The 55,609-nt window shown below is 59.1% G+C and carries 58 protein-coding genes (1 of these 58 cut by a window edge); 29 read left to right on the top strand and 29 right to left on the bottom strand.

All coding sequences use genetic code 11. The annotated features are described in order from the left end of the window. Positions 1-40, bottom strand: the start of a protein-coding gene (locus AACH73_RS00290) for a thiamine phosphate synthase (RefSeq protein ID WP_338735054.1). Its footprint begins 602 nt before the window's first position; the window shows 40 of its 642 coding nt (coding positions 1-40); the start codon lies at positions 38-40; the stop codon falls past the left edge of the window. On the opposite strand from AACH73_RS00290, the gene AACH73_RS00285 reads away from it, so the two are divergent. Next, complete coding sequence (locus tag AACH73_RS00285) at positions 34-699, top strand: YggS family pyridoxal phosphate-dependent enzyme (RefSeq protein ID WP_338735053.1); 666 nt, start codon at positions 34-36, stop codon at positions 697-699. The genes AACH73_RS00290 and AACH73_RS00285 overlap by 7 nt on opposite strands. Before the next feature lie 32 nt (positions 700-731). Here AACH73_RS00285 and AACH73_RS00280 read toward each other — a convergent pair whose 3' ends face one another. Continuing rightward, a complete protein-coding gene (locus AACH73_RS00280) occupies positions 732-1,241 on the bottom strand; it encodes a L,D-transpeptidase family protein (protein ID WP_272739751.1) in 510 nt (169 codons plus the stop codon). Between the two features lie 54 nt (positions 1,242-1,295). On the opposite strand from AACH73_RS00280, the gene AACH73_RS00275 reads away from it, so the two are divergent. The 3 genes from AACH73_RS00275 to AACH73_RS00265 are packed head-to-tail and all read left to right on the top strand — an operon-like array spanning position 1,296 to position 2,853. Further along, entirely contained in the window at positions 1,296-1,979 is a 684-nt protein-coding gene (locus AACH73_RS00275; protein WP_013477663.1) for a response regulator transcription factor, read from the top strand. A gap of 45 nt (positions 1,980-2,024) precedes the next feature. Then, complete coding sequence (locus tag AACH73_RS00270) at positions 2,025-2,453, top strand: ribonuclease E inhibitor RraB (protein WP_338735051.1); 429 nt, start codon at positions 2,025-2,027, stop codon at positions 2,451-2,453. A gap of 58 nt (positions 2,454-2,511) precedes the next feature. After that, the gene (locus AACH73_RS00265; RefSeq protein WP_338735050.1) at positions 2,512-2,853 is read left to right on the top strand and encodes a DUF3052 domain-containing protein; all 342 of its coding nucleotides are present in this window, start codon (positions 2,512-2,514) and stop codon (positions 2,851-2,853) included. Between the two features lie 33 nt (positions 2,854-2,886). Here the strand turns inward: AACH73_RS00265 and AACH73_RS00260 are convergent, their stop codons facing one another. The 3 genes from AACH73_RS00260 to AACH73_RS00250 form a co-directional block, all read right to left on the bottom strand. Continuing rightward, positions 2,887-3,351: a hypothetical protein gene (locus AACH73_RS00260; RefSeq protein WP_338735049.1), complete on the bottom strand. Its 465-nt coding sequence runs from the start codon at positions 3,349-3,351 to the stop codon at positions 2,887-2,889. Then, positions 3,348-4,148, bottom strand: a complete 801-nt coding sequence (gene xth, locus AACH73_RS00255; RefSeq protein ID WP_338735048.1) for an exodeoxyribonuclease III — start codon at positions 4,146-4,148, stop codon at positions 3,348-3,350. The genes AACH73_RS00260 and xth overlap by 4 nt, the downstream gene beginning before the upstream one ends. A 228-nt stretch (positions 4,149-4,376) precedes the next feature. Then, complete coding sequence (locus AACH73_RS00250) at positions 4,377-6,047, bottom strand: MFS transporter (protein ID WP_338735047.1); 1,671 nt, start codon at positions 6,045-6,047, stop codon at positions 4,377-4,379. Positions 6,048-6,241: 194 nt separating this feature from the next. Here AACH73_RS00250 and AACH73_RS00245 point away from each other — a divergent pair, with 194 nt between their 5' ends. From AACH73_RS00245 to ptsN, 7 genes are all read left to right on the top strand, one after another. Further along, complete coding sequence (locus AACH73_RS00245; RefSeq protein ID WP_272739745.1) at positions 6,242-6,862, top strand: ribonuclease D; 621 nt, start codon at positions 6,242-6,244, stop codon at positions 6,860-6,862. A gap of 65 nt (positions 6,863-6,927) precedes the next feature. Beyond that, complete coding sequence (gene lptC, locus AACH73_RS00240) at positions 6,928-7,605, top strand: LPS export ABC transporter periplasmic protein LptC (RefSeq protein WP_338735046.1); 678 nt, start codon at positions 6,928-6,930, stop codon at positions 7,603-7,605. Positions 7,606-7,631: 26 nt separating this feature from the next. After that, complete coding sequence (lptA, locus tag AACH73_RS00235) at positions 7,632-8,153, top strand: lipopolysaccharide transport periplasmic protein LptA (RefSeq protein WP_272739743.1); 522 nt, start codon at positions 7,632-7,634, stop codon at positions 8,151-8,153. Next, positions 8,153-8,944, top strand: coding sequence for an LPS export ABC transporter ATP-binding protein (lptB, locus tag AACH73_RS00230; protein WP_272739742.1), 792 nt, complete (start codon positions 8,153-8,155; stop codon positions 8,942-8,944). The genes lptA and lptB overlap by 1 nt, the downstream gene beginning before the upstream one ends. A gap of 186 nt (positions 8,945-9,130) precedes the next feature. After that, positions 9,131-10,639, top strand: coding sequence for an RNA polymerase factor sigma-54 (rpoN, locus tag AACH73_RS00225; protein WP_338735045.1), 1,509 nt, complete (start codon positions 9,131-9,133; stop codon positions 10,637-10,639). 280 nt (positions 10,640-10,919) lie between these two features. Next, a complete protein-coding gene (gene raiA, locus AACH73_RS00220) occupies positions 10,920-11,543 on the top strand; it encodes a ribosome-associated translation inhibitor RaiA (RefSeq protein ID WP_272739740.1) in 624 nt (207 codons plus the stop codon). Between the two features lie 263 nt (positions 11,544-11,806). Beyond that, complete coding sequence (gene ptsN, locus AACH73_RS00215; protein WP_338735044.1) at positions 11,807-12,280, top strand: PTS IIA-like nitrogen regulatory protein PtsN; 474 nt, start codon at positions 11,807-11,809, stop codon at positions 12,278-12,280. A gap of 131 nt (positions 12,281-12,411) precedes the next feature. Here ptsN and AACH73_RS00210 read toward each other — a convergent pair whose 3' ends face one another. The 4 genes from AACH73_RS00210 to AACH73_RS00195 all read right to left on the bottom strand — a co-directional run bounded on the left by AACH73_RS00210 (position 12,412) and on the right by AACH73_RS00195 (position 16,394). Then, the gene (locus AACH73_RS00210) at positions 12,412-13,125 is read right to left on the bottom strand and encodes a CPBP family intramembrane glutamic endopeptidase (protein WP_272739738.1); all 714 of its coding nucleotides are present in this window, start codon (positions 13,123-13,125) and stop codon (positions 12,412-12,414) included. A gap of 94 nt (positions 13,126-13,219) precedes the next feature. After that, positions 13,220-14,293 carry an AraC family transcriptional regulator gene (locus tag AACH73_RS00205; RefSeq protein WP_338735043.1) on the bottom strand — a complete coding sequence of 358 codons (1,074 nt, stop codon included), beginning with the start codon at positions 14,291-14,293 and terminating at the stop codon, positions 13,220-13,222. 43 nt (positions 14,294-14,336) lie between these two features. Beyond that, the gene (locus tag AACH73_RS00200) at positions 14,337-15,839 is read right to left on the bottom strand and encodes an acetyl-CoA hydrolase/transferase family protein (RefSeq protein WP_338735734.1); all 1,503 of its coding nucleotides are present in this window, start codon (positions 15,837-15,839) and stop codon (positions 14,337-14,339) included. A gap of 129 nt (positions 15,840-15,968) precedes the next feature. After that, positions 15,969-16,394 carry an Hsp20 family protein gene (locus AACH73_RS00195; RefSeq protein ID WP_272739735.1) on the bottom strand — a complete coding sequence of 142 codons (426 nt, stop codon included), beginning with the start codon at positions 16,392-16,394 and terminating at the stop codon, positions 15,969-15,971. A gap of 105 nt (positions 16,395-16,499) precedes the next feature. Between AACH73_RS00195 and AACH73_RS00190 the strand changes: the two genes are divergently transcribed. Both AACH73_RS00190 and AACH73_RS00185 read left to right on the top strand, forming a co-directional pair. Then, on the top strand, positions 16,500-16,967 hold the full coding sequence (locus tag AACH73_RS00190; RefSeq protein WP_338735042.1) for a hypothetical protein: 468 nt from the start codon (positions 16,500-16,502) through the stop codon (positions 16,965-16,967). Between the two features lie 42 nt (positions 16,968-17,009). Further along, a complete protein-coding gene (locus AACH73_RS00185) occupies positions 17,010-17,660 on the top strand; it encodes a CatB-related O-acetyltransferase (protein WP_338735041.1) in 651 nt (216 codons plus the stop codon). Here AACH73_RS00185 and rimO read toward each other — a convergent pair. After that, on the bottom strand, positions 17,657-19,069 hold the full coding sequence (gene rimO / locus AACH73_RS00180) for a 30S ribosomal protein S12 methylthiotransferase RimO (protein WP_338735040.1): 1,413 nt from the start codon (positions 19,067-19,069) through the stop codon (positions 17,657-17,659). The genes AACH73_RS00185 and rimO overlap by 4 nt on opposite strands. A 91-nt stretch (positions 19,070-19,160) precedes the next feature. Between rimO and fsa the strand changes: the two genes are divergently transcribed. Both fsa and rimM read left to right on the top strand, forming a co-directional pair. Next, the gene (gene fsa, locus AACH73_RS00175; RefSeq protein WP_338735039.1) at positions 19,161-19,814 is read left to right on the top strand and encodes a fructose-6-phosphate aldolase; all 654 of its coding nucleotides are present in this window, start codon (positions 19,161-19,163) and stop codon (positions 19,812-19,814) included. Next, entirely contained in the window at positions 19,814-20,356 is a 543-nt protein-coding gene (gene rimM / locus AACH73_RS00170) for a ribosome maturation factor RimM (RefSeq protein WP_338735037.1), read from the top strand. The genes fsa and rimM overlap by 1 nt, the downstream gene beginning before the upstream one ends. Here rimM and AACH73_RS00165 read toward each other — a convergent pair. Both AACH73_RS00165 and AACH73_RS00160 read right to left on the bottom strand, forming a co-directional pair. Next, the gene (locus AACH73_RS00165; protein WP_338735036.1) at positions 20,353-20,733 is read right to left on the bottom strand and encodes a type II toxin-antitoxin system death-on-curing family toxin; all 381 of its coding nucleotides are present in this window, start codon (positions 20,731-20,733) and stop codon (positions 20,353-20,355) included. The genes rimM and AACH73_RS00165 overlap by 4 nt on opposite strands. Next, positions 20,730-20,957: an AbrB/MazE/SpoVT family DNA-binding domain-containing protein gene (locus AACH73_RS00160; RefSeq protein WP_338735035.1), complete on the bottom strand. Its 228-nt coding sequence runs from the start codon at positions 20,955-20,957 to the stop codon at positions 20,730-20,732. Before AACH73_RS00160 ends, AACH73_RS00165 begins: the two co-directional genes overlap by 4 nt. A gap of 169 nt (positions 20,958-21,126) precedes the next feature. Between AACH73_RS00160 and AACH73_RS00155 the strand changes: the two genes are divergently transcribed. Further along, a complete protein-coding gene (locus AACH73_RS00155) occupies positions 21,127-21,699 on the top strand; it encodes a PadR family transcriptional regulator (protein WP_338735034.1) in 573 nt (190 codons plus the stop codon). Position 21,700: 1 nt separating this feature from the next. Then, positions 21,701-22,438 (top strand): siderophore-interacting protein, encoded by a 738-nt coding sequence (locus tag AACH73_RS00150; RefSeq protein ID WP_338735033.1) that lies wholly within the window; start codon positions 21,701-21,703, stop codon positions 22,436-22,438. On the opposite strand, the gene AACH73_RS00145 is transcribed toward AACH73_RS00150, so the two are convergent. Then, positions 22,435-23,184 carry an SDR family oxidoreductase gene (locus AACH73_RS00145; RefSeq protein ID WP_338735032.1) on the bottom strand — a complete coding sequence of 250 codons (750 nt, stop codon included), beginning with the start codon at positions 23,182-23,184 and terminating at the stop codon, positions 22,435-22,437. The two genes, AACH73_RS00150 and AACH73_RS00145, sit on opposite strands and share 4 nt — an antisense overlap. Positions 23,185-23,294: 110 nt before the next feature. Here AACH73_RS00145 and AACH73_RS00140 point away from each other — a divergent pair, with 110 nt between their 5' ends. Both AACH73_RS00140 and AACH73_RS00135 read left to right on the top strand, forming a co-directional pair. Further along, positions 23,295-24,188, top strand: a complete 894-nt coding sequence (locus AACH73_RS00140) for a LysR family transcriptional regulator (protein WP_338735031.1) — start codon at positions 23,295-23,297, stop codon at positions 24,186-24,188. Positions 24,189-24,310: 122 nt separating this feature from the next. After that, complete coding sequence (locus tag AACH73_RS00135; protein ID WP_272739726.1) at positions 24,311-24,853, top strand: hypothetical protein; 543 nt, start codon at positions 24,311-24,313, stop codon at positions 24,851-24,853. A 30-nt stretch (positions 24,854-24,883) separates the two neighbouring features. Here the strand turns inward: AACH73_RS00135 and AACH73_RS00130 are convergent, their stop codons facing one another. Then, a complete protein-coding gene (locus tag AACH73_RS00130) occupies positions 24,884-25,639 on the bottom strand; it encodes a DUF6065 family protein (RefSeq protein ID WP_272739725.1) in 756 nt (251 codons plus the stop codon). Positions 25,640-25,668: 29 nt separating this feature from the next. Between AACH73_RS00130 and AACH73_RS00125 the strand changes: the two genes are divergently transcribed. The 5 genes from AACH73_RS00125 to AACH73_RS00105 all read left to right on the top strand — a co-directional run bounded on the left by AACH73_RS00125 (position 25,669) and on the right by AACH73_RS00105 (position 30,611). Continuing rightward, positions 25,669-26,178: a prolyl-tRNA synthetase associated domain-containing protein gene (locus AACH73_RS00125; RefSeq protein WP_338735030.1), complete on the top strand. Its 510-nt coding sequence runs from the start codon at positions 25,669-25,671 to the stop codon at positions 26,176-26,178. Further along, the gene (locus AACH73_RS00120) at positions 26,179-27,273 is read left to right on the top strand and encodes an ROK family transcriptional regulator (protein ID WP_338735029.1); all 1,095 of its coding nucleotides are present in this window, start codon (positions 26,179-26,181) and stop codon (positions 27,271-27,273) included. Positions 27,274-27,411: 138 nt separating this feature from the next. After that, positions 27,412-28,998, top strand: a complete 1,587-nt coding sequence (gene murJ, locus AACH73_RS00115) for a murein biosynthesis integral membrane protein MurJ (RefSeq protein ID WP_338735028.1) — start codon at positions 27,412-27,414, stop codon at positions 28,996-28,998. Positions 28,999-29,010: 12 nt separating this feature from the next. Next, positions 29,011-30,006 carry a tryptophan--tRNA ligase gene (trpS, locus tag AACH73_RS00110; protein WP_272739721.1) on the top strand — a complete coding sequence of 332 codons (996 nt, stop codon included), beginning with the start codon at positions 29,011-29,013 and terminating at the stop codon, positions 30,004-30,006. Positions 30,007-30,053: 47 nt separating this feature from the next. Next, on the top strand, positions 30,054-30,611 hold the full coding sequence (locus tag AACH73_RS00105) for a copper chaperone PCu(A)C (RefSeq protein WP_272739720.1): 558 nt from the start codon (positions 30,054-30,056) through the stop codon (positions 30,609-30,611). Here the strand turns inward: AACH73_RS00105 and AACH73_RS00100 are convergent. From AACH73_RS00100 to htpX, 7 genes are all read right to left on the bottom strand, one after another. Then, complete coding sequence (locus AACH73_RS00100) at positions 30,608-31,354, bottom strand: dienelactone hydrolase (protein WP_338735027.1); 747 nt, start codon at positions 31,352-31,354, stop codon at positions 30,608-30,610. The genes AACH73_RS00105 and AACH73_RS00100 overlap by 4 nt on opposite strands. Continuing rightward, on the bottom strand, positions 31,354-32,028 hold the full coding sequence (locus tag AACH73_RS00095; RefSeq protein ID WP_338735026.1) for a dienelactone hydrolase: 675 nt from the start codon (positions 32,026-32,028) through the stop codon (positions 31,354-31,356). The genes AACH73_RS00100 and AACH73_RS00095 overlap by 1 nt, the downstream gene beginning before the upstream one ends. 346 nt (positions 32,029-32,374) lie before the next feature. Next, a complete protein-coding gene (gene purH, locus AACH73_RS00090) occupies positions 32,375-33,979 on the bottom strand; it encodes a bifunctional phosphoribosylaminoimidazolecarboxamide formyltransferase/IMP cyclohydrolase (RefSeq protein ID WP_338735025.1) in 1,605 nt (534 codons plus the stop codon). Positions 33,980-34,124: 145 nt separating this feature from the next. Then, positions 34,125-35,858, bottom strand: a complete 1,734-nt coding sequence (locus tag AACH73_RS00085) for a heparinase II/III family protein (protein WP_272739716.1) — start codon at positions 35,856-35,858, stop codon at positions 34,125-34,127. Between the two features lie 4 nt (positions 35,859-35,862). Further along, the gene (rpe, locus tag AACH73_RS00080) at positions 35,863-36,522 is read right to left on the bottom strand and encodes a ribulose-phosphate 3-epimerase (protein WP_338735024.1); all 660 of its coding nucleotides are present in this window, start codon (positions 36,520-36,522) and stop codon (positions 35,863-35,865) included. Between the two features lie 9 nt (positions 36,523-36,531). After that, on the bottom strand, positions 36,532-37,926 hold the full coding sequence (locus AACH73_RS00075; RefSeq protein ID WP_338735023.1) for an RsmB/NOP family class I SAM-dependent RNA methyltransferase: 1,395 nt from the start codon (positions 37,924-37,926) through the stop codon (positions 36,532-36,534). A 118-nt stretch (positions 37,927-38,044) separates the two neighbouring features. Then, a complete protein-coding gene (gene htpX, locus AACH73_RS00070) occupies positions 38,045-38,941 on the bottom strand; it encodes a zinc metalloprotease HtpX (RefSeq protein ID WP_272739713.1) in 897 nt (298 codons plus the stop codon). Between the two features lie 101 nt (positions 38,942-39,042). Between htpX and AACH73_RS00065 the strand changes: the two genes are divergently transcribed. Then, the gene (locus tag AACH73_RS00065) at positions 39,043-39,282 is read left to right on the top strand and encodes a succinate dehydrogenase assembly factor 4 (protein WP_272739712.1); all 240 of its coding nucleotides are present in this window, start codon (positions 39,043-39,045) and stop codon (positions 39,280-39,282) included. A gap of 26 nt (positions 39,283-39,308) precedes the next feature. On the opposite strand, the gene pyrF is transcribed toward AACH73_RS00065, so the two are convergent. Beyond that, entirely contained in the window at positions 39,309-39,992 is a 684-nt protein-coding gene (gene pyrF, locus AACH73_RS00060; protein ID WP_338735733.1) for an orotidine-5'-phosphate decarboxylase, read from the bottom strand. A 163-nt stretch (positions 39,993-40,155) separates the two neighbouring features. On the opposite strand from pyrF, the gene AACH73_RS00055 reads away from it, so the two are divergent. Next, positions 40,156-40,887 (top strand): MarC family protein, encoded by a 732-nt coding sequence (locus tag AACH73_RS00055; protein WP_272739711.1) that lies wholly within the window; start codon positions 40,156-40,158, stop codon positions 40,885-40,887. Between the two features lie 105 nt (positions 40,888-40,992). Here the strand turns inward: AACH73_RS00055 and AACH73_RS00050 are convergent, their stop codons facing one another. Together AACH73_RS00050 and AACH73_RS00045 are read right to left on the bottom strand one after the other, a co-directional pair. Then, positions 40,993-41,790: an SDR family oxidoreductase gene (locus AACH73_RS00050; RefSeq protein WP_272740046.1), complete on the bottom strand. Its 798-nt coding sequence runs from the start codon at positions 41,788-41,790 to the stop codon at positions 40,993-40,995. Beyond that, positions 41,787-42,206, bottom strand: a complete 420-nt coding sequence (locus AACH73_RS00045; RefSeq protein ID WP_272739710.1) for an Rrf2 family transcriptional regulator — start codon at positions 42,204-42,206, stop codon at positions 41,787-41,789. The genes AACH73_RS00050 and AACH73_RS00045 overlap by 4 nt, the downstream gene beginning before the upstream one ends. Positions 42,207-42,367: 161 nt before the next feature. Between AACH73_RS00045 and AACH73_RS00040 the strand changes: the two genes are divergently transcribed. The 3 genes from AACH73_RS00040 to AACH73_RS00030 all read left to right on the top strand — a co-directional run bounded on the left by AACH73_RS00040 (position 42,368) and on the right by AACH73_RS00030 (position 48,754). Next, entirely contained in the window at positions 42,368-44,389 is a 2,022-nt protein-coding gene (locus AACH73_RS00040; protein WP_338735021.1) for a potassium transporter Kup, read from the top strand. A gap of 621 nt (positions 44,390-45,010) precedes the next feature. Beyond that, positions 45,011-46,252: an argininosuccinate synthase gene (locus AACH73_RS00035; protein WP_338735020.1), complete on the top strand. Its 1,242-nt coding sequence runs from the start codon at positions 45,011-45,013 to the stop codon at positions 46,250-46,252. A 339-nt stretch (positions 46,253-46,591) separates the two neighbouring features. Continuing rightward, on the top strand, positions 46,592-48,754 hold the full coding sequence (locus AACH73_RS00030; RefSeq protein ID WP_338735019.1) for an exo-alpha-sialidase: 2,163 nt from the start codon (positions 46,592-46,594) through the stop codon (positions 48,752-48,754). A 39-nt stretch (positions 48,755-48,793) separates the two neighbouring features. Here the strand turns inward: AACH73_RS00030 and AACH73_RS00025 are convergent, their stop codons facing one another. The 5 genes from AACH73_RS00025 to dnaA all read right to left on the bottom strand — a co-directional run bounded on the left by AACH73_RS00025 (position 48,794) and on the right by dnaA (position 55,609). Continuing rightward, positions 48,794-49,204 carry an NUDIX domain-containing protein gene (locus AACH73_RS00025; protein WP_338735018.1) on the bottom strand — a complete coding sequence of 137 codons (411 nt, stop codon included), beginning with the start codon at positions 49,202-49,204 and terminating at the stop codon, positions 48,794-48,796. A gap of 35 nt (positions 49,205-49,239) precedes the next feature. After that, complete coding sequence (gene gyrB / locus AACH73_RS00020) at positions 49,240-51,687, bottom strand: DNA topoisomerase (ATP-hydrolyzing) subunit B (RefSeq protein ID WP_338735017.1); 2,448 nt, start codon at positions 51,685-51,687, stop codon at positions 49,240-49,242. Positions 51,688-51,689: 2 nt separating this feature from the next. Next, positions 51,690-52,814 carry a DNA replication/repair protein RecF gene (gene recF, locus AACH73_RS00015; protein WP_338735016.1) on the bottom strand — a complete coding sequence of 375 codons (1,125 nt, stop codon included), beginning with the start codon at positions 52,812-52,814 and terminating at the stop codon, positions 51,690-51,692. 107 nt (positions 52,815-52,921) lie between these two features. After that, positions 52,922-54,043, bottom strand: a complete 1,122-nt coding sequence (dnaN, locus tag AACH73_RS00010; RefSeq protein WP_272739703.1) for a DNA polymerase III subunit beta — start codon at positions 54,041-54,043, stop codon at positions 52,922-52,924. Positions 54,044-54,187: 144 nt separating this feature from the next. Next, positions 54,188-55,609 (bottom strand): chromosomal replication initiator protein DnaA, encoded by a 1,422-nt coding sequence (dnaA, locus tag AACH73_RS00005; protein ID WP_338735014.1) that lies wholly within the window; start codon positions 55,607-55,609, stop codon positions 54,188-54,190.

Below are 55,609 nucleotides of genomic sequence, written 5' to 3'. Positions count from 1 at the left end.
CCCGGTTCATCAGAAAGGCGTAGCGGATTCGGTATGTCATCTTCACCTTCGGCGGAAAATTACGCGCGTATTGTCAAAGGTCTGCACAAGACGCTGAAACTGACCGGGCGGCCGGAAGATTCCGCTTGCCTAACCGCGGTGTCCAAAAACCAGCCCTGGGAGGTTATACGCCCGGTGCTGGAGGCTGGCCATCGGCGATTTGGCGAGAACCGTGTGCAGGAAGCCATGGAACGCTGGAGGCCGGTAAAGGATCAATATCCCGATCTGACCTTGTGCCTCATCGGCCCGCTTCAAAGCAATAAGGCCGCCGATGCCGTTGCTTTTTTCGATATTATCGAAAGCGTTGATCGGGAAAAGATCGCCCGTGCCATCTCTGATGAGGCACAAAAGCAGGGTCGCTCACCGCACATCTATGTGCAGGTCAATATCGGAGAAGAAGCGCAAAAGGCCGGGATTTTGCCGGCTGAAGCCGACGCCTTTATCGCGACAGTGCGCGGCTATGGGCTGGAGCCGCGCGGCCTGATGTGTATTCCGCCGGTCGAAGGACCGCGCGGTCCCTATTTCGCCCTGTTACGCAAGATCGCCGAGCGCAACGGCATCGGGCATCTCAGCATGGGAATGAGTGACGACTTCGAAACGGCCCTGCGCTTCGGATCGAACGAGATCCGCGTAGGCACGGCGATTTTCGGTCAGCGCTGAATCGCTTCTCCATGCCTTGGCAACGGCGGAGATTATCGGCTTATCTCCACATAGGTTTCGGCGTCGGCCGTTTTCAGCAGTTCGCGCAGATGGTCCAGACTGAGCGCCACGCAACCTTCGGTGCCGGAATAGTCCTCACGCGCCAGATGCAGGAATATGGCTGAGCCCAGCCCCTTGACCGGCGGGTCGTCATTATGACCCAGCACCACGATCAGGTCATAGACATGATCCTCGCGCCACAGCGTTTCGTGCGATCCATCAAAGGGTAGTTTGACGGGCAGATTATAAAGATTACTGCTTACATCGTCGCACCAGCCGTCATCGGGCGACAGGGCCTTTACCGGAAGGACGGTTTCCGGCACGGGCAGGCGGTCCGGACGGTACCAGACATAACGCACTGGCCACATCCCGAGCGGCGAGCGCAGATCGCCTTCTCTTTTGTCGGCCGCCGGAACAACGCCCCCTTTACCCAGCGCGCAATGCACCCTATCTGAGTTTAAGACTAGAAAACCCTCGGCGTATGCGGTAAAAATCTTGACCATAGGCCGGTTTACACCCTGAACTGAAAAAAACACCCACAACGCTACAGGATTAAGGTGCAACAAAAAACCCTGCTGATCGTTGATGACGATGACGAACTGCGCGAGGCGCTGGCCGAACAACTTGAACTTCACGAAGAGTTCAAGGTCACACAGGCATCGAACGGCACCGAAGGCATCCGCCTTGGGAAGACCATTAATGCCGACCTGATCCTGCTGGATGTTGATTTGCCGGATATGGATGGGCGCGAAGCCTGCCGCCTGTTGCGTAAATCTGGCCTGACCACGCCGGTGATCATGCTGACCGGGGCGGCGTCTGATTCCGATCAGATTCTGGGGCTGGATGCGGGGGCCAATGACTATGTCACCAAGCCGTTTCGCTTTGCCGTCCTACTTGCGCGTATCCGCGCTCAGGTCCGCAGCCACGAAACGTCCGAAGACGCGACCTTCCGCATCGGGCCTTACGAATTCAAACCGGCGCTCAAATTGCTGATCGATCAGGTGCAGAAGAAGATCCGCCTGACCGAAAAAGAAACCAACATCCTCAAATACCTCTATCGCGCCGGCGGCAAGCCGATTTCACGCGAAGAACTGCTGACCGAGGTGTGGGGCTATAATGCCGGGGTGACCACGCACACGCTGGAAACCCATGTCTATCGTCTGCGCCAAAAGATCGAGCCTGATCCGGCCAATGCCCGTCTGCTGATGACTGACGCGGGTGGGTACAGGTTGCAGTTTTAGAAAGCCGGGGCCTGATGGTCCCGGTTTTTTGTTGGGGGAAAAGCTGTGTGGGAGACGATTTGGATAACAGCCGCACTTATTGCGGGCTTTCTGGTCGTATCTTGGCTAATTCGCTGGGGGACACGGTTCTTTGGTTTTAATCGTGTAAAGACTTATTCGATAAGTATTTACAATGATGATGATTACGCTAGGTCCTATTCTTTTTGGCGCGATGGTTTCGATCTGACAAAGCCTCAGCGATTGCGTTTTCGATACAGCTTTCCTTCAGAAGAAAAGGCGCAGACTTTTCTGGACAGTGTGAAGTCTCAGGCGGATTTGACACTGTCTCTGGACGCAGATCAGACGCTGTGGCGCGTCACCATCACCCTTTTAATGATGGCCGAAAGACAATCTCTGCGGGACGCACGGTGGCGCTGGGATCATGATGTCCAAGTCAACAAAGGGGTTTATGAAGGCTGGGACATCAATGACTAAATCCAGCGCAGGATACTCCGGCACACCTTTGGCCAGGAAACTCGGTTACAAACCGGGTATGCGTGCGGTTTTAGTCGGCGCACCGGAAGACTATAACAACTGGCTTGAACCGTTACCCGACGGTGTGGAGTTCGGGGCTGATGACCCGGAACTGGTGCACATTTTCACCAATGAGCGTGCAATTCTGGAAGCGGCGCTGACGCATTGGCGTAGGGCCCTGAGACCAGACGGCATGGTCTGGGTATCGTGGCCCAAGAGGGCTTCAAAAGTGCCCACCGATATTACTGAAGACGTTATCCGCGAGGTCTGTCTACCGCTGGGCTTTGTCGATGTGAAGGTCTGCGCCGTCAGCGACGTTTGGTCGGGTTTGAAGCTGATGGTACGCAAGGAGCTACGCTGACCCTTCTCCCTTTGCCGAGGTATGGGGAGAGGGCTATTCTTCCAATCCCTCCGCTTCGCGGTGCTGGCGCTCATTTTCCTCGTCAATGACGTACCACGTAAACCATAGGGCATCTTCCAGCTTACCGCCCGTGGCCAGATAGGGTTCCAGTACCGCCGGAAAGGCCAGTCTGACCTGCTCGGCGAAGTCGTAATGCGCTTTCAGTTCTTCCCAGTCCTGTAGCGCCAGCTCCTCAACCATGCGGATACGCACTGCCCAAGGCAGGTCAGCCGGAGCCAAACCCGCCGGGTCGGTTTCGACCCAGTGACATTCGCCGATGGCGTCCGGAATGCGGATCTGAAGTTGGCCGCCCAGACTCATAAATCCGGCCCTGGTTGCGGCGCGGATAACTTCGGGGATGTCTTTGATCCTCCAGGCATATTCATTGTAACGGAAATCGGCCTTGGCCAGAATATCGGCGGGTAGCCCGGCTTCTGCCGGCAGGGCGTCTTCGGTCATAGGTCGAACTCGATCTGAATAGGGGCGTGATCCGACGGCCGGTCCCATTCGCGGACGCGGTCGTGGATAATGGCGGCTATAGGCGACGTGATACGCGCCTTCAAGGCGGGATTGATTAGCAGGTGATCGAGTCGTAGCCCGCGATTGGACTTGCGGAAATCGGCGGCGCGATAGCTCCACCAGGTAAACAGCTTTTGCGGTTCCGGCCACAGTTCGCGGAAGGCGTCGTGAAAGCCGCCCGCGTCCATCAGATTGGCGAACGCCTCCAGCTCAGGCGGGGTATGGCTGACCACCTTCAGCATCTGACGGTGGCTCCACACGTCGTTTTCACCGGGTGCGATATTGAGGTCGCCGGCGATCAGAAGGGGTGCATCGGGATTGCGGGATTTCAAATACGCGGTCAGGCGTTCATAAAATTCAAGTTTATGATCGAACTTGTCATTGGCTTCCCGGTCGGGGACATCGCCACCCGCCGGAATATAGAAATTCCAAAGGTCTATGCCGGCTACCTTTATCCCCTGAACGCGCGCTTCACCCCGGCGGCAGAAGGGCAGGATTTCGTTGGTTTCAAACGGCTGTTTTGACACCAGCGCTACCCCGTGCCACCCCTTCTGACCAGTGACAAAGATGTGCGGATAGCCCGCTTCCTCAAACGCCTCACGCGGAAACTCACCGTTCTGGCACTTGATTTCCTGAAGGCACAGGATGTCCGGACGCGCCAAGTCGAGAAAACGTATGACCTGATCAATCCTCAGTCGCACAGAGTTGATGTTCCATGAGGCAATCGACAAACGCATAAGGGCTTCCTGACGCATAAAAAAACCCGGTCAGTGAGACTGACCGGGTCAGATGTTTGGCACATAACACGAAGAGATAAAGGGAAAAACGCACACAGGAGACGTCAATGCCGCCGTTTACACTCCGTCCGGAGCTGTGGGAATAATGACACGGTTGTGGAAAAACTCAATGCACATTTCCGTGTTTTTTCGCCGTTGAGGCGAATTTTCCGAACATCGGCTTCCTAACTAGTCTTCCATGGTATGCAGATCGCGCCCGCGCGTTTCCTTCATAAAGATGAGCGCGACGACGATGGCTGTGGCGCCGATGATCACAGGATACCACAGGCCGAAGAACAGATTGCCGGAACCGGCCACCATGGCGAAGGAAATGGCAGGCAGAAGCCCCCCGAACCATCCGGTCCCGATGTTATAGGGCAGGGACAGGGCTGTGTAGCGGATGCGGGTGGGGAACATCTCCACCAGGGCCGAGGCCATGGGGCCATAGAGGGCCGTCGCCCCGACGGTAAAGACAAACAGGACCGAAAAAATGCCCAGAATATTGACCCGTTTGGGATCGGCGGCTTCGGGATAGCCCGCCGCTTTCAGCGCGGCCTTAAGATCGGTCAGCGCGTTGGTTTTCAGCGTTGCCAGATCGGCCTTTGACAGGGTGTCACCCGATTGAACCGCTACGGTGCGCTGACCGATCTGCACCGTGGCAAACGTCGCCCCCGGCTCAGTTGGTTTGTTGACATAGGGTACGCCCAGGCTGGTCACCAGTGATTTCGCAAGGTCGCAGGAGGAGGTGAATTGCGCCTTCCCAACGGGATCGAACTGCACCGAACATTTGCGCGCGTCGGCGAAGATGACCACCGGCGTGCGGTTGACGGCATCGTCAAGCGCCGGATTGGCAAAGCGCGCCATCAGGTGGAAGCCGGGCACAAAACTCAGGACAGCAATGGCAATGCCCAGGATCATAACCGGTTTGCGTCCCACGCGGTCCGACAGGCTGCCCCAGAAGACATAGAGCACCGCGCTGACGATCGAAATACCCATCACCAGCAGGTTGACGGTGGTGGGCGCCAGCTTGACGCTCTTTTCCAGAAACACCTGAGTGTAGAAGAAGGTAGTGTACCACACGACGCCCTGCGCCGTCATGAAACCGAACAAGGCGATTAGCACCTGTCGCAGGTTGGACCACTGACCGAAGGCCTCCTTGAACGGGGCCTTGGAGACGTTGCCGCTGTCGTGCAGGGCGCGGAAGGCCGGGCTTTCGGCGGTCTTGGCGCGGATATAAACCGAAATGGCCAGAAGGACCGATGAAACAATGAAGGGAATGCGCCAGCCCCACGCGCCGAAGGCCTCTTCCTTGATGATGGTACGGGTCAAAAAGACGACCAGCAAGGCGATGACGAGGCCCAGAGAGGCAGAGGCCTGAATCCACGCCGTGTAGGCACCACGTTTGTCGGCCGGGGCGTGTTCGGCAACATAGACCACCGCTCCGCCATATTCACCGCCCATGGCGATACCCTGCAGAATACGCAGGGCGACCAACAGCAAAGGCGACCATATCCCCGCCTGTTCATAGGTGGGGAGGAAGCCGATCAGAACCGTGGCCATGCCCATCAGCAAAATAGTGTAGAGAAATGTGCCTTTGCGTCCTTTGCGGTCGCCAATGTGACCGAACAGCAGCGCGCCGAAGGGCCGCGACAGAAACCCCAGCGCGAAGGTCAAAAGCGCCAGGATCATGCCGGTGGTATCATCAAGCCCGGTAAAGAAGTTCTTGGTAATGATCGAGGTCAGGGCCCCGAAGATAAAGAAGTCATACCATTCGAATGTCGTCCCGGCGGCGGACGCCGCCACAATGGTTCGCAGGCCGGCGGCCTTCGTTACCTTGTCCGTCTTGGGGTGTGCTGGCATCGACTGACCCTGATACTGTTAAACGTCTTATGTGTTTGACTGCGCATTTGATCGAAGCCGCGCGTCGTGACAAGGGGTGTCAGACACATGGGCACGAACAATCGGTTTCGCAGACCTGTCTACCGACAGGAATTGACGGCGCACGGCCTATGGCTTAGGCGAACATCAGGACAATCGTCAGAGGTTTTGAGAGCGTGACCATCCATTATCATGAAGGCGACCTTCCCACCGGCCTGGATCTTGGCGCGGTGGTGGCCATCGACTCCGAAACCATGGGCCTGCGCTTCGGGCGCGACGGCCTGTGTGTTGTGCAGTTGTCGGCGGGCGACGGCGATGCGCATGTGGTACGGCTTAATCGACCGACCTATGACTGTCCCAATCTCAAGGCCCTGCTGACCGATCCGAAGGTGTTGAAGCTGTTTCACTTTGGGCGTTTTGACATCGGCATGTTCCTGCTGCATTTGGGCGTCGTTACCACGCCGGTCTATTGCACTAAGATCGCCTCCAAGCTGGCGCGCACCTACACGGATCGCCACGGTCTGAAGGACCTGGTGCGTGAACTGCTCGCCGTCGATATTTCCAAGGCGCAGCAAAGCTCGGACTGGGGGGCGGCCACGCTCTCGACGGAACAACTGGCCTATGCGGCGTCCGATGTTCTGCACCTCCATGCGCTTCGGGAAAAGCTCGATGCTATGCTGTCGCGCGAAGGCCGCGCCGAACTGGCGCAGGGTTGCTTTGATTTTCTGCCGCACCGCGTCAAACTGGATTTGGCAGGCTGGGAAGATACGGATATATTCGCCCACTCGTGGAGCTAAAACCCGCCCTCCGACGTCGAGCTCCGACGTTTGGAGACATGGCGCGATCTGAACCGTGAGCGCCCTTGACAAGGATTACCGCCGCCATGCCGGCCATCGACACCGCGACGCACGACACTGCTGCCGACCGTCACCGCCTGAACGTTCAGGCGCTGGCGTGGAAAAAGCGTTCGCGCAAGATCGCGCGTCTTCGTCTCATCTTTCCTGGCCTCATTATCGGCATGATCGGGCTTATGATCGTGTGGATCGTGGTACAGAGCGTCATCAATTCGATGAATGTGTACACCACCAGTGGTGAAGACATCCGCATGACCAACCCCTTTTATACCGACCGCAGCCGCAACGGTGAGCGCTATGAGATGCGCGGTCTTGAGGCGGTGCGTAAGGGGCGGAATTCGCAGATCGTCAGCCTAACCGCGCCGCGTCTGGAAATCCGGTCGGAAAACAGCCGCCCGTCGTCTCTGGAGGGGGCGGCCGGTGTGTATGATGACACCCGGCGCCGTTTCACCGTCAACAAGGACGTGACCCTGTCGTCGGGCAACGGTATGGCGCTGCGCACCCAGGCGGCGGACGTCGATTTGCAAAATGCCGTAATCAGCGGCGATGCGCCGGTCGAAGGCCGCTGGCAGACCGGCAGCGTCAATGCCCAGGGCTTTCGCGTCGAGCAAAACGGGCGCAAGGTGGTATTTTACGGCAAGCCGGGTCAGCAGGTGACCGGCACGCTTTCGGGCGGCGAAGACTGACATTTATTTGAGGGATGTATCCGGCCATGCAGATCAGGACAACCGTGTGGGTGATGGGGGCGGCCGCCTTGCTGGCGGCGCCGGTGGCGTGGGCGCAGTTTGCGCCGACCAAGGACAGCCCCATCGCCTATGCCGCCGATACGTTCGAAGCGGACGAAGGCAACCATACCGCCGTCTTTACGGGTAGTGTCGAATTTCTTCAGGATACGTCCCGGTTGCGGGCTGATAAGGTCACTGTTACCTACGGCCAGAATCAGGCGACCGGCAAATGGGACGTTCTCTCGACCGCCGAAGCACTCGGCAATGTCTATTACGTTGTGGACGATCAGGTGATGACGGGCAGCCGCGCGGTCTATACCAAGAGCACCGACACGCTGGTGCTGACCGGTAATGTGGTCCTTAAACAGGGTCAGAACGTGATGGAAGGCAGCCGCCTCGTCTATAATGTCGGGGCCAAAAAATCGAGTATGGACGGCGTGCCGACCACCGGCAGCAAGAGCCGTGTGCGCGGGGTCTTCTATCCGGATCAGCAAAAGAAGTCGCAGTAATGGTCACCCTTCCCACGCTGGACGTCCGCAGCGCCGCCGATATTCGCATCGCTGACGTCCCCGAAACCGCTGACGGCCTGCGTGTCGAAGGCATAGGCAAGTCCTATAAGGAGCGGGCGGTGGTCAAGACCGTCTCGCTAACCCTGCGTCGCGGCGAGGCCGTGGGTTTGCTCGGGCCCAACGGCGCCGGCAAGACGACCTGCTTCTACATGATCACTGGTCTGGTGCAGCCCGACTACGGCACCATCAGTCTGGATGGCCACGACATTACGGCTCAGCCCATGTATCAGCGCGCGCGCATGGGCCTCGGTTATCTGCCACAGGAATCGTCGATCTTTCGCGGTCTGAGTGTGGAACAAAATCTTCAGGCTGTACTGGAACTGCGGCTCAAAAACCGTTCGGAAATTGAAGCCGAGGTGACGCGTCTGCTCGAAGAACTGCACATCACCCATATCCGCAAATCGCCGGCGACGGCCCTGTCCGGCGGTGAGCGCCGCCGCGTGGAAATTGCACGTGCTCTGGCCGGCGATCCGTCCTTCATCCTGCTCGACGAGCCCTTTGCGGGTATCGACCCACTTGCCATTTCCGACATCCGCGACGTGGTGGGCTATCTCAAACATCGCGGTATCGGTATCCTGATCACCGACCACAATGTGCGCGAAACACTCGACATTATCGACCGCGCTTCGATCATCCACTCTGGTGAAGTCCTCTTCGAAGGTACGCCGGACGAGATCCGTCATAACCCCGAAGTGCGCCGGGTCTATCTGGGTGAGGATTTCGACGGATAGAACGGGATGAACGTCTATGGACGCGTTATCCTGCTCTGAATATCTGTCTGCCTGGATGTTTTGTCGAAAACTCTCCTACCTCTCGATAGCGGGCTCTGATCCCTTTTCCACGGCTTTTCCTGGTTTTTTCCGGCCTGTGGAAAGGGGTTAACCTAATTTAAGGTCTTAACGTCTAACGTCCGGCGCATGTCATTAGGTCAAAGGCTGGAAATTAGACAAGGGCAGGGGCTCGTCATCACGCCCCAGTTGCAGCAAGCGATCAAGCTTCTGCAATTGTCGAATCTCGAGCTGGAGGCCGTGGTCGAGGCCGAGCTGGAGCGCAACCCCCTTCTGCTCCGCGAAGACGGCGAAGGCGGCCCCGACACACCGGATAATGACAACGACATGCCCCGCGAGGAACGCGGCGAACTGGAGCTGTCGGACCGCGATACCCAGCAGGCCAATTCCGATCTCGACGCCTCTGAAGGCGACGTCTATGGCGACGATGAGCCGACGGTGCGTGAACCCGTGGCGTCTGCCGACATGGGCGAGGGTCCGATGGTCGATTGGAGCCGCGCCGGCAAGGGCGGTGGTTTCGATGGCGACGGCGATACGCTCGACCGCGCTATGAGCCGCGATAAGACGCTGGCTGAACATCTGATGGATCAGGCCCTGATCGCCGGTTTCAGCGCCCCTGAAATGGCAGTAGCGCAAATCTTAATTGACGCCGTGGATGAAGGCGGCTACCTGCGCGCCGATCTGACGGAAATCGCCGAACGCCTCGGCTGTTCCATGGCCCTGATCGAAAAGGTCCTGGGTGTCTGTCAGGGCTTTGAGCCGACCGGCGTGATGGCCCGTTCTGTTCCCGAATGCCTGAAACTGCAACTGATCGAGCGTAATCGCTTCGATCCGGCCATGGCGGCGCTGATCGACAACCTGGAGCTTCTGGCGCGCCGCGATCTGAGCGCGCTGCGCCGTGTCTGTGGTGTCGATGACGAAGATCTGGCGGAGATGATCCGTGAACTGAAGGCCCTGACCCCCCGTCCGGGGGCAGCCTTCGGTGCCGAACCGCAGGCCGGCGTGGTGCCCGATGTCTTTGTGCGTCAGGACCTGTCGGGTGGCTGGCGTGTCGATCTCAACAGCGACACCCTGCCGCGCGTGCTGGTCGATCAGAGCTATCACGCCAAGGTGGTGAACTCAGCCCGTTCGGATCAGGAAAAGACCTACCTCACCGAATGTCTGTCGCAGGCCAACTGGCTGATCAAGAGCCTGGATCAACGCGCGCGCACCATCCTCAAGGTGTCGGCGGAAATCGTGCGTCAGCAGGATGGGTTCTTCGTCTATGGTGTTGAGCACCTGCGCCCGCTGAACCTTAAAACCGTGGCTGAGGCCGTGGGAATGCACGAATCGACCATTTCGCGGGTCACTACCAATAAATATATCTCGACCCCGCGCGGCGTGTTTGAACTCAAATTCTTCTTCACCTCGGCCATTGCGGCCGCCGACGGCTCAGAGGCCCACTCCGCCGAGTCGGTGCGCCACAAGATCAAGCACCTGATCGAGGGCGAAAAGGCATCGGGCGAGGTGTTGTCGGACGACCGTATCGTCGAAATCCTCAAGGAAGCCGGTGTCGATATTGCCCGCCGCACCGTGGCTAAGTACCGAGAAGCCTTGCGCATCCCGTCTTCGGTCGAGCGCAAGCGCATGATCCGCTAGACCTAGGCCATACGCCGAACAGCACGGGCCCAAAGAGCTGCCTGCGCAAGAGGTAGACGTGCGCAATCGTTGGCGCAGTTTGTGGGTAATTAACCGTTAAAATTCAAGGCGAAGCCTGCGTTTTAGGGTCGCAGGCCCTACACATTTTCTTGATTTTTCATCTGGACCCAGAAGCGTACAGTCGAAGACGGACCACGGTCCGTAAACACGGCTGGGGCTCAAGGTCGCCCACCCTCCAGTGTGGCGACGTCTTTGCAGATTAAAGGAGCGAGTTATCGCCATGCAAATACAGGTTACCGGGAAAAAAGTTGAATTGGGTGCCGCGCTTCAGGAGCGCATCGAAACCGAACTCAATGCGGGTATCACCAAATATTTTGATCGGGGCGGCGCGTCCGCCGAAGTGACGATCTCGAAGCAGGGCCATCAGTTTAAGGCCGACTGCTGGGTGCGCCTCGCCTCCGGTCAGACCCTTGTTGCGCATGCTTTTGGCGGTGACGCCCATGCGGCTTTTGATGGCACGCTCGACCACATGGAAAAGCGTATCCGCCGCTATAAACGCCGCCTAAAAGACCACTATCCGACCAATGCGCCGACCAAGCATGAAATGGCGCCGCTGACCGTTATTCAGGGCAGCGACGTGATTGACGACGACACCGATTTTGACGACGGCATGGATCACAACAGCCCGCCGCAGCCAATGATCATTGCGGAAACCGAGGCGGCGATCCGCACGCTGAGTGTGTCTCAGGCCGTGGCCGAGCTGGAGCTTTCCAACTACCCGGTCATCATGTTCCGTAACGCGGGGCATGGTGGGCTGTCGGTGCTCTATCGCCGTCCCGACGGCAATATCGGCTGGATCGACCCGGAACGCACCAAACCGAAACTCAATGGGAAGGCGCACTGAAACGCATTCCGTAAAGTGGGACCACTGTCCGGATAAAAAGCGCGCCAAAGCGAAATATCCGAAGCACGTTTCGATCGGATTCAATCGAAACGTGCTTCGGCTGGACGCGCTGCCGCGAAAATTTCATAAACAGGCTAATGAGCCGAAGTTGACTTGAACGGGCGCTGTCTGTAAGGGCTGGCGCGGTCGCGTAGCGCCGTTCGAGCGGCGGATGACCGCGCATGGCTCTACCGGTCCTGTGCCCACAAACTGATGGATATGGTATGTTCCTCACAGAAGTGCTTGACCGGAACAGTGTAGCCGGGCCGGTAAGCGCCAATTCCAAGCGCAATGCCTTGCAGATCGTCGCTGACGTGGCAGAGCGTACGCTTGGGGCCTACGGACTTGAGGCCGATGCCATCCTCCAGGGTCTGCTGGAGCGTGAAAAGCTCAGCTCCACCGGTGTGGGTCAGGGCGTAGCGGTTCCGCACGCCGCCCTGCCTGGCCTGACCCGCATGCACGGCGTCTTCATTCGTCTGGAAACTCCGGTCAGTTATGAGGCCATCGACGATGTCCCGGTCGATCTGATCTTCGCGCTTTTTGCGCCTGAAGACGCCGGTACCGAGCATCTTCGGGCCCTGGCCAAGGTGTCGCGCATCCTGCGTCAGAAGGAATTGCGCGAGCAACTGCGTCAGGTCGATACGGCCGATGCCCTCTACGCGCTTCTCAACCGCACCGAAACCAGCCACGCGGCCTGAGTTATCACCGCTTCAGAGCGAAATGACGTGGAGTGAAGATTCCATTTCGCTCTTAATCTTTTTGTCGCGATGTTTTTATGGAAAAACCGTTCACGCTTTTGGCTTCGCCGAACCCGGTTTCCGAACGCTCTCTAAATCAGGAGTGAGATTGAATTGCCGAAGTTGTGAAGCACCACCGGCAGAAGCACGCTGCCTGTCCGCAGACGAATCCACACAGCCAAGACGGAGGGGATAGCCGTCAGGGCCATTGTAATGGCGTCGAAAGAATAGTGGCCGTGCGAAAAGCCGAAGGCGTGCGTCAAGCCGAACAGGACACAGGACAGAAACGCCCCCCAGCCCCAATCAACGCCCAGAAAGCGCTTTCTGCCCGTGAACGCCCGATCGAGCGCGAACAATAGAAGGCCGCGGTAGAAGAGTTCCTCTTCAAGGCCGGGCATGGTCAGTTGGAAGGCGATCTCTTCGGCATTGGTCTTGCCTCCCGGAAAGACTACGGCAATAGCGACGAAAAAGGCTGCGTACAGGAGTGCCGGCGGCCACACGCTCTTAAGACTGTCTGGTGTTAACCCCAGCGTCAGTCCGGTATTGCGGAAACCAAACACAGGAAACGCCATCAGGGCGAGGGTCGCGGCCAAGGCCAGTCCCTTGCCTTGCCAGTTCCAGTCTCCACCGATGAGGTCGGGCATTGTGCCGTAACCCCGGGTGAGAAGGCCGTCATTGACAGCCACCAGCAGGGCCGCGATCAATAGCCACAGGGGCGAAAAGTGACGTCGATCCAAAAGGCCTATCACCGCTCCCAGCACAAGAAGGATCGCCAGTGTCCCTCCTAAACCCATCAACCCGTTCATGCGCACCTCTCCATCGTCTGAAACGCCCCGCAGATTATGGCTTTTTAGCCAGTCTCTCTCCTCAAAAGCCGTCCTTTCGTTCCTCAATACCCAGCTATGCACCCGATTCATCCCGACGCACAGCGGCGCGAAAGTCGCTGGGCGAACGCCCTTCGATGGTGCGGAAGGCCCGGTTGAAACTGGCCAGAGAGGCAAAGCCGCTGTCGAGCGCAACTGCAATCAGCTTGTCGGCCGGGTCTCGCTCTCTGAGCAGGCGACGCGCTTCGGCCACCCGATAATGATTCAGGAAGGTGCGGAAATGATCATAGCCCAGTTCCTGATTGATCAGCGTGCGCACGGCGCGCTCCGACGTGCCCATGCGCGCAACAAAGGTGGCAAAGCTCAGTTCGGGGTCGAGGAACACGCGGTCTTTTTCCATCAGGGACAACAGGCGGTGATGGCGTTCATCGTCTGGGCGCAGGTCTGGTCTTAAAGGTATTGCCGTCGCGGAGGGGGCGTTCGTTCCGGCGCTGAAGGTCAGGACGCCGGAGCGCACGCTCAATAGCTGGCTTGTCAGCCATAGACCAAAGCTCAGGAGCATCGCGTTCTGGATCATGGCGAAGGCCAGCGGACGCCAGGCAAATCCGAAAAGGGTATCGGCCGTCAGATCAATGAACAGCATCCCGCCGAGGAGGGCAGCGACCCTGATCCGCGCGTCCTGACGTTGCGGAATCAAATCACCTGGACGTTCGCCCAGAAGACGCCAGACGAGATGCCCCACAATCGCAAAGCCAAGCGGTACAAGCAGACGGGATAAGTCCTTGTCTGCAAAAGCGTCCCCCAAAAGTCCGCGATCAAGAGCTGCAATGGTAGCCCAAAGCAGGCCAACGCCCAACACGCCGCCTTTCAAGCGAAACTGCCTGTCAAAGCATGACAGACTGAACCACCATAGAAAGATGACGGTGAAGCCGCTCACCGTGTGCGCGAGCCTGCCTATGACCCCCGTTGGGGTCAGCGAAGCAAGTGGGCTGTTGGTGACAACAAAGCCTGTAAGGCACAGGGCCAGGGGTGCGAACAGGACGGCCGGCAGGCCAGCCTGTCGGCGCTGGGCCAGCAGAAGCCAGGCCAGAAGCAGGATGGTAACGCTAGCCCCTGCCCGGATCGCGACGTCAAGCTGGCCCAGATACATTCGACCACTATAGAGCCGAAATGCCGGGCTGCAATATGAGCGCTTAGGGTTTCATATGGCCGGTGCGAAGGTAGCGTTCGTGCCAGCTCAAGGCCTCAGACAACAGGTGCGGGGTCTGTCCACCGCGCTCGCGGCAGGCGCGATCGAAATAATCGTTCAGCAGGTCGCGGAAATCGGCGTGGGCGCAATGGGCGATGACCTGACGCGCCCGTTCGCGCGGGGCCAGACCGCGTAAATCTGCCAGTCCGTTTTCCGTCACCAGTATATCGACATCGTGCTCCGTATGGTCGACGTGACTGGCCATAGGCACTACGGCGGATATGGCCCCGGCCTTGGCCTGCGACTTGGCGACGAAGATCGACAGATAGGCATTGCGGGCGAAATCGCCCGAGCCACCAATGCCGTTCATCATGTGGGTTCCGCTGACATGGGTTGAGTTGACATTGCCATAAAGATCGAATTCCAGCGCCGTATTGATGGCGATGATGCCGAGGCGGCGGATGACTTCCGGATGGTTGGAAATTTCCTGTGGCCGCAGGATGATGCGATCGCGATAGGCGTTAATGTGATTGAAGACGCGCTCCGCCCATGCTGCGCTTAGCGTCACCGAACAGCCGGAGGCATAGAGCAGCTTGCCCGAATCGATCAGTTCAAAAGTCGAATCCTGCAACACCTCGGAATACATGCGCAGATTATGAAAGTCCGAGCGGTTCAACTCGCTTAAGACCGCATTGGCGATAACACCGATGCCGGCCTGAATGGGGTTGAGAGATGGTGGCAGACGGCCCTGCCTGACTTCGTTTTGCAGAAAATCGACCAGATACGCGCCGATGGCGGTGGTCGCCGGGTCGGGTGTCGCGACGCGGGCGGGGCTGTCGCCCTCTCGGGTGATGACGATAGCGGCGATCTTGGCGGGGTCGATGGGGATATAGGGCGTGCCGACGCGGCTGTCGCAGGTGACGACCGGTACGGGCGTGCGCGACGGGCGTTTGGCCGGGATATAGATGTCATGCATCCCTTCCATGGCCGCCGAATAGGTGAGGTTCAGCTCGATGATCACCTTAGGCGCCAGTATAGCGAACGAGGCGCTGTTGCCGACCGAGGTGGAGGGCACGATGCCGCCGTCTTCGGTGATGGCCACGGCCTCGATCACCGCCAAATCGACCGGGCCGACCTGCCGCGAACGCAGGGCTTCGACCGTTTCAGACAGGTGTTGATCGATGAACATCACCTCGCCGCGATTGATGGCGGCACGCAGGGTGTCGTCAACCTGAAACGGCATCCGTCGTGCCAGCAGCCCGGCCTCATATAGCAGTTTATCGGTATTGTGCCCCAGCGAGGCCCCGGTAATGACCGTAAGTTTCATAGGGTGGGTTTTAGCGCGCTCGGCCAGGGCCAAAGGCACCGCTTTGGCGTCACCGGCACGGGTGAAACCGCTCAGGCCGAGGGTCATGCCGTCGTGGATCAGGCTGGCGGCCTGGTCTGGCGTGGCAATGCGCGTCAGCAGATCAGGGCAGCGAATACGCGCAAGGATTTCGCTGTCCATCGCTTGGGCAGGGGTGGAAATCTGGCCGTTCATAAACGCATACTCCGGGTTGTCCGGAAGTAATGACTCTGTGCCGCAAGCCCGCGCAAGGCGTTTTTCGCTGGTGCGACTAAATGCGCATAGGTGAAATCACCGCGCTTTAATGGGGATGATGCGCACATCCTCCGGCGCGTGAGGCCGCTTGAGGTCGATGTGCAGCAAACCGTATTCCATTACCGCGCCCTCGACCTCAAACCCTTCGCCGACGACGAAGCTGCGCGTAAACCCGCGCTGCGCGATGCCCCGATGGATGAATTCGCGCGGTTCGGCTTCTGACGGCTCCTTGCCCGGATCCTTGAACGCCTGAAGCGTCAGTTGCGGCCCTTGCAGGCTGAGACGCAGCGTATCGGGGGTGAAACCCGCCACCGCCACGGTCAGGCGCAGGTGATTGGCCGAAAGGGCTTCGACATTATAAGGCGGGTAATTATCGGAAGCGCGGCTGACGCGCTCGATCAGGCTGCGGGTCTCATCGAACCCCAGCAGGAACGGGCTGTCAAACACTATAAACCGGGACATCGCTTCCTCCGCTTTTCCGATATGCGTCCTCCTCAAGGTCGCTGCAAGGTGTGGATGGTAAAATGCAGGTGGAATGCTGCCTCGGTTCAGGATATGGCATCAGGTATGAAGTCTGACGAAACGCCTGAAACATCTGTGGTCGAGGTGCGCTGGAGCGCGACCTTGCTCAACACCTATACCATCGCCCTGATGCTGATCTCGCCCTTCTGGGCGGCACTTATGATAACGCAAGGCAAGGGGATTGGGGTGTTGATTCTGGGCCTTCTGCTGTTCGGCATGATCAGCCTGAGCGTGCTGAACAAGCCCCTGTTCAGCTATGACCCCGAACGCCGCGAATTCATTTCTCCGGATCATAAGGCACTGCCGCTGGATCAGATCGACAGTATCGAGATGGACGCGCACGACCTCTATTTCATTCCGAAATCGCACAGCCAAGACGGCTGGCACCTGTCGCAACGTTGCTGGGTGCTGGCCCCGCGACGCACGCTTAAGGCCCTAGCGGCGCAGCATGGCTGGCCGCTGAAAGATATCGCGCACCCGATTTCACGGTTCGGTTTCTGGCTGGTACCCTGACGGGGGGCAGGTTTTCGGGCATAGCTCTAAGAGAGGGGTTCCATGGCTCGTTTTATAGGTCTGGACGCTACGAAGCGTAACCCCATCACCCTGCCCGATGGTCAGTCAGTGACCAGCACCGTACACCTTAACGTGGCGGTGTCTCACCCGCAGTTCAGTGCCGGGGATTACAGCTATTTCAGCCATTTTCAGATGCCCGACGATCCGTTGAGTGTGCTGGCGCCCTATTTGTTTCCCTTTTCCAAAGAGCGACTAACCATCGGGAAATTCTGTCAGTTCGCGCACGGTACCACCTTTATTACCTCGTCAGCTAATCATCCGATGAGCGGCTTTTCGACCTATCCCTTCCGCATCTTCAATCCTGAACGCATGGCTGACTATGGTGAGCTGCCGGCAAAAGACACCACTGTCGGTAACGACGTCTGGATAGGTTTTGGGGCGATCATCATGCCTGGCGTGACTATAGGCGACGGCGCCATCATAGCGACGGGTGCTGTGGTTAGCAGAGACGTACCGCCCTACACGATTGCCGCTGGCAATCCAGCAAATACATTACGCAAGCGTTTCAGCGATGAGGTGATCGCCGATCTTCTGGCCCTGCGTTGGTGGGACTGGCCTGTCGAAACAATTGAAGCACATCTGGCGGCAATTGAGGGCGCAGACATAGATACGCTTGGGGCTGTACGGGTTTAAATCCGCGAAATCAGCCGGTGCGTGCGGCCTGCCGGGCGCGCCGTCGGCACGCGGTTGAGCTTGATAAGCCCTTCCGGTTCGCCCCACAGGTCGTAGGCATCGGCGCGCGTCACCTTGGCCCTCGCATAGTCACCGACGCTCAGGCCGGTAAAGCCTTTCAGGTAGATATGGCCGTCGATTTCCGGCGCATCGCCCTTGGTGCGCGCCACCGCGACGCCGTCTGAGCGGATTTCGTCCACCAGCACATCGACCACCTGACTGACCTTGTTTTGCAGCTTCTGCGCCGAGATGCGCGACGCTACAGCCATAAAGCGCGCCAGGCGGTCCTGTTTGACCTCCTCTGGCACGTGGTCTGGCAGGTCGCGCGCGGCGGCGCCTTCGACGTTTTCGTAGGCAAAGGCCCCAACCCGGTCGATCTGCGCCGCTTCCAGCCAGTCGAGCAGCAGGTTGAAGTCGGCCTCGGTCTCACCCGGGAAGCCGACAACGAAGGTCGAACGCAGCGTCAGATCCGGACAGATCTCGCGCCAGCTTAAGATGCGCTCGAGCGTCTTGTCCTGATTACCGGGGCGGCGCATGGCCTTCAGTACCTTCGGGCTGGCGTGCTGGAACGGAATATCCAGATAGGGCAGGATCTTGCCTTCGGCCATCAGTGGGATGACGCTGTTCACGTGCGGGTAAGGATAGACATAGTGCATCCGCACCCAGATACCCAATTCACCCAGGCCCCGCGACAGGTCTTCGAACGACGCCTTATAGTAATCATTGCGCCAGCGGCCTTCGGCATAGCGAATATCGAGCCCATAGGCCGAGGTGTCCTGCGAAACGACCAGCAGCTCTTTGACGCCATTGGCGGCCAGAACCTCGGCCTCGCGCAAGACCTCATCAACCGGCCGCGAGGCCAGATCACCGCGCAAGGAGGGGATGATGCAGAAGGAACAGCGGTGGTCGCAACCTTCGGAAATCTTCAGATAGGCATAGTGTTTGGGCGTCAACCTTACGCCCGGATCATTCTCCGGCACCAGCGGGCGGAAGGGGTCGGGCTTAGCGGGCACGATGCGGCGCACCGCCTCCATCACCTCTTCGTACTGATGCGCGCCGGTGACGGCGGCGACATTGGGAAAGCGTTCGCGGATCAGGTCGGCTTCGGCCCCCAGACAGCCAGTCACGACCACCTTGCCGTTTTCGGCCAGAGCTTCGCCAATGGCATTCAGGCTTTCGTCGCGCGCCGAATCCAGAAAGCCGCAGGTATTCACGACCACCACATCGGCCCCGGCATATTCGGCGGCCGTGGCATAGCCTTCCCCTTTCAGGCGCGTCAGTATGCGTTCGGAATCGACCAGCGCCTTTGGGCAGCCAAGCGAGACAAAACCGACCTTGGGGGCGTCAGAAGTGGCGGGGGCGTTACTCATGCAAAAAAACTTGAACTTGCTCTGTTATACGGATTAATGCGGCCTCATACACGCAAATGCCTCCAAACACAAAGACGCCCAAGGAAAAACCATGCTGATCTTTGCCGACACTGCCGACACCGCGCTTCTGGCCGAACTCAATGAGACGGGCCTGATCGACGGCGTGACCACCAACCCGACCCTGATCGCCAAGTCAGGCCGCAATATCCTTGAGGTCACCAAGGAAATATGCGCCATGATTGACGGTCCGGTTTCGGCCGAGGTCGCGGCTACGGAATTCGAGCAGATGGTGGCCGAGGGCGAAAAGCTCGCCAAGATTGCCGACAATGTGGTGATCAAGGTGCCGCTCACTGTCGATGGCCTGAAAGCCACGCGCGTCTTTTCCGATCAGGGTCTGATGACCAATGTCACCCTGTGTTTCTCGGTGACGCAGGCGCTTCTGGCCGCCAAGGCCGGCGCGACGTTCGTATCTCCCTTCGTCGGGCGTCTGGACGATCGCGGTGAAGACGGGATGCAGCTGATCCGCGACATCCGCACCGTGTTCGATAATTATGAGTTTGAAACGGCCATCCTCGCCGCGTCCTTGCGCAACACTACCCACGTCGCTCAGGCCGCCATTGCGGGGGCCGATTGCGCCACCCTGCCGCCCGCGGTCATCAAGGCCATGTTCCAGCACGACCTGACCGACAAGGGTCTGGAAACCTTCCTCGCCGACTGGGCCAGCACGGGCCAAAGCATTCTCTGATGACGGAACTGGTTTTCGTGGCCCAGGTCGCCGCCAGCTTCGGCGTGCGCGGCGAATTCAAGCTGATCAGCCATATGGACGATCCGCTGAGCGTACTGGAATATAATCCCCTTTATAACCCGCGAGGCGAACCCGCGCTGGTTATTACGGCGGCGCGTGTCCACAAGGGCGCTCTGGTCGTTAAGGCCGAAGGCATTAGTGACAAGGACAAGGCCGACGCGCTCAAGGGGCTCAAACTCTATGTGCGCCGCGAAGACCTGCCCGAAGTTGAGGGCGAGGACGATTACTATGTAACCGACCTGATTGGCCTTGAGGTGCGTAGCACCGACGGGTCCGTGATCGGACGGCTGAAAGGCGTTGAAGATTTCGGCGCAGGCGATCTTCTCGACATCCAGCCGAAAGGTGGCGCCAGCTACTACCTGATGTTCACCCGCGAAAACGTGCCTGAGGTGAATATCGGCGCGGGCTATGTGGTGATTTCACCGCCGGATGAGGTGGTGGTAAATGAGCCGCTGGAGAAAGAACGAGACGCATTGGATTAACCCAAGCGCGCGCGAAACCACTCAGCTAGTTTGGTTTCGGAAACTTTGCCGCCGGCCATATCTTCGACAGTACGGATAGCGTCCCCTTTATCGAAGCTCAGCCGATAGCCATTGTCGGCCAGAAATAGACGCGCCACCACCCATGCTGTGCGCTTTTTGCCGTCGTTAAAACCATGATTTTTGGCGATGCTGAAGGCGTAGGCGGCTGCTAAGTCAGCGGCATCCGGTTGGCCATAGGCCACCAGATTTGCAGCACGGGCAATGGCTGGGTCGATGATTCCGGCGTCACGGACCCCTTCCAGTCCCCCATGTTCCGCCAGTTGACGATCATGAATGGCAAAGACGACTTCGCGCGGAACCCATCGCCACGCGGTCATTTCGCCAACTGACGCAGGATTTCCCGGTCTTCGTGCATGATCTCTTCCGCCAGCGACATCTGGCGTTCAAAATCCGGGTCATAGGGCGTCAGCCGGAAACCGCCATCTGGTGTTTCCGTCAGATAGATGGTGTCGCCTTTTTTGATTTTCATGTGGGCCATGGCTTCCTTGGTCAGAATAAATCCCGCCGAAGCCCCTACCGTTGTGACCTTGAAACGCATCATCTGGAACTCTCGTATATAATAGAAGTTATATAGTCTTAAGCGGCATTACGCAAAGAATGATAAAAGTCCTATTTCAAACATAATTCAGATATATCTAAATACAAATTAGAGACACACGGCTTTTGCCGTGGTCCTGGTAGGTCTTCAACCTCTGAAAGGTATGTGAATTATGAGGGACTTTCCCTTTGGACGCGGGCGGGGCGGTGGTCATCATCGCGGCTGGCCCGAAGAGGGCCGCGGCGGCCCGTTAGGTGAGCGCGGGCCCGGACGGCATGGCCGGGGTGGGCGCGGCGGTCGCGGTTTCGGGCATGGCGGCCTGCGGCTCGTGTTGCTCAGGCTGATCAGCGATAGGCCCAGCCACGGTTATGAACTCATCCGCGCTATCGACGACCATTTCAACGGTCAGTACGCACCGTCGCCTGGTATTGTCTATCCGGCCCTGAGTTGGCTGGAAGATGGTGGCTTTATCACCATCACCCCCGACGCTGAAGGCCGCAAGGTCGCCACCATCACCGAAGCGGGAACGGCCCTTTTGGCTGAACGCGCCGAAGAACTGGAGCGTCTGTTTGCCGAAGCCCCGCAAAGCGCCTCGGAAGGACCGGATTTCGCGCCCATCTTTCGCGCCATGGACAATCTCAAGGCAGCTCTGCGCAATCGCGCGGCGCGACCACTGACGCAAGACGAACTGCACGCCATTGTCGATGGTATCGACGATCTGGCTCGCCGTATTGAGAGGTCGTGAGATGGCTGAAGACAATTGCACGCCCTTGCGCGTTCGCTTTGAACTGCGCCGCCGTGAACTGCGGGTTGCTGAGCGCATCCGACTGACACCGAATATGCTGCGTCTGATCCTCAGTGGCGATCTGGAAGGGTTTCAGTCACTGGGCTTTGATGATCATGTGAAACTCTTGTTTCCCGATCCGCAGGGCGGAGACACGCCGGTCATGCGCGACTACACGCCGCGCGCCTTTGATGTGAGCAAGGGGCGGCTGACCCTCGACTTCGCCCTGCATGAACCGGCGGGACCGGCCACTCAATGGGCGTTACAAGCGAAGATCGGCGATTTGCTTCACATTGGCGGCCCGCGCGGCTCGCAAGTGTGGCCGGATGCGTTCGCTCACTATGTCCTGGTCGGCGATGAAACGGCCTTGCCGGCTATCGGCCGTCGTCTGGAAGGCGCCCCGGCGGGTCAGGCGATAACCGTCCTGGCCATGGTCGAAAATGCGGCAGAGCGTCAGACCTGGATCACCCGGGCCAAGGCGGATTTTTGCTGGCTTTATCGTGCGCAAGCCAATGATGTGCTAGGCGCCATCGATGCCCTAAGCCTGGGTGCCGATCCGCTAGTGTGGATTGCCGGAGAGGCGCAGTGGGCCAGAACGGTGCGGGCGCACCTGCACGACAAAGGCCTCAATCCGAAAAGGATCAAGGCCTCTGGCTACTGGCTTAAGGGCGAACCGGGCGCGCACCAGGCTCTCGATTAGAGGAACATGCCGCCCGATGCTTCGATCCGCTGCGCATTGATCCAACGGCTGCCGGGCGACAGAATGGCCGCGACGACACCCCCAATATCGTCGGGAAGACCCACACGACCCAGCGCCGTATTTGACGCCACAAAGGCATTCAGTCCCGCATTGTCACGCACAGCCCCGCCTCCGAAATCTGTTTCTATCGCCCCCGGAGCGAGGACATTGACGGCAATGCCGCGGGCTCCAAATTCCTTGGCCTGATAACGCGTCAGCACCTCCATCGCCCCCTTTATCGACGCATAGGCGGCGTAACCCGGAAGGGCGAAGCGCGCCAGACCTGACGAGACATTGAGGATGCGACCACCGTCGCGCATCAGGGGCAGTAGAGCCTGGGTAAGGAAGAACGGGCCTTTGAAATGCACATTCACCAGTTCGTCGAACTGCGCTTCGGTGGTATCGGTAAAGCTGGCATGAACACCGGTTCCGGCATTGTTGACGAGATAGTCGAAGCGGTCTTCGCCCCAGGCGGTCAGGGTTTCCTGAACCTTTGCCACGAAGGGGGCGAATCCTGTCGTATTGCCAACGTCCAGCGGCATGCCCACAGCGCGGCGCCCCAGGGCTTCGATCTCAGCCACAAGGCTCTGAGCTTCTGTGAAGTTTGATCGATAGGTGAAGATGACGTCCACCCCGTCGCGGGCCAGATGCAGGGCGGCGTTGCGGCCAAGGCCCCGGCTGCCGCCGGTGATGAGTGCGATGGTCATGTAATCTCTCCTGTATGAAAGCGGATGACCGATGAATAGTTGACCCATGAGGCAGGATAAATCCGTAAATTCCGGCTAGACTGTTCCGATAAATGAACAATAATGCGCGTATGCTGCGATTAGATGCCCTTCTGATGTTCACCCGTATCGCGGAACTGTCGTCTTTCACGCAGGCGGCCGAAACGCTTGGCCTGCCAAAGGCCACGGTATCAACGGCGGTGCAAACGCTGGAGGCGCATCTTGGGGCGCAACTCCTCTATCGCACCACGCGACGGGTTCAGCTCACCCACGATGGTCAGGTTTTCTATGAGCGCGCCAAGGACCTGCTGGCTGATGCCGAAGACCTGTCGGGCCTGTTTCAGACGCGTGAGGTAAGTGGGCGCATCCGCGTGGATATGCCCATCCCCGTGGCGCAGAACCTTATCCTGCCCAACTTACCCGCGCTGCTTGAGCGCCATCCGGCCTTGCGCGTTGAACTGTCTTCGACGGATCGCATCGTCGATATTGTGCGCGAAGGCTTTGACGCCGTCATCCGGGTGGGGACCCTGAGCGATTCCGGCCTGACGGTCCGTTCGCTGGGTAAGCTTTCCATGGGTAATTTTGCCAGCCCTGCCTATCTGGCGCGATGGGGTAGGCCGCGCACGCTGGAGGATCTGAAGGGCCACCGGCTAATCCATTACGTGACCCAGATGGGGGCGCGCCCGGACGGCTTTGACTATTTCGACGGTACCCAGTGGCAGACCATTACCATGGAGGGCGTGGTGACGGTCAACAATTCAGAAGCCTATCGTCACGCGGCACTGGCGGGTCTCGGAATCGTTCAGGCCCCACGTGTCGGCATGATAGAACACGTGGCGCAGGGACGGCTGATTGAACTATTGCCCAACCATGTGGCTGAGGCCCTGCCAGTATCGCTGATCTACCCGCAACGACGTCATCTGGCGCGCCGGGTGAGGGTGTTTATCGATTGGGTCGCTACCCTGATGAAAACCTATACGGATTGAAGGGCGTGCCTGATCTGTAACGGCCTTGGTGGCGTATTAAAGCCACATTGACGTTTGATAGTGGAGGCTCGATACTCCCTCGCCAATAGGGGCTTTTTCACAGGGAGTTGAGTGTTAAGACCATGCGTAAAATGATGATTGGTGCGGCACTTGGCGTCTCTCTGGTAACGCTCGCCGCCTGCGCGACACCCACCCCCTATCAGCCCGTAACTGGCGATCCGACCTCGTCTCTGGCCCGAGGCTATTCCGACCAGCGGATCGAAGCCAATCGCTACCGGCTGAAATTCTCCGGCAATTCCTCTACCTCGCGTGAGACGGTCGAGGACTATATGCTCTACCGCGCGGCGGAGCTGGCGCTGGAAAACGGCTACGACTGGTTCAGTCTGGTGGGCCGCAACACCAAGGAAGACCGCACGACCACCACCACTTATCGTGATCCGTTCCCACGCCTCTACGGCGGATTCTACTACCGCTATTATCGCGGCGGTTGGGGCTCGTGGGGCGCGTGGGAAGAGGATCAGACGACTTTCTACCGTTATGAAACCTCGGCCGAGGTCATCTTCGGTAAAGGCGAAAAGCCGAACGATCCCAACGCCTATGATGCGCGCGAGGTAAAACAGAACCTCGACCCGCGTATTGTGCGACCGACGACGGATCGTCGCTGAACCAAAAAGGGAGCCTAAAGGCTCCCTTTTTTATTTCGGCTCTTCGATCCCGTCATAGCGAACAGGGTTCACGCGGCGACGGTTCATGTGCTCCTGCGGCGCTTCCGACTGATCCGGCAATTCACCCTTGTGGTAAAACTTCTGCCAGGCCTGTTTAATGGCCGCCGGGTCGCGGTTGACGAGGCTTTCATTGAACTTGGCCCGACTTTCCGACCACGCCTTAAATTGCTCCAGCAGGTCCGGATCGGCCTCGATCGGCTTGACCACCGGCTGCACCTCATCGGTCTTTCGATGTTCGATGACATTGATGAAGCAGAAGGGTTCACCCTTCTGAAAATGCACGACGCCAGGTCGTGTGAAGCGCCAGTTCATCGTAAAGGGAAACGGCAGCCAGTCGGTTTCGATCAGACCGGTCAGGGGTGCAATGCCGTCTTTGACGTGGTTGGGTGCGCCTGTGGCCCAAAGGGCAAATCCCGGCGGCGTGCGGAAGAGATAACCCGTATGGAAGGTGACGATGCCCTGACTGAAATGGCTCTGCACAAAGTGTTCGACGTGCACGCCAGGGCGGTCGGCGGTGATGATGATATCGCTGGCCAGTTTGCCGCCATTCCATTCGATCGTAATGTCTTCGGGAACCAGCAGTTCCCAGCCCGTCGAATTGGCCATGGTGAGCGGCAGACAGCGATAGGGGAAGCGGTTGGAAAACGCATCCATCCAGTCGCGGTCGGTGCGGCCGGGAATGATTTCACGCGGGCCGGCCTGAACGACAAAACATTCCAATTCCATTACGCTTCGGGCTCCTGTAAACGCGTCGAATGACCGAAAAAAGCTTTTATACGCAAAGCACCCTGCTTCAAGCCCTAAACAGCTGGGGCCTGTTGCCGCGGACGACCGCGCATGAGGCGGTATTTCGTGTCGGTGAAGGCGAAGAGATCAAGGATAAGCTGCCCGGTGCACACACTAAAAACCTGTTCCTGAAGGACGATAAGGGGCAATTGTGGCTGATCAGCGCCGAACAGCAAACACAGATCAATCTGAAAGCCCTGCCGAAAGTCATCGGGTCCGGACGCCTGAGTTTCGGTTCCGAAGACCGGCTCTATCAGGCGCTTGGCGTGCGGCCCGGTTCGGTCACGGCGCTGGCCCTTATCAACGACCCGGATCACAAGGTCAGATTTATTCTTGATCAGCGACTTTATGAAGCTGAGATCGTCAACTTCCACCCGCTCATCAATACGGCGACCACAGCGCGCGATCAGGCCGATTTCCGGCATTTTCTAAACAAGCTGGGCCGAGACTACCGGGTTATCGACTTTTCGGACGTATAGATGTTTCCCCACCTGACCCACGGCCATCGCAAGGTGCTTGAGGCGCTGGTTCGCCATGGGACGGCAGCGCGCGCCGAACTGGCGGAAGCGTCCGGCTACACGCGACCGGCGGTGACCAATCTGGTGCGCGACCTGATGGACTGGGGATTGGTCGAGGAAGATAACGGGGCCTATGTGCACACCGGGCGGCGGGGTCAGCCACAAAAGCCGGTGTCGCTGCGTTCGGGCGCGGCCTATGCCTTTGGTATCGGCTTCACAGCCGGTGCACTCGATCTGGTGGCGATGGATCTGGGGGGTCGCGTGGTCGGGCGCACGCGCACGCCCCTGGCCGAGCCTAGCCCGCGTGCCGTGCTGGAGACCGTGCAGCAACAACTGGAAAGCGCCTATGGCAAGAGCCATGTGGTGCGCTGGCGGCAACTGGGCTTCGGGATCGGTGTGCCCTGCGACCTGCCGCCCGAACAGGCGCAGGCGTGGAATTTGGCCTATCGCCGCGAGGAACTGACCAGCTATTTTGCCAACAATCTGGAGGGGTCGGCCTTTATTGAAGCCGAACCTCTGGCCTGCGGCATTGGTGAGCGCGTTTTCGGTGCCGGTGCACGCTATCAGACCTATCTAATCGTCCATATCGGACTTGAGATCGGCGGGGCGCTGTTTATTGAAGGGCGCCCGTTCCGGGGAGGGCAGAGTATGTCAGGCGCCGGTCAGATCGGGCAGTTTTTCAATGAGGGTTCAGATGTTAAATCGGGTCCGGATGGCCGTGACCTGATGCGGGTGCTAACCAAAGCCGGATTTGGAGTGGGCGACCTCAGCGATCTCGATATCCTGCCCGAGGCGGCGCAAGGCGTGATCGCGGACTGGACGCACGGGGCCGCCGCACGTCTGTCGGCAGGTCTCTCCAAACTCAGCCCCTTCCTCAGTCCGGACGCGATTATCCTTACCGGTCGTCTCAGCCCGCTCCTCCTCAAAGAGCTGGCGCAAGCCGTGAATCTGGGGGTTGGCGCACCTGCGGTGGAAGCGTCGCGCCTAGGGGCCTTCCAGACCGCCATAGGGGCCGCCGCCTTGCCGGTTTTTTGTAATTTGCTACCGCAGGTGTGAGCGAGTAAAGCTTGCGCCGTGGGTGGCAAACCATTGCCTCGACATAGTCGGTCTCTCACGATTAACACCTCCACGCTTGCTAATTCCTGCGGCTGGAGTAAGAGCGAAACCGATTGCTCTCCTTACAGGCAGGCTTACGTGTCTCAAGAAACCGGGTCGAAACCCACCAGCGTTGTCCGCTCCTCGCTTGTCTTTGGTGGGATGACTCTGGTCAGTCGCGTAATGGGCTTTGCCCGCGATCTGGTCATCACGGCCGTCATGGGGGCATCGGGCAATATCGCCGCCGATGCCTACGCCACGGCGCTGACCTTCCCCAATCTGTTCCGCCGTATTTTTGCTGAAGGTGCCTTCACCGCCGCCTTCGTCCCCGCCTATTCCGCTGCGCTGGAAAAGGAAGGCCCCGAAGCCGCCGACAGGCTGGCGCGCGACGCCATGGCCACCATGACCATGATCGCCATTGTTCTGAGCGCACTGGCTATGATCTTCATGCCACAGGTCATGGCCGTCTTTTCGCACGGCTATGCCGACGACCCTGCCAAGATGCGTCTGACGATCATCCTCACCCAAATTACCATGCCTTATTTGCCGTGCATGACCATGGTGGCGCTCCTGTCCGGGGTGCTGAATGCGCGTGGACGCTTTGCCCTGTCGGCCTTTGTGCCGACGCTTCTGAACTTGTTCATGCTGGTCTTTGTGTGGTTCGGTAAGGACCCGATACACGCCTCCTATCTGGCGGCAACCGGTGTGCTGAGTGCCGGTGTGGCTCAGGCGGCGCTGCTCGTATGGGGCTGCCGCAGGACCGGGGCGCGCATTGGCTTTGTATGGCCGAAGCTTACGACTGAGATGCGCGGCCTTCTGCTGCTGGCAGTGCCCGGTGCGCTGGCCGCCGCCGCGACGCAGATCAATGTCTTCGTTTCCTCGCTTCTGGCATCGGGCGTAAACGGGGCACGAACCTGGCTGAGCGTTGCAGACCGCCTATATCAGTTGCCGCTGGGTCTGGTTGGGGTGGCCATCGGTGTAGCCCTTTTGCCAACCCTGTCGCGGGCGGTGCAGTCAGGCGATACGCAACGTTCGCAAAACGTCATGGACGATGCCGTGTTGTTTGCCATGGCCCTGACCCTGCCGGCGGCGGCGGCGCTGATCGCCATGCCCTTCTTCCTGATCGACGGCCTTTACACGCGGGGGGAGTTCCTTGCGCACGACGCGCAGGAAACGGCCCGCGCCCTGTTGCATTACGGCTGGGGTGTGCCCGCCTTTGTGCTGGCGCGCGTGCTGACCCCGGCCTTTTTTGCGCGCAAAGACACCTACGGACCGATGAAGTTTGCCATGGTGTCAGTCGTGGTCAATCTGGCCTGTGGTCTGACACTGTTCCCGCTGATCGGCGTGGCCGGTCTGGCGATCGGCACCTCCGCGGCGGCCTGGGTCAATGTCGGCCTGATGTGGTGGACGCTGAGCCGCCGCAAAACATGGTCACTGGGCCCCAAGGCGGCGACCGGACTTTTCAAGATCATCCTGGCCGGTATATTGATGGGGGCCTTTTGCGCTCTGGCCTCTCACTATCGCGCGGCAATTGAAGGGGCCCTTCACCCCCTGTTGCATCATATGACCAAGGAAATCGCCATTGTGGGCGTTTGTCTCCTCGGACTTTTCGTTTATATCGCCCTTCTGTTCGTTACGCGGGCTGTTCGCCCGTCCGACATAAAGAAGGCCCTGCGTAAGGGGTAAGAAGGTCCATACATGCGTATTCTGTCCGGTATTCAGGCGTCCGGGTCGCTTCACCTCGGCAACTATCTCGGCGCGCTCAAAAAGTTCGCCGATATGCAGTCTCTTGAGGCCACGCGCTTCTATATGATTGCCGATCTGCACGCGATCACCGTGTGGCAGGACCCTGAAAAGCTTTTGTCCCAGACCCGCGAAATCGCTGCCTGCTACCTGGCGGCGGGCGTGGACCCGGCAAAGTCGGCCATCTTTCCGCAGTCGGCGGTACGCGCCCATACGGAGCTGGCGTGGATTTTCAACTGCGTTGCGCGTCTGGGCTGGCTTGACCGAATGACGCAGTTCAAAGATAAGGCGGGCAAGGATAAGGAACGCGCTTCAATTGGTCTCTATACCTATCCGGTTCTTCAGGCCGCCGACATCCTGCTCTATAAGGCCACCCACGTGCCGGTGGGCGAAGACCAGCGTCAGCATCTAGAGCTGACACGCGACGTGGCCAAGAAGTTCAATCACGACTATAAGGTGGACTACTTCCCCTTGCCCGACACCCTTTATCAGGGGCCAGGCGCGCGCATCATGAGCTTGCGTGACGGGCTGGCTAAGATGTCGAAGTCAGACCCTTCGGACAATTCGCGCATCAACCTGACAGACGATGCCGACACCATCGCTTCGAAGATCAAGAAGGCCAAGTCTGACGCCGAAGTTCTGCCGGCAGAGGAGACCGGTCTGTCTGAACGACCGGAAGCCAAGAATCTCGTTGGTATCTATGCAGCCTTGGCCGGAGTATCGGTGCAGGACGTGCTCAATGAGTTTGGCGGCAAGGGCTTCGGCGTATTCAAGCCCGCGCTGGCCGAGGTGGTAGTGGACAAGATGTCGCCTATCTCCGAGCGCCTGCGCGCGCTATTGAACGATCCGGCAGAGGTTGACCGGGTGCTTAAGCTCGGGGCCGAAGCGGCTGAAGCAGCGGCAGAACCGGTGGTCAGAGATGTCAAAAAGATCGTCGGCCTGTGGGGTTGAGCCAGGCCTTGCGTGAAACCAGGGCAGATCCAAATTGGGAGGAAACCGTGCGTAAGTTTATTCTTTTGTCTGTGATGGCGTTTTCGCTGGGTTCCCTGACGGCTTGTGACGGCCGCCATTCGACATCTGAGGTCAAGACCGAAATCGAGTCCAACGGTGTCACAACGGTAAAGACCAAGACAGACGAAAACGGTGTGAAGACCGAAAGCGGTCTTGAGTTATCGCACTATGCCGTGCGCGCGGCGCTCGGCCAAAATCCCAATACAGGCGGCTATGTCACCGTCCGCAATATCGGCAAGGATGATGATCGTCTGGTCTCGGTGACCTGTGATTGCGCTGAAAAGGTCGAGTTGCACACCATGAAGATGGACGGCGACAAGATGATGATGGCGCCGATGCCCGAGGGCTTTGAGATCAAGGCCGGCCAGACGCTCGAACTGAAGCCGGGCAGCAACCACATCATGTTTATTGGGCTGAAGACCCGCCCCGCAGACGGTGACACGCTTAGTCTAACGCTCAACTTCGCCAAGGCGGGGGCGGTGAAGATCGAAGCCCCCGTTTCGAATGCGCCTTTGTCGGACGCGTCCCAACACAGTGGGCATTAAGCTTTAAATTTCGCGACAAACTCGCAAAACGCGGCCCGTACGGTGGCAACCGAATGCGGGTCGTATTTCATGAAGCCGAAGCGGTCCGCGCCCAGTTCATCGAAGGCATGGGTAGAATCGACCACGATCGTCTCGAGCGGCACGCCCTGAGCGCGCAGACGGCGCACGGCCTTTAAAGACAGGCTGAAACGCGCCAGATGATCCTTTAGCGCAATGACCATGAGGGTCGGTATTTGCCGCTGCCACGCCTTACCCATCGAACGGGCGAGGAAGTTGACATAGGGGTACATCAGAAACAGGCCGCGCACCCGTGTCAGGGGTTCAGGGCTTGGATCGCTCAGTTGCGCTTCCCCGCGACGGGTCAGGGCTTGCGTCATCAGGTCCATGATCGCCCATGCGCCGTGGCTCCAGCCCGCCAGCAAGATGCCGTTAACCTCCCGTCGTTGCGACAGGCCCCAAAGCAGGGCGAGCACGTCGCCGGAGCGCTTGTAGCCTCTCAGCCAGAGCCCATTGCAGGCCAGAAAAGCGGCAAGGCGCCGCTTAATGCCTCGCGGGGCATAGGAATCGACGATTACGGCCCGCAGGCCCAGAGATACGGCGTAATCAGCAAACAGGGTGATGTTTCGTCCGACACCGCCGCACCCATGAAACAGCACGACCGTCAGGCGAGGCGTCTCGTCGGGCGCGCCGTGCACCGTGACGTGCGGCCATAATCGTTCAAACCGCTCTTGCAGGCTTTCCATTAGCCGGCCGCGACAGCCTGGGAAGGCAGGTCCATGTTAAACACCTCACGCAGGAAGCTGATCAGGCCTTCGGTCGTGCCGTCCATCGCAGCCTGGTCATGGTGCATCGGGCCGATACCTCCGAAGCTTTCTTCGTCATAGGCATGCGTGGCGTCGAAGCTGAGCATATCGACCGGAAGACCATCAGCCTTCAGCCGCTCCAGTACCGATACGGCTCGGGCATAGGCGGTCAGATGGTCCTTGCGCGCCAGAGCGACCCGGGTGCGCGGACGGTAAATCCAGGGGTGACGCAGGCTGCGGGCCGGGAAGCTGATGTAGGGATAGACGAGGAAGAGGCCGCGCACATGGTCGATGAGAGCGGGATCGGGGTCCGCGAGCCTGGCCTCACCCGGCCTTTTGAGGGGCTCGGTCATCAGGTCCATGATCGACCAGCCCCCGTGACTCCAGCCCGATAGGACGATCTGATCTGACTGAACTTCCGAAAGGGCAGAAATGCCCTTGATGGCGGCCAGAACGTCGCCTGAACGCTCATACCCTTGCAGGGCCAGACCAGTGCAAACGAGGGTCACACCGTGGGATCTGCCCCATCCGCGGGCTTTCAGGGAGTCAACAACATAGGCACGCACCCCGACGGCGGCGGCGGCTTCGGCGTAGTGGTAGATGTGCGGGCGCACACCTCCGCACCCGTGAAACAGTATCAAGGCCGGCCGTGGTGACGCATCATTCGGTCCGAATACCTCGGTACAAGGCGACAGTCGGGCCCACCGTTCAGCCAAAGTCTCAGGCATCAAAAATCCCTCCGAAACACGTCCCCGAAGGATAGATAGCACTTGATGTGACTTTGTACATCCTTGCCTGCCTGTCCGAAAACCAGTTCCCGGGAAAGGTGATGCACAATTTGATTTTTGCTTACGCTTTCGGGTGGGGTGTGCCCGTGTCACCGAAGCAAAGGTCCCTCCCGGCTCTCGCCGGGAGGGACGTGATATCCTAGACCGTCGTCAAAGCATTCATCCGCTTTAATCAATGGCGGAATACGCGAACGCCGGTGAAGGCCATGGTCAGGCCCGCCTCGTCGGCGGCGGCGATAACATCGGCGTCCTTGATCGAACCGCCTGGCTGGATCACCGCAGTGGCACCTGCGGCGGCAGCTTCAAGAAGGCCGTCCGGAAAGGGGAAGAAGGCTTCCGAGGCACAGGCTGAACCCTTTGCCAGCGACTCGGCAAAGCCGATCTTTTCCGCCGCTTCCTGGGCGCGCAGGGCGGCAATACGTGCGGAGTCGCGCCTGTTCATCTGGCCGGCCCCAATACCCGCTGTGCGGCCGTCCTTGGCATAGACAATCGCGTTCGACTTGACGTGCTTAGCGACGGTAAAGGCAAACAACATGTCCTCGATCTCCGTCGGCGTCGGCTGACGTTTGGTGACGATTTTGAGGTCCGCGGCGCTAATGCGCGCGGTGTCGCGCGACTGCACCAGAAGGCCGCCCGCCACCGAGCGGAACACCTGACCGCCTGACAGCGGATCGGGCAGGGCACCTGTGACCAGCAGACGCAAATTCTTCTTGGCTTTGACAATCTCCAGCGCCTCCTCGTCGGCCTCGGGGGCGACGATCACTTCAGTGAAGATTTCAACGATTTTTTCCGCCGTGGCAGCGTCAAGCTTGCGGTTTAGCGCCACAATGCCCCCAAACGCCGACACGTCGTCGCATTCCAGGGCGCGCTTATAGGCGGTCAGGAGGTCCGGCCCCACCGCCACCCCGCAGGGATTGGCGTGCTTGACGATGACGCAGGCCGGTTGCTCAAACTCGGCCACGAGCTCAATGGCCGCGTCCGTGTCGGCAACGTTGTTATAGCTCAGCTCCTTGCCCTGAAGCTGCTTCGCCGTAGCCACACCCGGACGGTTTTCGCCTGTCTTATAAAAGGCAGCTGACTGATGCGGATTTTCGCCATAACGCATGGTTTGTAGCCGCGTCCCGGCAACGGTCTTGTGCAAAGGATAGCTGTCGCCCAGTTGCCCGGCAAACCAGGTCGAAACGGCGCTGTCATAAGCGGCGGTGCGGGCAAAGGCACGCGCGGCCAGCGATTTACGCAAAGACAGACTTGTCTGACCACTGTCTTTCAGGGCGGCGATCACTTCGTCCATGCCGGCCTTGTCGACGCAGACAGCCACGTAAGGGTGATTCTTAGCCGACGAACGGATCATGGTCGGCCCGCCGATGTCGATATTCTCAATTGCCGCTTCAAAGCCACCGCCCGAAGCGACCGTCTTTTCAAAGGGGTAGAGGTCGATCCACACGATGTCGATGGGGGCGATATCGTGATCAATGAGTGCCTTGGCGTGTTCTGGCGCATCGCGATAGGCCAGAAGGCCGCCATGCACCTTCGGGTGCAGCGTCTTGACGCGACCGTCCATCATTTCCGGAAACTGCGTAAGGTCGGACACGTCCTTGACGGCGATACCGGCCTTCTCAATCGCACCGCGCGTCCCGCCGGTCGAGATGATTTCGACACCCGCTGATACCAGAGCCTGCGCCACTTCGATCAGGCCGGTCTTGTCCGACAGAGAAATAAGCGCGCGCCTGGGCGTGACGAGGTCGGGGGCGGGCGGAAAATCAGGGGCGGCGGGCATGGGCGCATCCAGTATTTGGGGGAAAGATGCGCGCGGTTTACACAAGGGGGGCGTAAAAGAAAACCCACAATCCCCCTTCATTTGTAACGGAAAATGTGAGGTCTGGAAGTGAAACGTTTAAGTGGCTTTCGCCGCCTCGTAGCTTTTAGGCTTCTGCGGGCGAGAGCTTCCAGCGGATGCGCAGCGGCGTAGCAAGACGGACCGTGCCTCGCAGCAGAAGCGTTGTCGATTTGCGCGGCTGTCCGCGTTCAAACACGCTCGATTCCTCGATACTCACCTCGCGCGCGTCGTGCCTGAGCCACCAGCCACGTCCACCGGGGCCGCGCAGAAGGACAGAGCGCTTATCGCGCGCGAGTGAGGCCTGTACCTCCGGATGCAGCACAAAGCGCAGGGCATAGGGGGCCTGCTCCGGAAGCTCCTTCTTCGGCTCGACCGGGATCAGCTTTTCCTCTCCGCGAAGTTCGTCGCGCTGCGGATCGACATAGAGGCGGCGCTCGTGTTTGATGCCAAAGACAGGGCGCCAGCCTTCGTGTTCCATCTCGATTAGCGAGCCGGCGTCTTCGGATTCGATGCGGCGGCTGCGGATGCGGTAGCGCATCCCCTCAAGCCCGAAATGCAGCAGCTCTCCAAAGCGCCCGGTGATGGGGCTGAGGATAGGCAGATCACCGAGCGTCAGGGTATTGGCAGCATTAATGATGCGGAATTCGTGGTGATCTGACTGCCCCGGTGCCCATCCAGGGGTCACAAACAGCTTGTCACGCCCGCCCGACACTTCGAAATTCATCGGGTGATCGCAGGCCGCATAGCCCATAGCGCCAAAGCGAGGCTCTCCTGTATCAACGTAGACTGACAAGGAGCGCCCGGTCAGACGCTGATAACGGCCGTGTTCGAGCGAAACCGGCAGGGAAGATGGGGCGAGAGGGCGCTTTTCTTCGTGCAGCAGGGCCGGGGCGACCTGTTCGGCCAGCAGGGATTCTGATCCCTGAAAAGCGCACAGCGATCCGTCCGGGTGCGACAGGGTACGCACAAAACGGCCGAGGCGTTCGATAGCGGTCTCGAGATAGTCGGGCAGGGCCAGGCCACGCTGGTTCAACCCATCCTCTATCAGCAGCAGATCATAGAGCAGCTCAAGTCCGGCCTGAACGCTGCGAGAGACGTGCGAGCCATCTGGCAGGATGGTGCGCTTTAGCGCCTTTGGCAGAATCTGCAGCCCTTTGCGCCGCAGACTGTCGCCCGCGCGCCCGGAAAGGACGCAGCCAACGAGCACAAGCGCTGTTGCCTTTTGCGTGTACCATGCCAGATTGCGCGGTAACCGCCAAAGATGGCGGGCCTGTTCCGCCATGGATTGCGCCAGAGTGTGGACCTCAGCCTCGGACGCATAGGCCGACAGTCGCCGCGCAAAGACGCTTAAACTGATCAGACGACGCGCAAGGACCCCCTGATCCCAGGCGAAGGGTGTCCATTTGCGGAATGTCTTGTCCCACAGGAGGAAGAGGCGCAGGCCTTCCTTGATTCCCTCCTCGCCTTGCGTGAAGAGGTGGCGTAACCAGCAGAAGCCGTGAAGCTCAATCGCGAAGGCGCGCGTGGGGGAGGGGCGGTTCCACGGATCGCCGGTTCCCTGCACGCTCATGCGAGCCCCACCCAGACTGTAACGCCCCGACATCATGGCCTTGCCTAAATGCGGATTTGGCGGGCGAATTTCGTGAGGCGCGGCGATAAAGCCTTCGATGTCGGGGCCGCGTAAGGAAAGGCGATAGCCCGGCATCCCGAAAATTTCGGCTGCGGCCTGACGGCGTGCCCACGCCCGCACGACCTTACCCCACGGTGTTCGAACCGCGGCGTGACCGGCTATGGCAATGGGCTGCTCATAGACCTGCATCGGGTCAGAGACCCTTGAGCGACTTAATATTGGCGGCATAGGCGTCCGGCCCGCCCTTGAAGACAGCCGTACCGGCGACAAGCGCTGTGGCACCGGCCGCAACGCAGGCGGCGGCGTTTTGCAGGTTTACGCCACCATCAACCTGAAGCACGGCGCTATGGCCCAGTGCGTCGAGCTTTTTGCGTACGGCTTCGATCTTGCGCAACTGGCTCTCGATAAAGCTCTGCCCGCCAAAACCCGGATTGACGCTCATCAGGAGAATCAGATCGAGGTCCTCCATGATCCACTCCAGACCGTCGAGCGGTGTCGCAGGATTGAGTACGACCCCGGCCTTGGCCCCCAGATGGCGGATCTGCTTCAACGTGCGGTGCAGATGAGGGCCCGATTCCGGGTGGACGCTCATGACATCCGCGCCGGCGGCGCGGAAGGCCTCGAGATAGGGATCGACCGGTGTCACCATCAGGTGCACGTCAAAGGTCTTTTGCGTATGCGGACGCAGACTTTTCACCACATCGGGCCCGATGGTCAGGTTGGGAACGAAATGCCCGTCCATCACATCGATATGAATCCAGTCGGCCCCGGCTGCGTCTATGGCGCGAACTTCCTCACCCAGCCTGGAGAAGTCGGAGGCCAGAATCGAAGGGCAAATCAGCGGCGTGGTCATGCAAAACTCTTAAGCGGGGTTGCGTTTCAGGTGCGCGACGAAGAAGCCGTCCTGCCCTCCCTTACGCTGATGCGGCAGCAATCTCAACCAGCCTTCGGGCGCAAATGAGGCGGCGGGTATGTCCGGGTGCTGATCAGCGCCGTGGCGGACGAGGGTGAAATCCTTGTTCCGGCGCAGGAAGGCCAGGATCTGCGTTTCGCCTTCCTCACGTTCCAGCGAACACGTGCAGTAAAGGAAGTCGCCACCGGGTTTAACGCGCGGGGCCAGTGCATCTAGCAGGCGATGCTGAACGTCCGCCAGTTTGGCGACGTCGGCGGGGCGGGTGGCCCACAAAACGTCTGGCTGACGCCGATAGGTGCCCGTGGCCGAACAGGGCGCATCGACCAGCACGACGTCGAAGGCACGCGGATCATCAAAGGTCGAGGCGTCGGCATTATGGATTTCGGCGCTCATCCCTACGCGCGCCAGATTGTCCTCGACGCGCCGCAGACGGTTTTTGGAGCGGTCGATAGCAACGGTCTGCGCGCCCCTGGCGATCAGTTGCATCGTCTTGCCGCCTGGGGCGGCGCAGACATCGAGCGCGGTCTTACCGCTGAGGTCACCCAGAAGATTGACCGGGGTGGCAGCAGCGATGTCCTGCACCCACCACTTGCCCGCCTCGTAGTCGGCCCACTGGCGCAAATCGCCACGCAGTGCCGAGCGCAGGTTGACGGGCCCCACGACCTCACCTTGCAGAGCCTCCTTAAGTGCGTCGCGCTCCGCTGGATTACGGAAGCTGAGATCGGTGGCCGGCTCTTCGGTCAGGACCGTGGCCATGCCCTCGGCATTGTCCTCGCCATAGGTCTGCACCCAGCGTTGCCACAGCCAGTCGGGGACGAGCCGCTTCGGATTGACGTCGGACAGTTTGCCCTCGCGGATGAGGCCGCGCAGAATGGCATTGATCAGACCCTTGAACGGACGGGTCTTGTTTTCACGCTCAGCGATCTTCACTGTGGTAGAAACGGCAGCGAAATCCGGCACCTGCATAAAGAAGATCTGCGCCATGCCGATGCGCAGAAGCTGGCGTACCGCTTCAGGCGGCATTTTCTGCGTCTTTTTGTGAATGACGTGATCGAGCTGCCCCAGTCGACGCAGGACCAGCAGGGACAGGGCGCGCGCGAAGGCGCGTTCTGTTTCTGACAGTTTGAGAAAATCGGGGCTCGCGGCCGCTTCGTCAAAGCCGCTACGCTTTTCCAGCGCCGCGTCAATCAGGGTTATGGCCGTCACGCGCGCCGCGATGCCGATATCGTTCTCCATGCTTTCTGCGGCGTCCGCGTTCGGACGGCTCGGGCGGGCGGAAGGGCGCGCGGTGGCGGCGCGGGCGCGTGATGGTTTGCCGGAAGTGCGGCCGGAATTTTGGGGCATGCAAACTCTCAGAAGATGCTGTGCGTTACGTCGGTATCCCCGTATTAAGCGGAGACAGTGGCCGCAAAGGGCGGCTAAGGCGCGGCTATATCAGCAAAAGTGTCGCGCCCCAACCCGCTTATGTCGTCGGCACGCTGGTCATGCCCCCACGACGATTGCCCATCCGCACACCCAGCTCCATCAAGGCCCGGACCCGATTGTCCGTAGCGGGGTGAGTCGAGAAGAGATTGTCCATCCGCTTTCCCGACAGAGGATTAATAATGAACATGTGCGCCGATGCCGGGTTACGCTCGGCTTCGTGGTTTGGAATGCCGTGGGCGTACTGCTCAATCTTGTGCAACGCACGGGCAAGGCTCTCTGGATCGCCACAAAGTTCTGCCCCGACGCGGTCGGCTTCATATTCGCGGACGCGTGAAATGGCCATCTGCACCAGCATGGCCGCCAACGGGGCGACGATGGCCATGAGGATAGCGGCAGCCGGGTTGATGCCGTCTTCATCATCATTATTCCCGCCAAAGAACATGGCGAAGTTGGCAATCGATGAAATGGCACCGGCCAGTGTCGCCGTCACCGTCATGATCAGGGTGTCGCGATTTTTCACGTGTGCAAGCTCATGGGCCATAACGCCGCGAATCTCGCTGCGGTCGAGCATGCGCAATAATCCGGTCGTTGCGGCAACGGCAGCGTTTTGCGGATTGCGTCCGGTGGCAAAGGCATTGGGCTGATCATTATGAATGATGTAGACCGCCGGCATCGGAAGTCCGGCCCGGTGACTCATTTCGGCAATATCGTCGTAATACGTACGGATCAGGCCGGTGGCGCTGGCGGGATCGACGGGTTCGGCCCTGTAGGCCTTCAAGACCATCTTATCGGAGTTCCAATAGGCAAAAGCGTTCATGGCAAGAGCAAGGCCAAGCGCGATCAGCATACCCGTAGGCCCGCCAATCGCCAGACCGATCGCGCCAAACAGCGCGGTCATACCAGCCAGTAGCATAAAGGTCTTAAACGGGTTCATGGGTAAGAAGCTCTCCTCAAAGTTAAGTAATAGGGTTGCGATGGCAGCCCTTGCAAAATACATATAAGGAAAGCGCAGACAAATTTAAGGCACTGACGAAAATGTCATCTGAAAAAAATAACGAAACGACTTCGCAATCGATTGATGATGCTGAAAAAGAGAGCATTGCCGAGCGCGTTTTGACTCCAGAGGCCAGGCGCGCGCTCGCCGAAGCCGCCGAGCGACGGGCGCGAGCCGAAAATGAGGCTGCTGAGCGGCCTTATGAAGAAGGTGGCCCTGCAGGACTTGAACCCACACGCTTTGGGGACTGGGAACGCAAGGGCATCGTCAGCGATTTCTAAATCGGACAGCGCCTGATTGCAGGGTTTTACCCCTGCAGCTCCGCCAGAATGGCTTGCACGGCCACCACGGGGTCGGGCGCGCGCGTAATCGGCCGACCGATGACTATGTGCGAGGCTCCGCTACTGACAGCATCGGCGGGCGTCGCGATGCGCTTTTGATCATTGGCATCGGCCCACGCCGGGCGCACGCCCGGAGTAACAATCAGGAAATCAGCCGGTACCCGCGCTCGGATCATTGCCGCTTCGTGCGGGCTGGCGACCACGCCGTCCATACCTGCGTCTACGGCCTGATCGACGCGGCGCCTGACAAGATCCTCCAGCGCCGTGCCATAGCCCATCTCATCGAGGTCCTCTTGTTTAAGCGTTGTCATGACCGTAACGCCGAGAAGCTTCGTGTTGCCCTGGCGGCCGCGCACGGCGGCCTTCATGACCTGCGGCTCGGCATGGACAGTCAGCATATCGCAGGCCCCTCGCGATATGGCTTCGGCGGCGCCTTCGACCTGAGCGCCGATGTCATGCAGCTTCCAGTCCTGGAAGACCTTTTTGCCGCGACGTCCTAATTCCTCAGTTAAAGACAGACCGCCCTGGCCCAGAAGCGTCAGACCGACCTTGTAGAAGCTGACGTGATCACCCAGAACCTCGACTAGATGGCGGGCGGCGGCGAGATCAGGTTCATCAAGGGCAACGATGATACGAGGATCGGCAGGCAGGGTCATAACGGCGCTCCGGTAGCAGTCGGTTTCACATACACCGGATTTTGCGGGGCACAATGGGGAAAACGTGAACCCTGCGCTCCCGGTTTGTGGGAAAGTTTTCCCTGTAACCGGATGGGTGGCTCTGTTACAAATCGAGTCGATTGCAGGAGGGTGAATAATGTCGGGTGGCTCATTAGGGCTGGTTGAGCTTTATGTGAATTTCTTCATAACCCTGTTCGCGCTGCTCGATCCCATCGGCAATGTGCCGATCTTTGCGGCCGCCACGCGCACTCAGTCAGAATCGGCGCGTCGATGGCTGGTGGTTTATATTTCGGCCTTTGCAGCGCTCTTTCTGAGCTTCTTCTTCTTTACCGGTCTGGCTCTTCTTCAGTTCTTCGGCATTTCGATGGATGCCTTCCGTATCGCCGGTGGCATCCTTTTGTTCCTGCTGGGGCTAGACATGACGCGTGGCGATTTCCTTGCCATGTTTGAGGAAACCGAGTCACTGACCGAGGATACCGTCGATGCCCACGGGGCGCCGATCAGAGGGCGTGACCGCGCCAAAAAGACATTTGAAAAGTTCGTCGTGCCGTTTGCTATTCCGCTTCTGATCGGGCCGGGCGCTATCTCGACCGTCATCATTCAGGCGGGTGAGGCCCAAAAATATGGCATAACCGGCATGGCGGTGGGGCTGGGCGCTATTGCTACCACCTCGCTGGCGGTTCTTCTGACCTTCCTGTTTACCGGCCATATTTCCAAGATGCTGGGTCGCGTCGGCATGGTCGTCGTGATCCGCGTACTGGGGCTAATTCTGTGTGCCCTGTCGGTGCAGATTATCATTTCGGCGATTTCAACGGTAACTCATGACATCATCGTGCCGGCGGCAGCGCACCCCTATAGCGGCTCATGAAGAACCGGTCGCCTGAGACCACCAGTGTGCCCCGGGGTTTGGCAAGGAAAATCTTTAATGGCGGGTTCAGAGATTATTCCCTTAAGCTTGCCTGGTGAGCCCGATTTAGCGCACCATCTTACGCAGATGGTTTGAGATCAGCTCCAGAGCCCAGTCATCGGGAATAATCTTCAAGAGTGCGGACAGAAACTTATTAGGGGCGCCCGGCACGCAGATGGCGCGGTTGGCTTCGGCGGCCTGATAGCCTTCGCGGGCGACTTCATCGGCCCCCATCCACATCCATTCCGGTGTCGACTGACTGATGCGCTCGCGCGATCCGGTAACATCATGGAATTCCGAAAAGGTATAGCCCGGGCAAAGGGCGCTGACGTGAACGCCGTGGTCACGCGCTTCAAGGTGCAGGCCTTGCGAAAAACGCGTCAGATACGCCTTAACCGGCGCATAGAGTGTGTCGCCCGGTGAGGCGGGCAGGTAGGAGGCCAGCGATGAGACATTGACGATGCGGCCGAATTTTTGCTCAATCATACCCGGCAGGACGAGATAGGCCAGCTCGGTTGGGACGTGCATCAGCACCCGCAAAAACGCCTCATGCGACGAAAAGGCATTGCCTATAAAGCCCTCAGGCAGGCCATAGCCGGCATTATTCACCAGTCCATCGACCTTTCGGCCGAGCGAACCTACATAGTCGATCAGCTTTTGCGGTGCGCCCGTCTCGCTCAGGTCAGCGACAACAAAATAGGCTTCGACGCCAAAGCGCAGACGAATTTCCTCGACAAGCTTTTCCAGACGCTCCTGTCGACGGCCCGTCACCACGACGTCCCAGCCGTGGCTGGCATAGACGCGGGCGAAGGCCAGGCCAATGCCCGAAGTTGCGCCGGTAATGAGGGCCAGTCTGCGCATCAGATATTCCGGATAAGATCGGCGACGGTAATTTTCGAAAGGGTTTCCGTGGCCGCTTCATTGGCCGCCTTCATCGCGCCCGAGACCGCCTTGGGGATGGCCTGACCGACGGGACAACCATCGGCCCCCGGCGGGGCCGACCCCAGATGGGCGCACCCGTGTACAGCGTGAAGCACCTGATCCAGCGGGATGGTTTCGGCCGGTTTGAGAAGCCACGTGCCGCCGGCAACGCCCGAACAGGTATCGACCAGCCCGGCCTTGGCCAGTTGCGTGGTCATACGGCGAATAACGACCGGATTGGTGGGGATGGAAGCCGCCAGTACAGACGAGGACACGGCCTGTTCGCGCGAATAGGCCCCTTTGTGGGCCAGATAGGCCAGGGTATGCGCGGCGACGGGAAATCTCTGACTGTCGGACATGATCTCTCCGTAATTACGATAATTTGACTGCCATTCCTAGTGGAATCGGCGCGCCTGAGCGGAGGCCTGATGCAATGTGGATTGAATCTGGCTAGAAATGGGCGTAAGAGGCCCGCCGTTCAAGCGAGGACCCACCTGTGTGGTCTCTCAGGAGATATTGCATGATCGGGGATACCCCTGCCGAGGCCCGTCCCTCCCCGGACGCTTCGGTCTCCACCGGCGACAAGACCGGAGCGGATGCTGTGTCCGCGCACAAATCCTCACAACCCCATCCCACTGAAGGCCACGCCAAACATGCGGGCTTCTGGGCGCTGGCGCTGGGGTCTATCGGCGTGGTGTTCGGCGACATCGGGACGTCGCCCCTTTACGCCTTCAAGGAAGCCCTGCACGCGGCGGCGGGCGACGGCGTAACGCGTCCGGAAATTCTGGGCGTCGTGTCTCTCGCCCTGTGGGCGCTGATTCTGGTCGTTACGGTTAAGTACGTCATGTTCATCATGCGTGCCGACAACAAGGGCGAAGGTGGCGTCTTGTCGCTGATGGCGCTGGCTCAGCAAGCTATCGGCAAACGGACGGCGGTCGTCTTCATCCTGGGTGTGATCGGTGCCGCACTTTTCTATGGGGATGCCATAATTACACCGGCCATTTCGGTCTTGTCAGCGGTTGAAGGGCTGCGGACCATCGACAATATCGCGCCGTCGATCACCAACGAAGTGGTTATTTTTATCGCGCTCATCATGCTGGTCGGCCTGTTTGTAATTCAAAGCCATGGCACAGAACGTGTCGGGCAACTTTTCGGGCCGATCTGTACCATCTGGTTCGCAGTGATGTTTGCGCTCGGCGCCGTCAACCTGGGGGCACACCCGGATATCATCGTGGCGTTTAGTCCATGGTATGCAATTTCCTTTCTTCTTGAGCACGGTATGGCTGGGTTTATCGTTCTCGGCGCCGTTTTTCTGACCGTAACCGGGGCTGAGGCTCTGACCGCCGATATGGGCCATTTCGGGCGCTGGCCCATCCAGGCGGCGTGGCAGTTTTTTGTGCTGCCCTGTCTGATGATGAACTATCTTGGACAGGGTGCGCTGGCGCTCACTGTGCTTGAGGCTTCGCAGGCCTCTGGACAGCCCTTCCCGGAAATGAACTGGTTCTTTGAGCTGGCCCCGGAATTCCTGCGTCTGCCACTGGTTCTTCTCGCGGGCATGGCGACGGTTATCGCTTCTCAGGCCGTCATCACCGGGGCCTTCTCTTTGACTCAGCAGGCGATCCAGCTTGGCCTGCTGCCACGTCTAAATGTCAAGCGCACCTCGGAAACGCAGGAAGGCCAGATTTTCGTGCCGCAACTTAACACCATGCTCCTGGTGGGAGTTATTGTGGTCATGCTGACATTCCAGACTTCATCGGCGCTGGCGCACGCCTACGGGCTGGCGGTGACCGGGACCATGGTGGTGACCACGCTGATGGCGGCCATCGTCATGCGTCAGATGTGGAAATGGGATTGGGTGCGGGTTCTGGCCTTCCTTATCCCCTTTATGATCCTCGATCTTGCCTTCCTGAGCGCCAATGCCATGCGTTTCTTCACCGGCGGCTGGCTGCCGGTGCTGATTGGGGCTGCATTGTTTACGATAATGGCGACGTGGGTGCGCGGCTCGCAGATCCTATTTGATAAATCCCGCCGCGACAGCGTGCTGCTGACGGACCTGATCGAAATGCTGAAGGCGCGACCGCCACATCGCGTGCCGGGCACAGCCATTTTCCTCACCTCCGACGCTGAAGTCGCGCCCGTGGCCCTGATGCATAATCTCAAGCACAACAAGATTTTGCATGAGAAGAACATCATCCTGACGGTTGACACGCGCAACATCCCACGCGTGCACGAATCCGAGCGCATCACCATTGAAAAGCTCGATGAGGACTTCAAGCGCGTTACGGTGCACTATGGCTTCATGGAAAGCCCGAACCTGCCCAAGGCCATGGGTATCTGCCGCAAGCAGGGCCTGAAGTTCGACATTATGGCCACGAGCTTCTTCCTCGGTCGCCGCAGCGTCGTAGCCTCGGCGACGTCGGGTATGCCTCTGTGGCAGGATCGCCTGTTTATCTTCCTGATGCGCAACGCCACTAACCCGACGGAGTTCTTCCATATCCCGCCAGGGCGTGTGGTAGAGCTTGGAACGCAGGTCAGTGTGTAGGTAAGTTTAGCCCCGTCCGGCGTACCAGACGGGGCCTTTCTTTCGGGGGGATTGGTTGTTCGGTATCGAATGGAAGTGCCGCCATTGCGGTCAGGCACATGATGATGTGCCCGTGTGTTTCGGGACTGAGGCGCCTTGGCGCGCATTGGTTCCAGAAGAGGCGTTTCAAGCGCGTGTCGAGATTTCTGACAGCTGGTGCGTCGTTTACGATGCGCACAGAGGGCATATCGAAATTCCGATCATGAATCGTACACCGCCCCTGACGTTCTAATTTTTTCCTCACTCAGCGAAGAAAACCTCAACCTCAGGCCAGACCGATGGAGCGATCCGGACCGAGGTGACGATCCGCCGAGTTTCGGTTGGCCATGCGGTCCTGTGAGGCCTTATGAGCCAGCTCCTGACCGCCCACTTTTGGTTCAGGACCGCGAGCGGGGCATGGTACCACTCTTCATGGTAACACAGATGGACCACCCTCTGGCGATAGATCAGAGAAAGGGCATCACCAGAGCGCAATGGCATAGGATGGCGCGTTCGCTACTGCATTAATCCTTGCATCTTGAGGGGAGGCGTCTTAAAGGCGCGAGCAACTGTTTTCACCCCCCTGACCGGAGTGGTTGCCTCATGACCTCCCCTACTGAAAAGCCCGTCAAGAAAGTCGTTCTCGCCTATTCCGGCGGCCTCGATACGTCGATCATCCTGAAGTGGCTTCAGACCGAATATAATGCTGAGGTCGTGACCTTCACCGCCGACCTCGGTCAGGGCGAGGAGCTTGAGCCCGCGCGTAAAAAGGCCGAGCTTCTCGGCATCAAGCCGGAGAACATCTACATTGAAGACCTGCGCGAAGAGTTCGTTCGCGACTTCGTCTTCCCGATGTTCCGCGCCAACACCGTCTATGAAGGTCAGTACCTGCTGGGCACCTCAATCGCGCGCCCGCTGATCGCCAAGAAACAGATTGAAATCGCTCGCAAGGTTGGCGCTGACGCCGTTTGCCACGGGGCGACGGGCAAGGGTAACGATCAGGTACGTTTTGAGCTCGGCTACTATGGCCTGGAGCCCGACATCCGCGTCATCGCCCCGTGGCGTGAGTGGTCCTTTGCATCGCGCGAGTCACTCCTCGCCTTCGCTGAACAGCACCAGATCCCGATTGCCAAAGACAAGCGCGGCGACGCGCCCTTCTCGGTCGATGCCAACCTGCTGCACTCCTCGTCAGAAGGTAAGGTGCTGGAAGACCCGGCGGTTGAAGCCCCTGAGTTCGTCTATCAGCGCACCATCTCCCCGGAAGCCGCGCCGGACAAGGCTGAGGTTTTCACTATAGACTTTGAAAAGGGTGATCCGGTCGCCATCAATGGCGAAGCCCTGTCGCCAGCGGCCTTGCTGACCAAACTGAACCAGTTGGGCCACGACAATGGCGTCGGTCGTCTGGACCTCGTTGAAAACCGCTTCGTTGGCATGAAGTCGCGCGGGGTCTATGAAACCCCTGGCGGCACCATACTGTTGGCAGCTCACCGCGGTATCGAATCGATCACGCTCGACCGTGGTGCCATGCACCTGAAGGACGAGCTGATGCCGAAATACGCCTCGCTCGTCTACAACGGCTTCTGGTTCTCGCCTGAGCGTGAGATGCTTCAGGCGGCCATCGATTATTCGCAGGCTAAGGTCACGGGCCGCGTGACTGTGAAGCTTTATAAGGGCAATGTCACGGTGATCGGCCGCGAAAGCCCCTATAGCCTTTATGATCAGGACCTCGTGACCTTCGAAGAGGGTAAGGTGGCTTACGATCACCGCGATGCGGCCGGCTTTATCAAGCTCAACGCCCTGCGCCTGCGTGTGGCGGCTAAGCGCGATGCGCGCGACGCAAAGTAGGACTACACAAACCTTTATCCGATCCGCGCCCGACGGTTAGAAGTCATATAATAAAAGTGCTGAGGACAATTCATTTGTCCAGGTGTCAGCCCGGACCAGCCTAGTGCTGGACCGGGCTTTGTTTTTTGCTTTTCGACCCAAAACCCGGGAAACTTCGCTGTGATCGGGCAAAAGTGCTGCCTGGCCTCTCGGGTTTTAGAGGGCTTGGCAAACTCACATCGCTACGGTAAACAATGCTATTATAATACAATGCAAACTCAGGCAGATGCGTCATGCCCATAGCGTGCATGAAAGCTTTGGGCATTTCGGCTCGGGGCCGGGAGCCAAACGGGGGAAAAGATGAACCGTCGTGAAATGTTGCTCACTTCGGGCGCCATGGTTTTGGCACCCAGCGACGCCAGCGCTGCAGAGCCCTCACCTTATACGTGGGCCACCATCCCTTTCGGGGGAGGCGGGTTTGTCGATGGATTTCTCTATCACCCAAAAACGGCCGGGATTCTTTATGCCCGCACAGACATTGGGGGGATGTACCGATACGCCGATCAAGACAAAGGCTGGGTCCCATTGCTCGATCACCTGGGGCGGGACGATGCCGATCTGATGGGTGTGCTGAGCATGGCCATAGATCCATCTAATCCCGACAGAATCTATGCGGCGTGCGGTCTTTACCTCGCCGATTGGGCTCGCAAGGGTGCCATCTTAGCGTCGTCTGACCAGGGGCGCAGCTGGAGAAAGACGGAACTGCCCATCCGGGTAGGGGGGAATTCAGATGGACGCGGAACCGGGGATCGCCTTGTTGTCGACCCCAAAAACAGCGAAGTTTTATGGTACGGATCCAATCAGAATGGGCTTTGGAGGAGCAAAGACGCTGCCCAGTCTTTCTCCCAGGTGACGGGGCCGGGCACTCATCTGAGCCTCGTTGTTATTGATCCCCGGTCAGCAGCAATTTTTGTAGGCGTCGCGGATGCCGAAGCCGGCCTTTATGTGAGCCTTGATCAGGGTGCGAGCTGGTCGAAAGTGTCTGCAACGCCTGCTCAGGTGCCTCAGCATGCCGCCTTTGCCAGTGACGGAACCCTCTATGTGACGTTTGCCCAAGGCGACGGGCAAGCGGCTGCGATCAATCCCAGCAACGCGACCGGAGGGAGCGTCTGGAAACGCGATGCCAAATCCGGAAAGTGGAGCGACATATCACCCATCCGGCCAGACGCCGCTGCGCGCTTTGGCTTCTCTGGTGTGGATGTCGGGCCGGGCGGTATGGTGTGCGTCTCTACACTCAATCGCTGGTGGCCGGGTGATGATATCTTCTTGTCAATCGACTACGGACAAACGTGGCGCGCCTTAGGCGAGCGCGCCAGGCACGACACCTCAAACTATCCCTGGCTCTCAAACTACTTGAAGGGTGAGGATAGGATGGGACATTGGATTTCTGATTTGAAGATCAATCCATTCAATCCTGATGAGCTTATCTACGGCACAGGTTATGGCCTTTGGATGAGCGAAAATTTAACAAAGATAGCTACAGAGCCCGTTCGGTTTTCCTTCAATGTCAATAATCTCGAGGAGACAGCCACTCTCCAGATGACGTCGCCTACGGCAGGTGCGACCTTATTTGTTGCCATGGGCGATGTTGGGGGAGCTGCCTGGGATGATATAACCAAAACGCCCAAAAACGGTCTCTTTGTGCCAGTAAGTGAGACGAACTGGTCGGTTGACTATGCCGGGCAGGCCCCCGACGTAGTGGTGAGGACGACCAATAGCGGGCGCTTTGCCATGATATCTGAAGAGGGAGGTGCGAGCTGGTCGGCACTTCCATCCACGCCCTACCGAAATCCCGCGCAAGGCCAGCCCTGGAAAGGGCCAGGGAGTATCGCTATATCGGCGAAGGCGACCTCCCTTCTGTGGGTCCCCGAGCGAGAGGCGGCCTTTAATTCGGCAGACCGAGGGCGAAGCTGGAAAGAGAGCGTGGGGTGGCCAAACGGTCGTGATCAGGCTTTGTTGCCGGTGTCAGACAAGGTTGCCGACGGGGTCTTTTACGTTCTCGATCGCTTCACCGGGGTCATTTTGATTAGCGTCGACGGTGGTGCCAGCTTTAAGCCCATCATTTCCGGGCTTCCAAAGATAGAATCCTGGCAGACGGCACAGCTTTTTGTCGTGCCCACGCGCATGCGAGATCTGTGGGTCGCGCTTCCTAATGGGCTTTTTCACTCACGTGAGGCAAGCGTAAGCCTGAAGCCCGTGGTGGGTGTGGACGAAGCCTGGACCCTGGGTTTCGGTGCGGCGAAAACCAAGAATGGGTATCCTGCCGTTTATCTATGGGGCAAGGTGAGGGGCCGCGAAGGGATTTGGCGGTCGGATGATGAGGGCACGACGTGGACCCGTATCAACGATGATAAGCATCAGTATGGCGCGTTGCGGGCGCTCTCTGGTGACCCGTTAGAATGGGGCACCGTCTTCATAGCACCCCATGGACGCGGCGTGTTGGCCGGCAAGCCTGCCGCATGAACCGAAACGGGCTTTCGGTTAAACGATCGCCCTCGATGGTCAGGCTTGATTTAAACGCTGGGCTGCCAAAGTCATGAGCTGTCGGGAGAGTGGCGCGAGCGGGAAGTTTAATGCTTGCACCGGATCAATCCATTTTATTTCAGCAATTTCTGATGCGGCACAGACGGGTTTGTCTGTTTCGATCCAGAAGGCTTGTGAGTGGACTCTAAAGCCCATCTCATGGACCGCCGGAGCCGTGAAATGCCCCAGATAGAAAGCTTCGTCTTCTGCGAGTTCCAGTCCGATTTCTTCGCGTAATTCGCGCCGCAAAGCCTCAATCGGGGTCTCACCGGCGTCGATCTTGCCACCCGGTTGAATATAGGTCGAAGAGTCGTGTTTGCGTACCACCAGTGCCAGTTTGCGGTGTGGATCTACCACTACGGCTGTAGCGAGGGCGATGATCTTAGTCATAACCACGCGGGCAGGGGCTGAGCCCCTGCCTGTCCTTACGCATCCACTTCGGCATCGAGCGCATTGTCCTGAATGAACTCGCGGCGCGGATCGACCAGATCGCCCATCAGCTTGACGAACAGGTCGTCGGCTTCGTCGGTGAGATTAACCTTCACCTGAAGCAGCGTGCGGGCGTCCCTGTCGAGGGTGGTTTCCCAAAGCTGATCCGGGTTCATTTCACCCAGACCTTTGTAGCGCTGAATGGTCAGGCCCTTACGTCCGGCATCGAGAACGGCCGCGACAAGATCCAGAGGACCGCGAATGTCGGCCACCTTATCCTTGCGACGGAAGGTCGAAACCTCAGCAAACAGATCGCCCAGTTCCAGCGCACGGTCGTTGAGGCGGCGGGCGTCCTGAGAATGGATCAGCCCGTCATCCAGCACGATCTTTTCCGATACGCCGCGACGGACACGAGTAAACACGTAGCCGCCGTGGCTCGTCGTATTGGCTTCGACGCGCCACGGACCATCGCCATCTTCATTAAGGCGATCGAGGCGCCTTGCGACCAGCGCCAGATCGGGCGTCTCTCCGAACAGACCACCCAGAGCGGCCTGTTCTATGGCAAAGGCCGGGGCACGGCTGGCGAGACGGTCGACCCCGCCCTTGAAGGTTTTGGCTATCCGCACTTGCGCTTCGAGATCATGCGTGGTGATGCGTTCACCCGAGCGCAGTTCCAGTACGGCCTCCGACGTGCCTTCCTCGATCAGGAAGGCGTCCATTTCAGGATTGTCCTTAAGGTAGCGCGACGACTTGCCCTTCGCGACCTTATAAAGGGGCGGTTGGGCGATATAGAGGTAACCGTTTTCGATGATTTGCGGCATCTGACGATAGAAGAAGGTCAGAAGCAGCGTGCGGATGTGCGCACCGTCCACGTCGGCATCGGTCATGATGATGATCTTGTGGTAGCGCAGCTTCTCGATATTGAAGTCGTCACGCCCGATTCCGGTGCCCAGGGCGGTGATCAGTGTGCCGATCATTTCTGAGGACAGCATCTTGTCAAAACGGGCGCGTTCAACATTCAGAATCTTGCCACGCAGGGGCAGGATGGCCTGGTTTTCGCGGTTACGGCCCTGTTTGGCCGAGCCGCCAGCCGAGTCACCCTCGACGATAAACAGTTCAGACTTGGCCGGATCCCGTTCCTGACAGTCAGCCAGTTTGCCCGGCAGGGAGTTGATGTCGAGCGCCGACTTGCGGCGGGTGAGTTCGCGGGCCTTGCGCGCCGCTTCACGGGCAGCTGCGGCTTCGATGATCTTGGAGACGATCTGCTTAGCTTCGACCGGGTTTTCCTCAAACCACTGCGACAGCTTTTCAAACACGATACCTTCAACGGCCGGACGCACTTCCGAGGAGACCAGCTTGTCCTTGGTCTGTGACGAGAATTTGGGGTCAGGCACCTTAACCGACAGGACGCAGGTCAAGCCTTCGCGCGCGTCTTCGCCCGATACCGAGACCTTTTCCTTCTTGGCGAGGCCGGAGGACTCCATATAGGCCGACATAACCCGCGTCAGGGCACCACGGAAGGCGGCCAGGTGGGTACCGCCGTCGCGCTGCGGGATGTTGTTGGTGAAGCACAGCATCGTCTCGTGATAGCTGTCGTTCCATTGCAGGGCGAGATCGACCTCGACCTTATCGCGCAGGCCGCGTGCGGCGATCGGTTCCTTGATGATGGGCGACTTCGATTTGTCCAGATGCTTTACGAATTCAACAATGCCGCCTTCGTAATGCAGGATGATGTCATAGGGCTCAGCCTCGCGCAGATCGGCGAAGCGGATATGGACGCCCGAATTGAGAAAAGCCAGCTCACGCAGCCGGTGTTCGAGCGTCTTGCGGTCGAAATCAATGAAGGTAAAGGTGCCCGTATCCGGTCCGGTCTTCAGCGACGGCAAAAAGGTGACGATGGTGCCGGTCAGTGGATTGCCGTTCTCACGGAGCGGTGCATCGCCGGTGATTTCAACCGAACGCACGGTTTCACCCAGTTCAAAGCGCGCCTCGTGCGTCTTCCCGTTACGGAAGATTTTCAGCTCAACAAAATCGGACAGGGCGTTGACGACCGAGACACCCACGCCGTGCAGACCGCCGGAGACCTTGTAGCTGTTCTGGTCGAACTTGCCGCCCGCATGGAGCTGCGTCATGATGACTTCGGCCGCTGATACGCCCTCTTCGGCGTGGATATCGACCGGCATCCCGCGCCCGTCGTCGGACACCGAGCAGGACCCATCGGCATTGAGGATCACCTCGACGCGCGTAGCGTGCCCGGCCAGGGCTTCGTCGATGGCATTATCGACGACTTCATAGACCATGTGGTGCAGGCCCGACCCGTCATCCGTGTCGCCGATATACATGCCTGGGCGCTTGCGCACCGCATCCAGCCCTTTGAGAACCTTAATCGAATCTGCGCCATAGGCGTTTTCGACGATTTCCGGATGCTCTTCGTTTTCGGCCATGCCTAGTCCCTAAATTCTACCCAATGGCCCCCTTCGACACGAACCCCAAGCGCACGCCCGGACAATCCGTCGAAGAGGCTTTCGTCGGTACCTGTAAACAGGGTTTGCAGGCCCAGACGATCGGTTTCATCAAACAACGCCGCCCTGCGAATCGGGTCGAGGTGGGCTGCGACTTCGTCAAGTAACACTACAGGATTCGGTGCGCTTTTGACACGCGAAAGTCTCGACCCCTGCGCCAAAATCAGGTTCAGAACGAGGGCTTTTTGCTCCCCCGTGGAACAGTCCGCCGCCGGACGGTCCTTTTCGCGGTGAAAGACGCTGAGATCAGTGCGGTGGGGCCCGAAAAGCGAGCGCCCTGCCGCCGAATCACGGGCGCGGGCGCGGGCAAATCCCTCGCGCAAGGCGTTATTCAGGGCGTCGGGTTCATGGGCGTCAGACGCTTCGTTGATCAGTCCAAGATCAGCCTTAGGAAAGGCGCTTTCGTGCGCCTCGATTTCGGCCTGAAGGTCGGCCAGGGCGGCGCGGCGGGCCGCAATCATTTCACTGCCCGTCTGCGCCAGTCGTTCTTCGAGTGCATCGAGCCACACGGCGTCGGCAGGTCCCTGAACCAGCAATTTCAGGCGCTCACGCAGGGCTTTTTCATAAGCATTCACCGTCGTGGCGTGTGAAGGTGTGGCGGCGAAGACCAGCCGGTCAAAAAAACGCAGCCGCTCGGCACGCGCTTCAAGGAAGATACGGTCCTGCGCCGGGGTCAGCCAGACGAGGCGAATATGGTCGAGCAGACGCCCCGCCGGTACGGTTTGCTGGTCGATGCGCACCAGACGCTTTTCAAGGTTGCGCGGATCGGAACCCGTGCCGATGCGGATATCGTCCTCTGCCCTTTTGAGCTCGACCGACACGCCCCACGCACGCCCCCTGACCTCCTGTGGCAGGCGACGGCCCAGATCGCTGACGGCCGCCCCGCGCAGGCCACGGCCAGGGTTCAGAACACTTATCGCTTCAAGAAAGTTCGTCTTGCCCGCGCCGTTGGGACCGAAAAGATACAGCGACCGTCCGGCCAGATCGACATCAAGCCGGTCATAGCCGCGAAAATCGGTCAGGCTCAGGGCGTGAATGCGGGCTTTCATGCGCGCCCTTTAAATGAAAAAGTCAGATCGAAACACACGGTAACCCCGGGTTTCGATCTGACCATTTGTCTCATTGCCAAGATGTCGAGCGGGGTGAAAAATTGACCCTACACCCGCAGCGGCATCAGCACGTACTGGACGCCCTGATCCGCGGTGTCGAGTACCAGGGTCGGTGAGGCTGCATCATTAAGGCGCAGCTCCACCTGTTCACCAGCGATCTGACCCATTACATCGAGGATGTAGCGGGCATTGAAGCCGATTTCGAGGGCGTCAGAATCATAGTCGATTTCGGCTTCTTCGACCGCCTGACCGGCTTCGATATTGCGAACGGTGAGCGTTAGACGACCCGGTTCAATGGCCATCTTCACCGAACGGCTCTTTTCTGCCGAGATGGTCGAAACGCGATCGACAGCGCGCGAAAGAACCCCCGTATCAATCCGCATCAGCTTGTCATTGTTCTTCGGAATAACCCGACCATAGTCGGGGAAGGAGCCGTCGATGATCTTCGAGGTCAGGGCGGCAGTACCGAAGTTAAAGCGGATCTTGGCGGGCGAGACTGTGAGTTCGACATAACCTGTGCCGTCGTCCAGAAGGCGGCGGGCCTGATCAATGGTCTTGCGAGGGATAATCACCCCGGCGCTGCCAATAGAGCCATCCGGCGCCGGCATTTCGGCCAGGGCCAGACGGTGGCCATCGGTGGCTACGGCACGCAGATAGCCTGAACCGTCCTCGGTCAGAGTGTGCAGGAAAAGGCCGTTGAGATAGTAACGTGTCTCTTCGGTCGACACAGCAAAGCGCGTTTTGTCGATCAGGCGCTTTAAGTCCTCTTTCAGCAGGGCATAGGTCGCGCCGTCATGGTCGCCCGACATCACCGGGAAATCCCCGGCGGGCAGGACGGGCAGGGCAAAGCGCGAGCGTCCTGCCTGAACCGACAGACGCGGATCGTCGCCGGCCTGATAGCGCAGTTCAACATCGGCACCGTCGGGCAGCTTGCGCACGATCTCGTATAGGGTGTGGGCGGGCGCCGTGATCTGACCCGGCACCGCAACAATGGCTTCAGCCGAGTCCACGATTTCCATGTCGAGATCAGTCGCCGAAAAGGACACATGAGAGCCTTCGGCCGACAAGAGCACATTCGACAGTATGGGGATGGTGTTGCGGCGTTCCACCACGTTCTGGACGTGGCCCAGTGCCTTCAGGAGTGCGCCACGTTCTATGATTAGCTGCATCTTGGCATCCCAGAATTTTGGCCAGAATTTATGGCCAGCCTTTGCGGCTGTATAGGTATAGAGCAAAAGGCCGGGGCAGTTGCCCCGGCGCTTCGCAAGACCTTAAATGTTTATTAAGCGGCGTCAACCGGTTAAACCGGCGAATTAGCCACGCAGTTTACGGGTCAGGGCTTCGACGTCCTTAGCGATCTGTTCGTCGCTTTGCAGCAGTTCCTCGACCTTCTTGACGGCATGCAGAACCGTCGTGTGGTCACGTCCGCCGAAACGGCGACCGATATCCGGATAGGAACGCGTCGTGTGCTGCTTGCACAGCCACATCGCAACCTGACGCGGGCGGGCAACCGAGCGCGTTCGGCGTTCCGACAGAAGATCCGCCTGCTTCAGGGCGAAGTGATCCGCCGTCAGCTTCTGGATTTCATCGACCGTCACGCGGCGCTCCGCCGATACCTTCAGGTTGGGTTGCAGCAAGGCCATAGCTTCGTCCAAAGTTAAACTCCCCAGACGCGCACCGGCCGAAGCGGCCAGGGTATTGACGGCCCCTTCCAGCTCACGGATAGAACCCGGTACGCGATCTGCTAAAAATTGCAGTACATCATGTTGCGGCTTCTGGGCGACGCCCAGACGCTTGGCGAGTTGATCAAGCTTGCGCTCGATAATGCCCATTCTCAGGCTTTGATCGGCGACATCCAGAGCGCAGACCAGCCCGGAGGACAGGTGCGATCTGAGACGCGCTTCGATTTCGCTGAGGTGCGACGGCGGACGGTCCGCCGTGAACACCACGCGCTTATTGTTTTCCAACAGCGCGGTCAAGGTGTGAAACAGCTCTTCTTGCGACGAGGTCTTACCGCCGATGAAATGTACGTCATCAATCAGCAGCAGATCGGCGCCACGCAACTCGTCCTTGAAGGCGGCAGTCGAGCGATCCTGAAGCGACTTTACGAAAGTCGAGGTGAATTTTTCCGCCGTCAGGTAGACGACCTTGGCGTCCTGACGACGGGCCTTGGCTTCCCAGGCGATGGCGTTCAGAAGGTGAGTCTTCCCATAGCCGTAAGGGCCGTGGAAGAAGACCGGATTAAAATGCCCGTCGGCCCACGTGGCGACCTGGCGCGACATAGTATAGGCGAATTCATTGCCGCGACCCGGCACGAAGGTGTCAAAGGTCAGGCGCTCCTGAAGCCCGGCGACGCGGGCAGCGGCGTCCTGAAAACTGACGACGGGGGCCACGGGTGCGCCTTCGGCGCTGTCCACACGGCTCACCGGTGTCGGCGCAGCGGCCTTGGACTGATCGTCGAATTCGGCCCGCGATTTCAGTTCCAGCGATCGGTGATCCGGATCGTGCTGCGCCCAAAGCTCATTGGCGCGGCGCAGCGCATTACGGGCAAACCAGTCGCGCGCATATAAGGTCGGCGTCACCAGCACCGGATCCCCCAGAGGATTCTGACGCAGTGCCGAAGGCGCGACATAGGAATTATAAGGCCCCTCACCCAATTCATGACGGAGGGCAGATGCAACTTTAGTCCATACCATTTCAGGCTGGATCGGCGACCAGTTGTTTACGCCTGGCAT

This window comes from Asticcacaulis sp. DW145, assembly GCF_037101385.1.
Lineage (GTDB): Bacteria > Pseudomonadota > Alphaproteobacteria > Caulobacterales > Caulobacteraceae > Asticcacaulis > Asticcacaulis currens.
The sequence above is the reverse complement of the archived record's forward strand: the minus strand, read 5'-3'. Positions and strand labels throughout refer to the sequence as shown.

Excerpts from the sequence above, each read along its gene's own strand:
- AACH73_RS00150 (WP_338735033.1), top strand. The coding sequence starts at position 21,701 with ATGGCTGAAGACAATTGCACGCCCTTGCGCGTTCGCTTTGAACTGCGC.
- AACH73_RS00190 (WP_338735042.1), top strand. The coding sequence starts at position 16,500 with ATGAAGTCTGACGAAACGCCTGAAACATCTGTGGTCGAGGTGCGCTGG.
- AACH73_RS00260 (WP_338735049.1), bottom strand. The coding sequence starts at position 3,351 with ATGACCGAAGACGCCCTGCCGGCAGAAGCCGGGCTACCCGCCGATATT.
- AACH73_RS00120 (WP_338735029.1), top strand. The coding sequence starts at position 26,179 with ATGTTTCCCCACCTGACCCACGGCCATCGCAAGGTGCTTGAGGCGCTG.
- AACH73_RS00135 (WP_272739726.1), top strand. The coding sequence starts at position 24,311 with ATGCGTAAAATGATGATTGGTGCGGCACTTGGCGTCTCTCTGGTAACG.
- ptsN (WP_338735044.1), top strand. The coding sequence starts at position 11,807 with ATGTTCCTCACAGAAGTGCTTGACCGGAACAGTGTAGCCGGGCCGGTA.
- AACH73_RS00025 (WP_338735018.1), bottom strand. The coding sequence starts at position 49,204 with ATGACTAAGATCATCGCCCTCGCTACAGCCGTAGTGGTAGATCCACAC.
- AACH73_RS00165 (WP_338735036.1), bottom strand. The coding sequence starts at position 20,733 with ATGACCGCGTGGCGATGGGTTCCGCGCGAAGTCGTCTTTGCCATTCAT.
- dnaN (WP_272739703.1), bottom strand. The coding sequence starts at position 54,043 with ATGCAGCTAATCATAGAACGTGGCGCACTCCTGAAGGCACTGGGCCAC.
- AACH73_RS00085 (WP_272739716.1), bottom strand. The coding sequence starts at position 35,858 with ATGCAGGTCTATGAGCAGCCCATTGCCATAGCCGGTCACGCCGCGGTT.
- rpe (WP_338735024.1), bottom strand. The coding sequence starts at position 36,522 with ATGACCACGCCGCTGATTTGCCCTTCGATTCTGGCCTCCGACTTCTCC.
- AACH73_RS00100 (WP_338735027.1), bottom strand. The coding sequence starts at position 31,354 with ATGGAAAGCCTGCAAGAGCGGTTTGAACGATTATGGCCGCACGTCACG.
- purH (WP_338735025.1), bottom strand. The coding sequence starts at position 33,979 with ATGCCCGCCGCCCCTGATTTTCCGCCCGCCCCCGACCTCGTCACGCCC.
- AACH73_RS00200 (WP_338735734.1), bottom strand. The coding sequence starts at position 15,839 with ATGGACAGCGAAATCCTTGCGCGTATTCGCTGCCCTGATCTGCTGACG.
- htpX (WP_272739713.1), bottom strand. The coding sequence starts at position 38,941 with ATGAACCCGTTTAAGACCTTTATGCTACTGGCTGGTATGACCGCGCTG.
- AACH73_RS00210 (WP_272739738.1), bottom strand. The coding sequence starts at position 13,125 with ATGAACGGGTTGATGGGTTTAGGAGGGACACTGGCGATCCTTCTTGTG.
- AACH73_RS00155 (WP_338735034.1), top strand. The coding sequence starts at position 21,127 with ATGAGGGACTTTCCCTTTGGACGCGGGCGGGGCGGTGGTCATCATCGC.
- xth (WP_338735048.1), bottom strand. The coding sequence starts at position 4,148 with ATGCGTTTGTCGATTGCCTCATGGAACATCAACTCTGTGCGACTGAGG.
- lptB (WP_272739742.1), top strand. The coding sequence starts at position 8,153 with ATGGTCACCCTTCCCACGCTGGACGTCCGCAGCGCCGCCGATATTCGC.
- AACH73_RS00280 (WP_272739751.1), bottom strand. The coding sequence starts at position 1,241 with ATGGTCAAGATTTTTACCGCATACGCCGAGGGTTTTCTAGTCTTAAAC.
- trpS (WP_272739721.1), top strand. The coding sequence starts at position 29,011 with ATGCGTATTCTGTCCGGTATTCAGGCGTCCGGGTCGCTTCACCTCGGC.
- fsa (WP_338735039.1), top strand. The coding sequence starts at position 19,161 with ATGCTGATCTTTGCCGACACTGCCGACACCGCGCTTCTGGCCGAACTC.
- AACH73_RS00250 (WP_338735047.1), bottom strand. The coding sequence starts at position 6,047 with ATGCCAGCACACCCCAAGACGGACAAGGTAACGAAGGCCGCCGGCCTG.
- AACH73_RS00195 (WP_272739735.1), bottom strand. The coding sequence starts at position 16,394 with ATGTCCCGGTTTATAGTGTTTGACAGCCCGTTCCTGCTGGGGTTCGAT.
- lptA (WP_272739743.1), top strand. The coding sequence starts at position 7,632 with ATGCAGATCAGGACAACCGTGTGGGTGATGGGGGCGGCCGCCTTGCTG.
- AACH73_RS00065 (WP_272739712.1), top strand. The coding sequence starts at position 39,043 with ATGTCATCTGAAAAAAATAACGAAACGACTTCGCAATCGATTGATGAT.
- AACH73_RS00030 (WP_338735019.1), top strand. The coding sequence starts at position 46,592 with ATGAACCGTCGTGAAATGTTGCTCACTTCGGGCGCCATGGTTTTGGCA.
- raiA (WP_272739740.1), top strand. The coding sequence starts at position 10,920 with ATGCAAATACAGGTTACCGGGAAAAAAGTTGAATTGGGTGCCGCGCTT.
- AACH73_RS00045 (WP_272739710.1), bottom strand. The coding sequence starts at position 42,206 with ATGTCCGACAGTCAGAGATTTCCCGTCGCCGCGCATACCCTGGCCTAT.
- AACH73_RS00145 (WP_338735032.1), bottom strand. The coding sequence starts at position 23,184 with ATGACCATCGCACTCATCACCGGCGGCAGCCGGGGCCTTGGCCGCAAC.
- recF (WP_338735016.1), bottom strand. The coding sequence starts at position 52,814 with ATGAAAGCCCGCATTCACGCCCTGAGCCTGACCGATTTTCGCGGCTAT.
- AACH73_RS00285 (WP_338735053.1), top strand. The coding sequence starts at position 34 with ATGTCATCTTCACCTTCGGCGGAAAATTACGCGCGTATTGTCAAAGGT.
- rpoN (WP_338735045.1), top strand. The coding sequence starts at position 9,131 with ATGTCATTAGGTCAAAGGCTGGAAATTAGACAAGGGCAGGGGCTCGTC.
- AACH73_RS00075 (WP_338735023.1), bottom strand. The coding sequence starts at position 37,926 with ATGCCCCAAAATTCCGGCCGCACTTCCGGCAAACCATCACGCGCCCGC.
- AACH73_RS00160 (WP_338735035.1), bottom strand. The coding sequence starts at position 20,957 with ATGATGCGTTTCAAGGTCACAACGGTAGGGGCTTCGGCGGGATTTATT.
- AACH73_RS00055 (WP_272739711.1), top strand. The coding sequence starts at position 40,156 with ATGTCGGGTGGCTCATTAGGGCTGGTTGAGCTTTATGTGAATTTCTTC.
- AACH73_RS00130 (WP_272739725.1), bottom strand. The coding sequence starts at position 25,639 with ATGGAATTGGAATGTTTTGTCGTTCAGGCCGGCCCGCGTGAAATCATT.
- gyrB (WP_338735017.1), bottom strand. The coding sequence starts at position 51,687 with ATGGCCGAAAACGAAGAGCATCCGGAAATCGTCGAAAACGCCTATGGC.
- rimM (WP_338735037.1), top strand. The coding sequence starts at position 19,814 with ATGACGGAACTGGTTTTCGTGGCCCAGGTCGCCGCCAGCTTCGGCGTG.
- AACH73_RS00035 (WP_338735020.1), top strand. The coding sequence starts at position 45,011 with ATGACCTCCCCTACTGAAAAGCCCGTCAAGAAAGTCGTTCTCGCCTAT.
- AACH73_RS00185 (WP_338735041.1), top strand. The coding sequence starts at position 17,010 with ATGGCTCGTTTTATAGGTCTGGACGCTACGAAGCGTAACCCCATCACC.
- AACH73_RS00125 (WP_338735030.1), top strand. The coding sequence starts at position 25,669 with ATGACCGAAAAAAGCTTTTATACGCAAAGCACCCTGCTTCAAGCCCTA.
- AACH73_RS00040 (WP_338735021.1), top strand. The coding sequence starts at position 42,368 with ATGATCGGGGATACCCCTGCCGAGGCCCGTCCCTCCCCGGACGCTTCG.
- dnaA (WP_338735014.1), bottom strand. The coding sequence starts at position 55,609 with ATGCCAGGCGTAAACAACTGGTCGCCGATCCAGCCTGAAATGGTATGG.
- AACH73_RS00140 (WP_338735031.1), top strand. The coding sequence starts at position 23,295 with ATGCTGCGATTAGATGCCCTTCTGATGTTCACCCGTATCGCGGAACTG.
- rimO (WP_338735040.1), bottom strand. The coding sequence starts at position 19,069 with ATGAGTAACGCCCCCGCCACTTCTGACGCCCCCAAGGTCGGTTTTGTC.
- AACH73_RS00265 (WP_338735050.1), top strand. The coding sequence starts at position 2,512 with ATGCGTGCGGTTTTAGTCGGCGCACCGGAAGACTATAACAACTGGCTT.
- AACH73_RS00205 (WP_338735043.1), bottom strand. The coding sequence starts at position 14,293 with ATGTATCTGGGCCAGCTTGACGTCGCGATCCGGGCAGGGGCTAGCGTT.